Consider the following 52,454-nt stretch of genomic DNA (forward strand, 5'->3'; position numbering starts at 1 on the left):
TTTTAGATAAATTACATATAACTTTGGATGAATTTATTATTCTTCATGACAATAATTCTACTAAAACTGGATCATTCGCTAACTTGGTGCAATATATTCGAAAACACTATTCCACAAAAAATTTTGATAGTATTATTGAATTACTATCAAACTCTTCAAGTTATAACTTGGGTCCTTATGAAAAGACAATGGTAAAATCGATTCTCTATACAACAAATAAAAATTTTCTCCCCTCGGACGAGGAGTTATTACAGCTAACAGATTATCTTTTTAAAGTTGAAAACTGGGGTTACTATGAAATTATCCTATTAGGTAACTGTGTAAGAACAATTAAATATAACTCCTACTTCCTATTAACTATAGAAATGTTAAAAAATTATATCTATTCAACATTAAATAAGACAAATAAACGGCTTGTTACACAATTGGCAATCAATTGCCTAATTGTTAGTATTGATAAAGAAGAATTTCAAAATTGTAGTTTTCTAATCAAAGAAATAAAAAAATTACTAAATAATGAATTAAACTATTATGAACAAACCGTCTTCTTATATACATGTGGATACTTTGAATTTAAGTGCAATCCTGCGAACGGAATCGAAAAGATGAAACAAGCACTTCAGGTATTTGAAATTCTAGGAGAACATAATATAAAAGCACAGTACCAAGAGCACTATGACAAATATATTAATCAATAACATAAAGATAGTTAATCTTTAACCACCATAGGATTAGTTCTTGTTATTCCAATAGTATTTCTATACTAAATTTTTTATCAAAATCCTTATCATTCAGTACTTTTACAAACATTTCTAGCTTTTTTACCAATCCCCTCATACTCATAAAGATAATGACCTAGCTCCTCTTGAAACACTCTTATTTCTTCGGTTACTTGTTCGACTGTAATTGATTCTGGCAAATTTAATTTTAAAAAGTCATATCTTGCAAGCTTTCGACTGCTCACATCTTCACTCTTCAAATTAATAAGCACTTCCGCCATCTTATTTAAGTTGGCGATTTTTTCATTAATTTGATTTAGTTTTATATCTATCTCTGCTATTTCTTTTACTAACTCATCTTTAATGTCTTGGTATTTCTTATCTGCTTCAGTTAATTCAATGAAGAGGTTAATCTCAGTAATCTTTTCCTGTAGACTCTTAACTGTAGGTCTTCTGTATGGTATTACTCGACTATCATTGGTTAGCTGTCTTATCAATGTTCGTCCTTTGACATACTGATTCTTATCCGAATGTTCTTTGTTATAGACAAAGTATGAGGTTGTCTCACGTATAAAGATTTTATATTTTGTTTGATTCTCTTCTTCCAGAATATCTAATTGATAATTGGGAATGAAAATGAGACCACTCTGCTTAATACCAAAAGACACTTTGATATAAATGCCCTCATCAACTAGCTTCGCTATTTGGTTCTCTGCAAGTTCCACTTCAAATTCACGAACGGTATCTCGTTTTTCTTTAAATGTCTCAAAGGCTTCCTCAATCTCTTCAGTGGATACTTTATCCTTATCTCGTTCTTCTTGGAAAGCATGGTACTGTGCCTGTAAATTCTCTAATCCTTCTGAAGCACCGACTTCCTTATTTTTAAAATAATCTTGAAAAAATTTGACATCATATAATTTCTTATCACTTATTTTTTGATGACCTAAACTTATCTTTTGATTATCTTCTTCCAGGATAAAAGTTACATTTTTTTGTTTTAAGTCAATGGTTAGATTCAATTCTTTTGCTTTTGTTATTAAATCTTCTAAAAAATTGACACGGTTCAACAAAAATTCTAAACGACTTTCAATCTCTTGCTTAGCAAAATGCATTCTAAAAAATTCTTCATCATATAGATCTCGTTTGCTGAGTTGGCGTCCTCGAATTGGTTTTATCATCGTTCTATCTGTCATCAAAAAACGGCTATGCTTTTGACTAAAATCAATCTGAACATGCAACTGCTTTGCTTTCTCTAAAAAATCATCAAACGATTTAGATTGCTGCATCAAAAAATAAAGACGTTGCTTTAATTCAAATTTATGACTAGACTGTCTATATTTTTGATAGTCACGGTAAGAAAAACTCTTCTCAATAATTTTCGCCCCAGCCACTTTAGAAATACGGTCTGAAATCATACGGAGATTTCGTTCTAAGGCATAGTTCCATATCAATTTTTTATCTGAATTGCGGTCAATAGCGTTGATTATGATGTGATTATGAACATGATCTTTGTCTGTATGAGTTGCTACGATAAACTTAAAACGACCTCCTGTCAATTCCATCATGGTCTCATAACCAATGCGGTTAATTTCTTCAGGTGTCAGATTATCTTCAGGAGAAAATGATTGAATGAGGTGATGAGCATGAATAGTTTGTTGGTGTTTTTCTTGTCGGTCGTTTCTAGATTCGTACAACTTGTCATTATTGGTGAAGTTGACATTGTACATCTCTACCATTTCTTCATAGCTAGGAAAGTCTAAGTAATTACTCATGCAAAAATCAGATACTAATTTTAGATTATCCGTTTTTTCTGGATTGAGGATATATTTAATCAAACGTCTACGGTATTTTTTACCATGTGTCGCAAAGTGTTTAGTGACTACCATAAAATTCCCTCAGTCTATTAACTTCAACTTGAAAATCTTTCTCTACTCCAGTAATTAACTCACTAATTCCCTTACTCAATTCTTGTAATTGTTCCTGAGAAATCAGATGGCTCTGATTGATAGCGCGCGCAATTTGATTAATATTATTTCCAATCCGTCTCAATTCAAAAACTAACTGGTCATAGGTATCCGTGTTAATTGTGACAAAAGCCATATTGGGATTAAGCAAAACTTTTCTGGCATAGACTGAGAAATTTTGACAATTGCTCTTAGCAATCCGTTCATTCAATTGGTGTAATTCTGGATCAGTTAGAAATACTTTTTTGAGATTGGTACGATAGCGATAAACCATTACATCCTCCTAACCAATATATTTTTCACGGAACTCACGACTGAGAGGCTGCACTTGATTCACTTCTGCAATCAATTCTTGAACGCAAGTCAATAAGATTGAGACGTGCTCTTGAGTCACTTGATGATTTTCTCTTGCGACAACCAGAACTTCATACACATCTCGACTAATCTGTTCAAACTTTTGAGACTGCCAAAGGGAGAACCAACTTTCAAAAATTCTATCGTGATAATTCTTTTTCAATAAATTTTGACGAAGAAATTCTGAGAAACTATCCACTTTTTGTTCCCTCATCATTTCTTTTATCTGTTTTTCTTCTTGTCTCGTGATTCTAAATTGCTTACGGATTAACTTAATTTCTTGTCCCATCTTACCATCCTTTCAACATTATACTTGTCTGACAATGTAAGGCTGCCTCACATTGTCAGTACGATTCCTAAAGACCTCAGTCTCTCCTTGTTCGGTCTTTGCGAGCTCAGATATTGTGTCCACAATATCCCAAAAATCATATCGCCAACCAACCAAAACCTTCCAGTTTTGAAAGCCAACGATAAGATAACTTGGTGGCTTCGCCCCCAAACCCCCATAGAAAATCAAAAATTGATTTTCTATGAATGATATTAGGATAACAGGGAAGATTTGGAAAAGGTATCACAACATGAAAAATGAGGGGGAAAAAAAAGAGAGCCTGAGCTCTCAGAAATAAAGATGTAACAAAATCAAAAAATATAACTCTCCAACTAGATTTTCAATCTTGCCATAGACTTGGAGTATCATTCATATGTACTCTATCACATTTTTCAATCTCAAGATATAAATCTTTGAGTAAATTTATACTAGTTAATACTGCTTCACCAGTATTCAATTTCCTGACTTGTGCAATCTGCTGCTCAGATAAATGATTACTAATTGCTCTAATCTCATCAATAGCTGTTAAACGGTGAATAAGTAACGTACCAATTTGACCTAATAGAATTTTATCAACATCATTAGGATTCTGTGTCGTTAAAAAAAGAAATATACCTTTTTTACGACCTTCTCTTGCAATTCCTGTTAACCCCGTATAAAATGATGTCTCTCCTATGTTATTAGATTTTGTATATCGGTGTACCTCATCAATAAAAATTACGAATGAATTGATCTCATTTTTGGGGATGTTTAATAAAAAATTTGTTACCAAATCAATTATCATTCCACCAATACCATCTGTAGTACCAATCCTTGATGCATCTATATAAAGAGATTTTTTTGATATGGTTGCAAAATTTTTAATAATATCTAATAAGTTCTCTTTTTGAGAACTAAAGAATGTTTTAAAATTTGTATTAGCTAATTTATAATTTACCTTTTGTATCAGATATTGATTTATACCAAAATTAAATGCATCTGCCTTATACACACCAGAATTTGTTTGTTGAGTTGTTTCATTAGCTATCTGCTCACTTAAAAGTGATAAATCGAAATCTTTATCATTAGATGTTAGCTGATTTAATTCTCTTTCTACAACGTTTACTGACTTACCAATTTTTACATATGGTCCTGTTAATCCCTGCTTCAATTGATATCTTAAACCTCTAATTGCTTCTGCTAAAACAGCAGGTTGAGTACCATCATTGGTTTCAAATAATATTGACCATTGCTGCATTGACAATTCGGATACAGGAACAAACGCTTTTTCTCCTAAAACGTATTTATCAACTTCATCTTCTGAAAAAGATAAGCTATATTCACCGGTAGGATCAATAATCAAAGTACGTATATTATTACTTATTAATTTATCTAATATCGACAATGCAGATGTTGATTTTCCACTATTAGTTGTGCCAATGGTTAATAAATGTCTGTCAAATAAAGTTCTAGGCTGAAAAGAAATAGGGTAATTTTGAGAATTTAACGATAGATTTGAAAAGGATGATAATTTTTTCTCCGAGTTTGGTTTAACTTCTATCGAGGATACGAAATGTTCAATTATATTTCTATCTGCTATGTAGACTTTATCAGTTAATCCTACAGTATGAGTCCCAGGTAACTTGAAAAATTTATCACCGATTGGTATAAAACCTAAAATATCAATATTTAATTCTGGATAAACATTTTCTTGAAATCCCTTTGCTACCATTTCATGAGAATTCACTCCATTTTGTATCTTTGACTGAAATAATTCTCCAAAGTAAATTCCATCATTTGAATCTATAGCTACAAAATAATTTATTGTATTAGGAATTATAGCTATATTTTTTAGCTTTTTAAAAGCTAATAATGTAAGATTTTCAACTTGAATAACTATATTACTACGGTATACTTGCGACACCATGCCTAAATAAAAATTACTCTTATCTAACTCATCATAAAAATCTTCAATCCGCATATTTATCACCTAAATAATCTGTTAATCCATCATTTAATGTAGCCTTTAAAAAGACAATTGGATTATGTACTTCCATTAGATGCGTTATTTCTTTCCAATTATCGTTTTGTTGATCGATATTAAAGTCAGAAACTACTACCGTTAAACCAGAGTTATTTTTGATCGCTTGTGTAATCATTTTAGAAATATGATTGTCCGAAAAGCTAAATCCCGTCGTAATCAGTAGTGTATTTTGCTTTTTTAATAATTCCTGGAATTTAGTAAACAGTTCAAAATATGGTTCCTGATAGCTCTGAGCATATTTATCAGAACTTGGAAAAATCATCACCGTATTATTGATATTATTAATTGCATTTTTCTTTTTCCTATAAATATTTCCATCTTCACCTCTTTCCCAAGTCAGAGAACCGTGAATCTTAATTAGATTAAACACTTTGTCCCTGTACTCTAACTCGCTCGTTTTCATTATTGGCACTTCTCTAATAAGATTCCAATCAAAAATGTCACTCTCAAATTTTGGATCTTCAACAAAATTAAAACCATCAAATATTATATAATTCAATTTTGCCCCTGCCTCCTCAAATAAAGTATCATAATTTGTTGTAACTACTGAAAGCTTATTGGGAGACTTAATTTTTTTAATCAATATGTTTAAAATAGCACCATGTTTTAACTTATTCCTATCATAGCTATAGTCAGTATTTTTCTTTATAATTTTAAGAATAGTATTGAGCGACTTTTCATATTTTACCTTTCCTCTTTTTACATATGGAGCATAGTGTTGTAAGCTGGATAAAAAGTCCTCTAAATTAAAATCTTCACTTAAAATCTCTATTTCAACATCATTATCATCAGTAATTTTTTTAGTGATATTACCAAAATCAATAATTTTTGATAATTGGACCAGCGAATATATGTCACTCCGTTTATTCAGTTGTTCAAAAACATCTTGAGCAATCATTGCTACAGTCTTTCCAAATGCGTTATTTATTACATCGTTTTCAACTACAACTGAAGCTCCAGCACCAGCTAACAGTACTATATTGTCAAACTTTGTATGAAGAATAGTATTCAAATCTTGTTGAATTAACTTTTTAAAATCAGTTATATCAAAAGTTTTATCCTCTTCAATCAAAGTCAGCTGTTCACTGTTTTTAAAGAACTCATTACTTTCCATATAGTAGGTAACATTTGCAGACTTATAAAAATATTCTTTCATAAACTATTTCCATTCTCCTTAACTTTATATAGCCTTTTTAATCTATCTTTCTCTATTTGCATCATCTCTTCCTCTACATTACTCCATTTTCCGAAGAGACATTCTTGAAGAACTGTTGCTGCGGAAATCTCATCCGTTTCAGAATCGTAAATACAATTCCTATCTCTTTGGTAAATTTGAATGCGGTCAAAGAGTTTATCGTTTTCTAACTCTCTTAGGTTATCAACCAAATGCTCTACAATACCATCATGATGTTCTTTAGGGGTTGCTCTGGCCTGATTAGGATTTATTGTGTAAAGTTCCTCATAACGAATCAAGGTACTGAGATAGGAAAGTTCTGGTTTGGTGCCAATCACAGCCAAAGAAATATGGTAGCCTTTTTTTCGTAGTAATTGAGCAGTCTGCCGTGGGACTTGAGTGGTTCGCAAAGTCCCTTCAATCAACAAATGATAGCCTTGTGTGCTGAGTTCATCAACTATATGCTCTACCATTTTCCCTGCAAAATCTTTGGTGTATTCTACACTATCTTTGCCATATTCTTGCTGCAGTCCTAAATAGTGTGGATGCTGGGAACGAAAACTATCGCCATCTATGATAACAATATTTCCTTGAAATTCTTTCTGTTTAATACGATGAATTGTAGTCTTACCAGCACCACTTTGCCCTCCAAGCAAAATCGCTATAGGTTGTTTACTGGACTTTTTTCCTCTTGTAAGTGAGCGAAGGTTTCGCTCTAATGCATGTTTAAATGCACTATCAGTATAATCTTGGATATCCATTAGGCTACCATCCGTTTTTCAGATATCTCTAACATGCGCTCAATTCCATCCAAATAGCCGCTATATCTCTCTATTTCATCAAAAGTTTCAACTAAATAGATATTCGTATGAATCAAGTCAGATAGATCATCACTCATTAAAATCCAAGGATTAGATTCATCATCAATGCTAATTCCCTGACTATCTTGATAACGATAAAGTCGAGATAATAGATTAGCACCTCTTTCTTTCACTATTTCAATTTTTAAAGTCAGTTCATAATCTTCAACAGGATTAAGCATTTTGTCTTCTCCTACAATATCGACATAAGATACATTAAACTTTTGACAAATGATGTCTATTAGCTCCGTAGAGACTGAACTAGTTCCATTTTCATAACGACTCAAGCTATTTCGAGAAATTCCTATAATTTGGGCAAATTCGGGTTGTGTTAAGTCGTGTGTTTTACGTAAGGATTTTATGTTCTTTCCAATCATGGCAAACTCCTTTATTTTTATAATTCAATTATAGCATAAAAAAGTATAACGCACCAATTTTGGTGCGTTATTGACTATTTTTCTTAAATCTCTCTAAATTCTTCTCCAATTGTTCCTTATGAAGTTGATTCTTAGCTTCCTTTAATGTGTCGTCCAAAGTTTCTTCTCTGTAAGTTGCTTCTGTTTTTAGTTGTTCTGATCCTTGATCTGGAGTGAAAATGATATCTAACAGTCGGTCTATTTTTTCAAGATCTTGGACAGACATATCAGATAGTCTATGAATTAGCTTCTTAAATACATCACTATTGTCTTGGTTTTTCTTAAAAAGTTTTGTAAACATCTATAACCTCTCAAAAAAAGCAGCCTATCAGGACTGCTTAGTGTAATTCGGAAATCGCATCATAAATTGACTGCAATTTCTTATTGTCTTTATTCTTTGTGTCGATCAACGTATGTAGCTCTTCAATTTTCTTTTGACTACTTTGAATATCGCTATTGTTATCTGCAATAAGTCTTTTAAGATGTTGCTGATAACTTGTAGTGATATCTGTCTCTTTTCCTGTTCTAACCTCTGTAACTTTGGGTTTAGAACTAGAATTTGATTCCGTCACAGGTGCTTGTTTACGCTTTTGAAAAGCTGCTTCATAATTTACATCATTACCTCCTTGATGATTTCCAAATAAGGCCGCAATTTTATCTGGATCTTCTTGATTTTCTGATTTACTCTCTAATGGTTGATTAAAATTCCAATCTTTTGTCATTCACTCATTTCATCCTTTCTAAATTCAGAATCATCGAATTGTCTTTCTCTACCGAAGGCATGGTCAAGAGCTTCTTCAAAACTCATGTGACTAATGCTTTGACGCCTTTTGAACGTCGCAAACATCGCTGTCTCCAGTTGCTCTTTGTAAGAAGCGAGCTTTTCTGTCTCTCTTGCTACCTTGCTTTCTTGCCTAGTGACCTTTTCTTCTAAGCGTTCGATTATGGTCATATACGATCCTCCTTCATTCTAATATTAGCTAAAACATCTTGATTTTGTTATCACAATTCTAAACATTGAGAGGTTTGTCTTACTGGTTGATTCCTCAATGTCTCTTTTACATTCTCGATCATCAATTGTAAATCTGATTTCTTTTCTCTAAGAATATCGTTCCAGTCTATTTTTTCTTTCCCAGATTCATTATTAGGTAAATCCAGTAAAACAGGAAATCCTGATTGAGATAACTTATCAGAAAAATCTTTTCCTGCATCATCACAATCTACCGCAAGTGTCAATAAATCAGGATGATTATCGAAATAGGTGGTGGTATCACGAATTGTATTGATCAAATGCAATAACTTTGAAGGTGTTACTGTATCTAAAAATTCCAACTTCTGATTTTCTTCAGCTATTAGTCGTAAAGTTTGATAAGCAACAACAGACCTTTTTAATCCTTCCATAGATACCAAACGAACATCAGTTAGACTTTGTTGATGAAGTTCGTAATAGCTTATCAAGTCGACGAACGATTCACAAAAAACCAGTCTATTTGGTTTACCAATATCAAAAGATATTCCAATATGTCCATGGCTTCCTTTTAGAATCGTTTTCAGCCTCTCTCTAGGAAGAGAGTGATTCTTATAAATCCCTTGTAAGCTTGCTGCCTGCAGCTTGTGACGATGATCATAGCTTTTAAAAACGATAACAGGTTCAACTGTTTCATTTGTTTTCCAACTAGCTTGGGCTATCAAACCTTGTTGAATCATCTTTTGTATGATTTCTTCTGAGATTCCTCTACATTCTGTTAAATAATATCTAGCCAGACTGCAGTTAGAATCTTCTACTCTCTTTAAAGGATAATAAAATGGTCTCTCTCTTTTTTCTTGAACAGCTTCTTTTTGAAAAGGTTCTTCAGAAAGAAAGGCTAGAGCTTCTTTAAAGGAAATTCCCTTAACAAGTCGAACAAAATCAATGACATCACCTTGAATATCTCTTGAAAACCATTTAAAAGTATTGGTAGTTGAAAAAATCCGAAATGAATCGTGTTCAGAATGCTCATAGACACTGGTCGAAACTTGTTTAAAGGAGATACCTAAACGACTTGCTACATCAAGAATTGAAATTTGCTTACATTCTTCTATTTCCATGCAATATCATCATTTTGTCGTAGTATTTGGCAGTGATGGTATTGATGATGATTCTTCTAAAGTTTTAGGAGTTTCCTTATCTAAATCATCCAACCCAGATTTCCAAACCTGTACTTGGTTGACCAATAACTTACCAGGTAGTTTAGAATAGGATAACTTAACTGTTCTTGTTTCTGTCTGATTAGTCTTTGATTGGTTGGCATTCTTTAAATCAGATACATAGGTTACATTATAAGAGACCATGGCAATGGCTTGATTCGTAGTCTGATTGACAAAGATATCAGCTTTTTCAAAATGATAATCCAAAATATAGTCCTTATACACTTGGTTCATGGCATCGTTTTGACTTGTCAATTCTTGAGAATAAGCTGATTCAGTCATATAAGGTTGAATGCGTGTATTATTTTCTCCGAGCTTTTCTTTCGTATAGTACTGTGTCAAAAATTCTTTTACAGTATCCGATGACAAAATACTGGCTTTATCTTCTGCTTGTTTATCTTCCACAAGTTTAGCTGCAGCCAATTCAATCTCTTTGCGACTTTGTTTAGCAGTAGAATGTTGACCAGCAGTATATCCCATCATGAGAATAAAGCTAGTTGCGGCTACTGCTCCAACACTAATTAAGGCTTTAGTTTTGACTTTATTTAACATCTTAGACCTTCTTTCTATAAAAACTAGGTCAAGAATAACAAAAAAGATTTGTAAGTTTTATCACATCACAACGAAAGGTAATTCCTACATTTCTGGCGCAAAATCGTACAGTACAGAGAAAAAATTAAAACCAGCTGTCCTTGGGGTATAATAGACTTATTGGAAAAAATAAAGTGCCATACTGTACTATGCTATACTATAGTTAAGAAAACTATTTACGAAAAACCATGCAACTAACTCCTGAGAACTTTAATTTATTTATTAGTGTCAAAAAGGATACCTTCCCAACAAAGATATCCTGTCTAGATACAACTTATAAATCCAAACACTGTAAAGGAGGAGGCACAAAAACTTTAAGTCTAGAAAAACAGTTAATTCTGAACTTGCATTATTTATGCTATTAATCAACTCAACATCTTCTAGTTTTTTGATTTTGGTCTTGGACTAGTGATAGTCACTGAACATTAACATTCGTAGAATATACTCTTCATTCCTCAAGTCTATTTGACTTAGAAAACTTAAAATCAACAAGTGTCACTATAGCTATTGATGTCACAGAAAGTCCTATTTCAATGTCCTAAAAGAAACCAAAGTAAGAATTATCCTGGAAAAAGATATACACCATAAAGACACAATCATAATCTATTTAACGACACTTCGTGCCTGTCAATTAGTTTTTTGAGATGGTCATACACATTATTTTACTCTTTTTAAAGAAAGTATAGGTCAAGTTTGTCAGAGCAATTACTTGTTTTTGTTATTTAGATACTATGAATATTCATGAGATATCTTTTTTCCTTTAAAAAGTTCTAAAAAGCATGTATCGACTGTAGAGGATAAGAAGTTTAATAGAGATAGTTGTAATACGTATTAAAATTGAGCGTTTAAATGCTAAGTTTAAAACTTTTCAATTTGTGGAATCATCAACTATGAGTTAAAATAATTTACGAACAGAGGCTTTCCAAAAAACTTGATATCATACGTTTTATTGTGGAAATATTTATTTCATTTTCTCCTAGTATTGAATTTTCACACACTCATTAATTTTATTGATATAATCCAATAATAATGATAATATCAAATAATAATAAAAAGATTTGATAGTATTTTTTCATAATCTGTCACGCTTTCTAATGATTTTTTATGGTAAATGGAGATAAATATGATTATAGGTGAAACTTATAGAAAAATACGAGAAGGAAAAGGTATTTCTATTTCTTCATTAGCAGGTGCAGAAATTTCAAAGTCTCAAATATCTAGATTTGAATTAGGAGAGACAGAAATCTCATTTTTTAAATTATTATATCTACTTGAAAAAATAGGTGTAACACTAGAAGAGTTTTTGCTTTCATGTAATAATTATCAGCCTTCAGACTTCAATACCTTGATACGCTTAGTTCAACAGGCTGCATACAATCAAGAAATCAAATCATTACTTAATATGGTAAGCAAAGAGATGGAACTGTTTAGAGAAACCAAATCTCATTATCATAAGTTAAACGCTATTTTCATTGAAAGTATTATCTATGGAATTGATAATACTCATCAATTGAGTAATCAAGACACCTCTTATCTTACTAATTATTTATTTTCTGTTGAAAACTGGGGATATTACGAAATTCTTATTCTTGGAAATTGTTGTCGAGCAATATTACCAAATTTATTATTTAGATATGCCAAAGAGGCGCTTAAAAAAGGAAAGTTGTATAGTTCTATACCTAGAAATAAACAAGCTCTCGTTCAATTACTTCTTAATTCACTTCTTATTATGATTGAAAACAGCTTATATGAGGAAGCTTTATTTTTAAAACAAGCTACTAAGAATATATTATCTAATTCCACAGATTTTTTTGAACAAACTATTCTTTTGTATTTAGAAGGATTTTTTGAACTTAAATTTCATCGTAATCAAAAATCAATTTTAAAAATAGAAGATGCTTTAAAAATTTTTGAATTATTCAATAAAACAATCTACAAAAATTACAAACAATACTTTGAGAAACACATCATTCATTTAGTAGACTAGGCCATTTATCTATAAGGTAATAACGTGATCAAACTCTTCCAATATTTCTGGATTTTGATCATGAGTAATGACAATAACAATTGCATCTTTAATGGATAGAATGTAGTCCATTATTTCTTTTGCTTTTATTGGATCAAGGTTACTTGTAGGTTCGTCAAATATATAAACTGAATATGTTTTGACTAAAAACCTAGCTAAATCAATTCGTTGCTTTTCTCCTTCTGAAATGATTTTGTTTGATTGAGCTAGGTTTTTACGAAGGAAGTCTTCATTAAAACCTAAGGATTTTCTTAATTTTTCAGTTAAATGAAGGTTTCTAGCCAATTTGATATTCTCTAGAATATTGCCTTCAATTAGAAAGTCATTTTTTTGCACAAACGCAATATCTTTATATAACTCCTCTGAGGGAATATCAATATTCTGTTTTCCGTTGATTTTTATTTCTCCATCATAAAGATTTTTTGGATAATAATTTAGTATTAATTTTACTAAAGTTGTTTTCCCAGTTCCTGAAGCACCGATAATCGCATAGCGCTTGCCTTTTTTAAATTCATAGGAAAAATGATCAAATAATATTCTATTTTCAATTTCATAATATAATTGGCTAATAGAAATAGTCGAAATGTTATCACAATCAATTGTACTTGTTTTATGGAAAGTTCCATGATTTGTCTCATATAGATTTTCTTGGATATTATCAATAATGGACTTGCTACTGCTGATTAAATTTTTATTGTAAAGAATAGATTGTAGTGGAGCAAAAACACCGTTTAATAATTGAATACTTGCTACTAGTAGTCCAATAGTCAGTAAGTTATTTCTTACAAAAAAGATACCAGCGACCATACAGGATAGTTGAGAGCCAAAACTTAGTAAAATTCCAGTAGTTGAAGCTAAGTCTTTTAAGAATTGATATGTCTTTCTGGACTCTTCAAATTCTAAACTGATTCCCTGAATTTTTTCTTGGGTCCAGCTTTGAATATTTAATAACTTAATTTGTTCAAAACCATTAATAAAGTTTGTCATTTTTGACAAATAGTGACTATTTTGTAGGGAATAATTATTAGTTGCTTTAGTCATTAACTTTCCAGGAATTTGAGATAGAAAAATCGTTATACTCGACAATAAAAGAAAGACTAATGCTAATCGCCATTCTATATAGATAATGGCAACCACACTCATGATAAGGGTCCCTAAATTTGCAATTAGAGAGATTCTAGGAATCAATAAATTTTCTTGAATAAGGTCACTATTTTTGGTGATATTATTTAAGAAATCTGAATGGTTACGGTTGTCAATTTGGTTAAATTCACGCGATAAATAATGTAATAAGAGACCCTTTTTTAGATCTATAATAACTTTTTTTACATATTGATTTTTAAGATAGGAATAAGAACAAGAGATAAAGAACCACAGTAAAATTAAACTTACACAAATAGTGATATGAAAGAGTAATCCACTATTTGAATTAGATATACTATCAAGTATTCTTCCTAATTGGAGAGAGAAGAATGTCATTAAAAGAGCACTTGTCAGACTTAATAAAATAATCAAGAAATATAGTAATTTATATTGTTTCATAATCTGGTTCATATCTTACTCCTTAAGTAACTCTGATGAGAATATTATAATCCAAATATGAAAATCAGAAACAAACCTCCCGTATTTGGGACGCACTGAATAGTTTACACTAAATATAAAAAAATTATAAAATAATTATTTTTTAAAATAAATGGAGTTAATGAAGCGCCAACTAAATCCTAGAACCAACATCAGATTGATGAAAAGGTACACAGCCGTAAAACTAGTTAAACCATGTTGTCTGATATCATCAAAATATAAAGTAGGTTCAGTAAAGAACAAATAAATTCCATAAACCTCCACGAAAATAAGAAAACTGACAAAACCAATCAGGAAAAGTCCACTGGCAATAAGAAAGAGTCTCCATAAAAGAATAAGAATTCCTCCAACTGCTAAAAAAATTACTGGGATAAGGAGTAAATCATTCATAACTTTCTCCTTTCTAGTCAATCAATTGACGATAATGGGTGGCAAGAGAGGAATCAAACTCTTCTAATTTTTGAACTAAGTCCAAATACTCCTCTTTTTCATGTTCTTCAAAGTCCACACCTCGATGATTCTGAAGAGCGATTTCCAATTGACTAGTAAGTTCTCGTATAGAAAAGCTGTAATCGCCTGTCACTTCCTCATAATGTTCCTTTAACTCCTTGTAGGATTGGTATTCTTCAGGTGTTTGAAATCCCTGTACCAAAGCCTCTTCTAATTGATAATAGGTATCTTCCATCATAATCGTTACCTCGTTTCTTTCTATCTTTATTCTACCGCGCTTTTCTTTTCTTGTCCGCTATTTATATATATTTTTTAATCTAATTCAAAAGAAAGTTGTTCTTGCTTTTCTTTTCCTTTTTCGTGGAATTGTCGTAAGGCCTGATCAATAATATCTAAATCCGTTTCTGTTTCAATCAATGGCGCGAGTACATCGTATTCGCCCTTTTTAGTTTGATAATCCTCTTCCTTTGGAAAATTTTTCTCAATTTCTACCTTAGCAGTAGTCCATTTATCCTTTAATTCATCCAATAAGTTCTGAGTTTTCACTTGGTCATCTTTAATGTGGTCTATCGTATGTTGGAGTCTTTGAATTGTCCCCAAAGGAGAATACAAGTCTAAACTGACAGAATACTGATTTTCTCCTACAATCTTAACAGAGAAAGTTTCAGGAAGAGGTTGATTTGTTGGAAGACTAAGCATTTTAATGTCAAATCCTCGATAACTAGCTAGGGTACGGAATTCTTTGCTGTCAGCTTGATTATGACGGATAAGACGGTGTAGAGATTCCCCCGCTTCAGCTCGTTGATCAAAAGCTTGCTTACCTATCATCATAGAAAATGCCTGGTCTTTCGACATTTCAGACTGTTGAATATCTCCATCATACTTGATTAATCGTTTCTCAAGAATGGGCATATTTTCTTCACAGTAGGAGATTGTGTGACGATAGTGATCCTTGCTGCGTTGAAAGGCGCGTCTTTGATTTTCTAATAGAGTTAGATCATTCTCTAGTTCCATCTTATATTTGAGATAAGGATTACCTGTTGCTAGTGCCTTAAAATCAGAAGCTGTCATGGTCTGCTCATCAATGTCTTCTGCAGCACGAATCGGCTCCTTAGAAGTCATAATCTGCTTAATATAACGGAGTTTGTTCTCCTGAGTTGCCCATAGATAATTATCAAACGAACCTTTGGTAATGTAGTGGTAAATATCCACTTCCTTGTTTTCATCTCCCTGTCGGATAATCCGTCCATTGCGTTGCTGAATGTCAGTCGGTCATTTTTTGCGGACAGTTCATACATGCTATCCTTTTCTGTTCTCTGCTCCTGCGTTTGCTCTCGTTTGATTTCTCCCTCCGTATCTTCTTGGCACAAGCAGGACAATACCTTGATGCACCAGAGCCCGGGACATATTCAACGCCGCACACCGTACAATTTTTAGCGGGCATTGCTGCCCACCGTTTTGTAGGTATGATATGTAATTCATCGACAAAGCCGATGAATTTATAGTAAATCTTGATTTCCTGCTTCACTGTTCCGTCTGCCATCTTCTCACGCTCCGAAACAAGTATCTTGTCTATGAGTGCGTTTATAACTGTTGCATCCAGTTCTTTTAAGCCTTGATAATTTCGGATAAGGGCGAGGAAGTCACGGATTCCCCGTGATTTCTCGTAGCTTTCATTAAGAGTTTCCGTCACCTCTTTCAGCCTTGCTTCAATTTCAAGCTGCTCTTTCTGGTATTTCCCCGACATCATCTCAAAATTCCGCTCGGTAATACGCTCCATGACCTTATCCTCGTAGAGAGAGGAAAACAGCCTGTCCAGTTCCGCAAGGCGTTTGTTCAGCTTCTTACGTTCTTTCTCTAATGCTTTCGCCCTGCTCTGGTCTGTTTCCGTGAGCCGCTTTTCTATGGCCCTGACCGCCTTTTCATCATTCACTGCCATATCCGCAAAACAGTTGATGTCGGCAAGAACGGCATTGAATAAATCCCTTGCTTCTATATTGTGGGCACTACACTCGCTTCTTCCGTTTCTTGCATAATTATTACATGAATACTGTACACAGTCGATAATCTCTGGGCGTTTCCTCCTGTGTACGTTCATTGCCCGCAGAGCACATCCGCAGTCCACACACTTGATAACGCCTGCAAAAATATTTACAAATCCTCCCTTGTTCTGTGGAAGCCTACGACTTGTAATAAGCTGTTGGACAATATCAAATTCCTCCTGCGTGACTATTCCCTCATGGGTATTGGGTATCACTTCCCATTCTTCGGGCAGCTTAGAGGGGCGTTTCTTGCTTTTCATATTGGCGGCAATCCGTTTGTAGCCTACAAGATTTCCCGCATATATCGGGCTTCTTAAAATGCTCCTCACGCTGTTCCCACTCCAAATATAGCGTTTGTCCTCGTTCCCCTCAAAATGACGTTCAAAGCCTGTTTCGCCACGCTCCGCCGCATAAGCGGCAGGGCGTAGGATATGCTGTTTATTAAGATGTCTGCAAATTTTGGCAACTCCATTCCCTTTTAATGCAAGGTCGAATATCTCTTTTACAACATGTGCCACTTTATCATCTATCAGCAGATGGTTGTGGTCGGCAGGGTCTTTGATATAGCCATAAGGGGCGGTAGTTCCCATGAATTTCCCCTGTTGAAACCTCGCCCGATATGCCGATTTTATCTTAACAGATATGTCAGCGGCATACATTTCGTTTAAAATGTTGCGGAAAGGCGTGATGTCCATAGCAGATTTATTCAAGGTATCTACGCCGTCATTGACCGCTATATACCTCACGTTATGCTCTGGGAAGAAAACTTCCAGATATAACCCACAATCAAGATAGTTTCTCCCCAGACGGGATAAATCTTTCGTAATCACGCAGTTTATCAGACCGCTTTCAATGTCTTTTATCATATTCTGGAAACTTGGTCTTTGGAAATTTGTACCAGAATAACCATCGTCCACATACGTTTTTGCTATGTGCCATCCCTGCTTTTTCACATAATCCGTGAGGATGGATTTCTGTGTCGCAATGCTCGCACTCTCGTTATCCGTACCATCGTCTTTAGATAAGCGGCAATAAATGCCGACTAAATAGATTTTCTTTTCTTCTTTGATTCCTGCCATACTGTAAAACCTCCGTATCTGTCCTATCTGTTTTCATGTCCCATTGCGTACATTCTAAGCGGACAGCCCCTCATTGTCGAAGGTGTCGCCCTCGGCAATCTTCTTCCGAATATCCTCGGAGATAATCGGGACAAACGCTTCTGTAACGGTCTGTGTGCCGACATATTCACGGCTGATTATCATCTGCACTGGTGCTTTTGGCACGATACGCTTTCTCTTTTTATCTGCTTTCTTATCCTCGCCCATACTTAAATCTTCCTTTCCAGACAGGGCAGGGAAGAGTTTGGAAATGTCCCCGCCCTGCCAATCAGATACCATTAATCCTCGCTGTTTAATTCTTTCTGTAATGCTTTAAGGAGTGCCGCCGCTTCATCAGCGTTCAGCGTGATTCCCTTGCCGCACTTTTCACGGTTCGGGGAAAAGCTGCGGATGTCATACTTCGGCTCTTTCCCATTCCATGAAATGAGATTGATTTCCTTTGTGTAGCCACTGTCGCCCGTAGACAATACTGCGATTTCCTTTACGATTTCATACTGGATTTCTCTCATTCTCCATACCTCAACTCTCTGTATTTACTTCCCGAAAAAAGAAGATTAGCGGCTGTCACGGTTGCGTTTCCTCTGCAACTCACGCTCCAAAAGTTTGATGATGGTTTCCTCCATCTGCTTCGGCGTTGTGTTCTTCGGAAAGTATTTTTTCAGCTTGCTTGTGTTGATTTTCAAGGTTTCTTTCTGGTTGCCCTTTTCCTCCGTCATAATCGCAAATATCGTATCCATGTCAAGCCGCCCGCTCTGGCTTAACTGTTTCATCCGCTGTGCCTGTGAGAGTGAGGGCGTTGCTTCTTCGCTCTCCATCGTGGCAAAGAGGTTTTCCTGCTCGTCTTTCTTCAAGAAGGACAGTTCCACCGCAGGCGTGAGGGCGATTTTCCCCTCGTCCACCATCTGCAAAATCGGCGGTATCAGTTCCGTCAGGCGGATAAAACGCTGCACGGTCATCCTGCCCACGCCGAAGCCCTGTGCCACCTTGTCGTCCGTCCGCAACTTCGTCACAACTTGTGACGAGGTTAAGTCTGTGCGGAAACCCTGCCGCTTCATGGCTTCGGATTTCATCTTGTAAGCAAACGCCCGCTCCGATGGCAGGATATTCTCACGCTGCAAATTGCTGTCTACAAGGGTGATGATGGCTCGGTCACGGTCTAAGGGCAGGACAAACGCAGGCACGGTATTTATCCCTGCAAGTTCAGAAGCACGGACACGCCGCTGTCCTGCAATCACTTCATAACCGTCCCCGTCCTCTTTCGGGCGTGTGATTATCGGCGTGACAATGCCAAATTCCTTGATGCTTTCCGCTAACTCTGACAGTGTTTCATCTTCTGCCACATGAAACGGATTGTCGGGGAACGGGTACAAGTCTTTGGTCTTTAACACCTTAAAATCCTGTTTCTTCATTCACATATCTACCTTTCTTTCGCTCTGCTTCTATGATTTTTCTGCAATTCTTCCAACACTTCGGGCGGTATTTTTGACAGCAGCCGCCCCATCTGCTCGTTGGTTCTCTGCAATTCAAATATCTTCTGATTCGCTTTCTGCACCTTTAGTTCCTGCTCGTACTTTTCATCACGCATACGCCCCGCATAGTCTGATTCCTGCCCAATTCTCTCTTTCAAACTGTCGATATACGCCTGCTGTTTCCCGATTTCCTTAGAGAATTTCTCCACGTCTGGCAGCCATGCAGAGAGTAAATCTAACGCTTTATCCCTTTTCTTCCCTGCGTTAAAGGCGTTGATGTCGGATAGGGCAGACACGATTTCTTCATACTGTTTATCAAGCCTGCCGCCTAATTTATAGAGCCATGTGGGGACGTGTTTCCGCTTGGTTTCCATTGAGGACTGCCCCCGTTCAAGCTGATTCCACCGTGAGGACATCCGCTCATGGTAGGCGGTCTGCCACTCGGATAATGATTTCTGGTTGCCTAAGATAGCTTTCGCTGACAGCTTATTGTCTGGCGTAATCGGCACAAAGCAGAGGTGCATATGGGGCGTTCTCTCGTCCATATGGACGACAGCGGAGAGGATATTCTGCTTTCCAACACGCTCCGAAATGAAGTCAAGAGCCGTCTGGAAATACGCTTTTTGTTCTTCGGGCGGTAACTGGTTCATAAATTCTGGTGAAGCTGTGATGAGCGTTTCCACCATCATCACGCTGTCTTTCCTTGTCCTGCACCCCGCTTCGGCTACCATGCGGTTAATCTCTTTCTTGTAGGTGTACTTTGGTGGTGCTATGAGATGGTAATTGTTTTTAGAGCGTTCCATATCTATATCTGGGTTGCTTTTGTAGGCTTCTTTCTTCCGCTCGTTGTGGCGTTCACAAGCCGCAACGCCGCCCGCTTTTCGTTTCTGGAAACGCAGGATTGCATAAGGCATAGGCGGATTCCTCCTTTCTTTCGGCGGGTGACCGTCCTTTGGGGTGACAGCGGTGACGGTGGTGACAGCAGTTTTGGGATACCCCCTGCCGACTGCCGCAACTGTCACCCTCACCCCCTGCATGACGGTCATGTCGATGATGACGGTGTTTTTGGGATACCCCCCTCGCAAGAGCCGTCACCGTCATGCCGCCATTCTTTTATCCGAAGCCGTAAGGCGTAGGATAGCAGGGCACAGCCCTGCCTTAAGGGAGTCCAGAGGGAACGTCTGGCACACGACTTTGCAGGGCAAAGTGTAGTGTGTTACACCCTGTAAACGCAGTCGGAAAAATCGGAATGATTTTTCTGACCGCAGGGGTGGTTTTACACGACCGAAAAGGGCGAGTAAATCTCACGCCTGCATTTTGCGTTTACGGGGTGTTCTCCCGTAGGGATGACAGCGGCAGGGTATCCTAAAATCACTGTCACCACCGTCACTGCTGTCACCCGCAGGGCAGAGCCGCCAGCTTTACATGGCTTTAAGCGTCAATGACAGTAACAGGGGGGTATCCTAATATCGCTGTCACCACCATCACCGCTGTCACCCGCCCTCCTTGCAAGGGCAATCCGCCTGCCGTCTTTCCTGCGGCTGTACTGGTAGCAGATACGGTTCTCGCTTAAAAATGTGGTGCGTTATTCATTCAGCCATTTCGTAATCACCGTGGGTATGGTTTCCGTTTCCCCCATAGCGGCTAACAGTTCCGTTGCCGTGCCTATCCATTCTTCCTTATCCCTCATAAAATCCACCAACCGAAAAAGGACATCTGGTATCGTTTCTTTCGCAAGCTGCTCCTGCGTTTTCCGCTCCACAAGCTCCCAACGGCAATCACGGAAACGCAGCGTGTATTCCTGATAAGGCGTGTCCCTGCCCGTCACATACAGCTTGGCGGTGTCAGACGCACGTTTCTCCTTTTCCAGAACAAAGGTAGCGTCCGCACTCCCCGTTAATCCTGTCGTCCCAGACACCTTGTTGAACACGTCGCTGTCATTCTGCTTTCGGATGTGGTGTACGACAATGACCGCCAGAGAGTGCCTGTCGGCAAAGTCTTTGATGAGGGAGATGTCCCCATAGTCGCTTGCATAGGCATTGTCTTTTGAAGCTGTACGGACTTTCTGCAAGGTATCAATGACAATGAGCCTGCTGTCTGGGTAATCTTTCAGATAATCTTCAAGCTGCACGATAAGACCGTCTGACAGCTTGCAGCTTGCCACGGCAAAGTGGAGCCGCCCGCTTGCTTCGTCCGTCAAACGAAATAACCTGTCCTGTATGCGGCAGAACGTGTCCTCAAGGCAGAGGTAAAGCACATCGCCCTCCATTGTCGGCATATCCCATAAAGGGATTCCCTGCGACACGCATAAGCATAGCTTCAGCATGAGCCAGCTTTTGCCTATCTTCTGTGAGCCGCAGAACAGCGATAAGCCTGTCGGGATAAGGCTGTCCACCACAAAGGATGGTTTCTCAAGCGGTTCATAAAGGAGCGTTTCGGCGTTGACTGTCTGTAACTTCTGCATGGCTTTCCTCCTTTCGGGCGGTGTCTTTGTTTTCGTTGCACATAGGCGTTGACCTCCTTAAAAATAGATTTACTCCCACGGAAAAAAGTGAGAGTATGTAATGCCGCCAATCCCACACAAATAAAAAACAGATTTCTTTTTCGGGCGGTGTCGGTCACGGTTGGAGATATTTCTTCAATTTCCGCCTTTACTTTCTCCTTTGCAATCGCAACAGATTTCTGTATTGCCGAAGCGGTGCAATGCTCCATAGCGGCGATTTGGTAAAAATTGAACTCATACTCGTAGTAGAGCAGGAAACGCCGCCTTTGTATCTCTGGAAGGCTCCCAACCGCCTTATAGAGCGTTTCATTCCGTTCTTCCTCAACCATGCGTTCATCAAGGCTCTTAGGCACACGCAACGCCCGTCTGTAAAGGGTTTCGTCCCATACCTCGTTAAACTCCCTGTGCCGCTCGTCCCATTAGAAAAGATTCCTGTTCCTGCGCTCCATCTGCCGAAACTCCATAAAGAACTGTTCCGACACTTCCAACTCGTGGGATTTGCCCTGCCCGTCCTTAAAGCTGATAAAATACCTTGTGCCGCTTTCCGTGGATTCCTCCCGAAGCGTGTATGCCTTAACCCTGTATGCCATCCTGTTGTCCTCCTGCAAAAAATGAGTGAGGGGATTTCCATCCCTCACCCAGTAGCCCGCAGGATGGCAGGCTGTTTTAGAAGCTATAAAATTTTCCGCAGCTTCTTCCGCAGATGGTCTAACCTCGCATAGATGGCACCAGTCGTCAAATGCACAAGCGGGGCAATCTCCTTTGTGGAATACCCCTGCATTTTCAGCAGGACGATTTTCAAGGTACGCCCGTCCACCGTGACTAATACTTGATAGAGATTTTCGCTCTCAATCTCTTCCAGTAACTCCGCAACCGTACCCACTTCCGCCTGCCGCTCCCTGCCTGCCATGTCCTCAAGATATTCCGCAACGTCATTCGTCCATCGGTAAAACCGCCTGTTGGAATTGAAGTCTGCCCTGTCCGCCATGCGTATCTGCTCAATGGTCGCTTCATCAACGCCGCACTCACGCAGCAGCTTTTCCTCCGCTTCTTTCCAGATACGCCATTTCCTGTCCTCCCGTCCGTGGTTGTATGCCATTCTTACTTCCTCCAATCAGAATTGATTGAGAGGGTAGAGAAAAGCCCCCTCATCTTCCCAAAGGAAAAAACAAGGGGGCTGAACGCCTTAAATTTTAATTTTCTATTATCTTTCTTAGTTTTATTAGGATTCTGGCTTTGCGTTTGTTTACAACGCTCTGGGTTATGCCCAACCTCGCCCCGACTTCACGCTCGGAAAGTCCGTCAAAAAAGATTGCCTGTATCAGCTCCTGTTCACTATCCGACAGCAAAGGCAGGGCGGCTTTCAGCCTGTCCACCATGACCGCATTGACAACGGTTTCTGCAATGTCCACCGCTTCATCAGTGATAAAGTCCAGAGGATTCCCCTCGCTGTCCGTAAATCCGTCGAGAGATAGCAGTCTATTCTTTGTATCTAATTTTTGCAGATAACGCCACCGTTCCTTGTCACGGTAGAAGTCTGTGTATTGCTCCCTCACGACTTCAAGCAGACAGCCTTGAATGGGGATAAACAGCTTGTCCATATAGGTCTGGTCGGATTCCCTGCAACGGCAGAACTCCGTGTAGGATAATTCCACATAGCCGCCACTTTCTCTGATATATACCTTTCTTGGTGCATATTTCACCATAAATACCTCCCATCTGAATTTTTGAAATGTAAAAAATCCAGATGGAGAGGCGGAGAACGACACCGCATATCAGAAACAGCCCTACGGCACTTTCCAACAAAAATCGACAAAAGAAAAACCGCAAAGGCTCTGTGACCTTTACGGTTATAGGAAATAGTAATTCTATTGTATGGAGATTGTACTTCTACTTTCAAGGTGAGAAGTACCGTTGCACTGGCAGAAATTTTTTTAACTGGTTTCCTGCCGTTCTCTGATATGCTATGTATTGATAAATTTTGCTTCGTATGAGCAGATAGATAACTGCCCGAAAAAAGGACATAAAAAAATCCCTCCAAATTTAAAAACAAATTCAGAGGGTAATTTAGGGTATAACAAAATAACCCACCCGAATATCGTTTTTTTTATTTGGTGAGTTTGTTCTTTCAAATACGAAACAAAAAGAGCCGATGATTCGTGAATTGTTCCACAATTTCATCGGCTCTGCGTCTTAAGCGTCTGGCTCTTTGATGACAGTTATCTTCAAGTTGTCAACTTTAATCAATCTTTCTTGTCTGCATTTTGGACAATAAAGGGGATAATTCTCCAAAACAGTGTCCTTCCTAATTTTATTACGGGTTTTGCTCCCACAAACAGGACACAATATCCATTCGCATTTCATCATAATTAGTCTCTAATCCTTTCAAATCTCATTTTATATGACTTTTGCAAGCTGTTAAGCTAACTTGTGGAACATATGCCGAACCTTATCTATACGGCTATTCGGGCGGCGGGGTTGGCAAATAAATTTACCAATAGCTGGCTGGTATCCTTTTAACTCTGTCAAGCAGACTCCCTGCCCATTTGTGAAATAAGTTAAATCGTTCCTGTATTCTTGAATACATCTAGCAGGGATTTCTCCTTTCAGAATGACCTCGTCATTCTTTATCTGAGTACTTACAATATCTGCACAATACCTTGGAGCATCATGATACGCCCGTGAGAGATATTCCTGCGGTGCATAAATTTCAAAGTGGAGATATGGCTCTAATAGTTCTGTCCCTGCTTTTTTTAAAGCCTGCTCCAATACGATAGGGGAAAGCAGCCGAAAGTCTGCGGGGGTACTTACAGGACTATAATACAATCCATATTCAAAACAGATTTTACAGTCTGTCACTTTCCATCCATACAGCCCCTGCTCGCAGCCATAAAGAACCCCCTCCATAACCGCATTTTGGAACGATTGATTTAAATATCCAAGTGAAACTCTGCTTTCATACTGCACTCCGCTTCCAATAGGGAGCGGCTCTATGGACAACCCGACAGAAGCCCAGAAAGGATTTGGCGGGACTTCTATGTGGATGGTATATTCTGCTTTTCTAAGCGGTCTTTCCATATATATAACAGTAGGCTCTTTTATTTCTGCCTCCACATGATATTTTTCCTCAAGGATGGCACAAATGACTTCCATCTGCACATTCCCCAAAAAAGAAAGTATAATCTCATGCGTTGTAGTATCCACATAATATTTTAAAAGAGGGTCGCCATCTGAAATTTCTGTAAGTGCCCCAAGCAATATTTCCCGCTGTTCAGATTTCTTTACTGCAATCGTTGTTTGGAGCATAGGGAGAGGATTTTCAATAAATTTTCTCTGCGGCAACAGTATTTCGTTCCCCAAAATACTGTTTAGCTGCAAAACATCATTTGGTAAAATTACAATATCACCAGAGCAGGCTGTATCGGATGAATATAATTCACCGTTTGTCGGAACACACATCTCTGTGATTTTTATTTTCTCTTTTTCAGATATTCTAATAACATCCCTCAAATGCAATGTTCCGCTATATATACGCACATAAACAAAACGCCGCCTTTTCTCTGAATATTCAATCTTAAAAACCTGCCCGCATAGTTCAGATTGACCTTCAGGCGTTGATGAATAAAATTTACTGGCAATTACTTCTATAAGCTGCCGAATCCCCAGATTGTTTTTAGCGCTTCCGTGATAAACGGGAAATAACGTTCCGTTTTGGAATCTCCTGTTTTCTTCCTGTTCCAGTTCTGACATTTTAAACGGTTTCCCTGACATATATTTCTCTAATAGTTCATCGTTTCCCATAATTACCGCATCCCACTGTTCCATATCGTCATTGTCCGTTACATTTATATGGGGATGCTGCCCAACCTTTTGCTTCACTATAATTTCCGAAGAAAGCTTTGCTTTCATTTCCCGATATACCATTGGCAAATCAATCCCCTCTTGGTCAATTTTATTGATGAAAAAAATTGTCGGAATCTTCATTATCTGTAGTGCATGAAACAGTATACGGGTCTGTGCCTGTATGCCATCCTTTGCAGAAACTAATAATACTGCTCCGTCTAATACGGATAAAGAACGGTATACTTCCGCCAAAAAATCCATATGGCCTGGCGTATCTATAATGTTGACTTTTACATCCTCCCACTGAAAAGATGTCACTGCTGTCTGGATAGTGATTCCCCTTTGACGCTCCAAATTCATTGTATCTGTCCTTGTTGTGCCTTCATCTACGCTCCCTAGTTCTGCAATTGCACCACTGGTATACAATAAACTTTCCGTTAATGTTGTCTTTCCTGCGTCAACGTGAGCCAGAATGCCTAAGTTAATTATTTTCATGTGATTTTCCTCCTATCAACACCCAAAAAAGGGCATAAAAATACCCAGTGATAAATACTCCTATCACTGGGTAAATAACTCCAATAGCCCCAAAACACTTATATGTTTTCGGGCATATAAAATTACATGATAAAAGTATTCTTAAACTGGGTACAAAAAACTAAGCCCCATATTAAAAGTGAAACGGGACTGCTACTTTTTGTTCCCACTATCAAATTGACAGTTTATTTAAGAATACCTTGCCGCATATTTATTAACTCCTTGTATAATACTGAATCTAATTATATTCCTTAACCCTTTATTTGTCAAGCTGACAAACTAAAGCAGAAAAAGCGGCAGGATTTCCCCCTGCCACTAATCATCTGTTTATGCAAAAATAATTTCCTTTTCCACAATCTCCCTCGCACAAGCCCTTATGTTATTGAGGCATCCTGTCCATTCTAAGGCGTTTTCTGCCTTTAGCTGTTCCGTTATGCCCTGTGCCTGTTTCATACCCTCTATGAGCCTTTCAAAGCGTTCCTGTGCCTGTCTGTTGATGTCGGCAAGGTAGGCGTTTAGCCTGCCGCTTGTAAGAAGATTGGTGTATGTAACTTTACGGTACTGTTTTAGATAATCTAAATGCCGTTGCCCCCAGATGCCTATTGCCTGTTCTTCTTCGGCAGGTACAGTTAAGCACGGTATCAAATAATCCCCTTGCCTTTCGTATTTGCCGCCCAGTTCCTCAAATAATGATTTTGCCATTGTCTGTTACCTCCACATTCTTTTTTATTTTGAATGTCCGCAAAATCCGTCCTACATCACTTGGTCTCCACGGTACATCCAGATGATGAACTGCTTTCATCTTGCTCTGAACATTTAAACCTGTTCCTCCTTTTTCAGTTGAGGCAAGAAGAATCCGCACCTCTCCTGCATTGACCTTTCGAGACAAGCTATTCTTCTTTTCATCACTATTGGCATCATGTACAAAGGCAATTTCCTTACTAGGGACTCCTCTATCAACTAATAAAGCCTTAATCTCAGAATAAACATCAAAGCCATTGTCCTTTTTCTTAGGTGTTCCAATATCTGAAAAAATCATCTGAGTAGCCTTATTTTCCATTCCTTCTCGATAAATTCTCTCAACATTATCTACTACCTGAAGCAGTTTATGATTGTCTGCTAGACTATAACTAGAGTCCAATAAACGCATATCAATAGCTAATTTTCGTGCCTCACCCGTAATTTTTAACATGTTATCCTGGCTTGGATCAACTGTTCCACATTTAACCGCATCTGATCTCATAACTAATTCTTCTAAATAGAGTTTCTGGTTTTTAGTTAACTCACTCTCAATAGGGATAATACGAGCTTCTGGAACAGGTAAATCTAACATATCTTGTGTTTGAATGTCGGCTGTTTCTTTATAGATTTTCATCAACTCAGGTAGATTGACAAATTTTTTAAATCGTTTCTTAGGTTGGTACTTATCCCCTGTAGGAGCTAATTCCATAGAGTTTTGAATTTCTCCAAAAGCACCTACCCAAGAGTCAAAATAATCAACTTGATAGCGTTTTAAGATATCTGGTTGAATATAGTTCATCATAGTATACAACTCACTAATAGAATTGGAAACAGGTGTTCCTGTCGCAAAGACAATATTTTTAAAATCATGTTCTTCCTGAATCTGTCGAACCTTCATTTCCATATCCACGTTCTTCTTAGAGGTTGTATTGGTAATCCCTGCTACATTTCCAAGTCCAGTAATTGGACGAATATTTTTAAAGTGATGTGCTTCATCCACAAAGAGAAAATCAATTCCTAAGTTCTCAAAATCAATAAAACTATCACGATTAAAGCGTTGGAGTTCTTCCAATTGTTTCTCTAGACCACTTATTGATTGCTCTGCTTCTTTAACGGTATACTTATTTTCAGAATGTGTTTTAATCTCTCGTAGTTCATTGAGTTTATCCTCTATATAGTTCATCTGTCTTTCCTTACTGACAGGGATTTTTTCAAATTGAGAATCCCCAATGACAATGGCATCGTAATCTCCTGTAATAATACGAGAAACAAATTGTTTTCTTCTCGCCTTCACAAAATCTTTCTTAGTGGTCACAAAGACTTTTTTAGTAGGGAAAAATTTCATGATTTCTTGGCCAAACTGAGCAGACAAACTAGAGGGCACCACATACAAGGGCTTATGAACCATCCCCAACTCCTTTAATTTAAACCCAGCACCAAGCATGGTCAAGGTCTTTCCTGAACCTACCTCATGAGCTAATAAGGCTCTTTTTTCTTCTATAATTCTTTGAATGGCATTCTCTTGGTGAGGACGAAGACTGATGTTTTGTGCCAAGCCATCAATGACTAGATGGCTACCATCATACTCTCGACTAACCGTCCGATTATAAAGACGATTGTAACTTTCTTCAATGACTTGTTGGACTTCTGGATACTGTGAGACAAATTCTTGAAAGAGCTCTTGTAAATGCTGCTCTTTTGCTCTTAGAACAGAGGTTTTTTCCAAATCTGTGATGGTCTTTTTCTTTTCTCCTTCCGTAACAGTCATGGTAATCGTCGGTTGGTTCGAATTAAGTAAATTCTCAAAAATCTTTCTTCCTGTATCATAACGTGACCCACTAACTCCAAGACTACTATCTTTGGCACTTGGATAGCGATAAGCAAATGATGTCCTTAAATGAACCTGGCCATCGACAGGATTCACTTCAATGACTTGTTCAACATCTGGCGAAGACAATTCAAATTCACGATTGGTAAAACATTCAAAGGCAAATTTACCATAAACGGATTGAGGAATCCAACGTGACCCTATTTTAAACTCAATATCTGCCAGATGAATCCTTGGAGGGCGAACAGATTCTAACAAATCTAAAGCATGGTTCCAATCATATTCTTGGTTGTTTTCCTCCACTAATAGTTGAACTACTTCTATCTTGTTGAGAATATCTCCTGATAAAAACTGGTTCTTAGAAAGGTATTTTCTTTCCCCTCTTAAATAGCTTTCTGGATCCATTAAAATCTGGTCACCTAACTCATCTAAAATAGCAGCTTGGCTATGTTCGGGATAAATTGATACCATATAGTCTAAATCAACCCCTCTACCATCCGATAAACTAGAGTTTAAGGCATCTAAAGCCGTTGATACTCTTGTAATCACTCTCTCCGGCCTAACCAATGCTTTCTCAAAGGCTAAAGATTTTTTATATTTTACTTTCTGATCTTTAGAATCAATGTATTCATCTTCTAAACTTGCTAATAAAGAATACTTATCGTCACTATCAAATAAGTTCCGATTGACTGAGGCATTCAAGTATCCAAATTGACTTACAAAGCGGTCATAGTTATGATTGAGTTTACTAAGTAACACCTGAAATTCTGTCCGACTATAATCTTGATGACGTTGAATTTCAATTAAGGATTGATAGGTCTCTCTCAAATCAACCATGCCCTTAATACGACTAATGTCCTTATCCGATAAGGGACTTTCATAAAAGACAGTTTTTTTGAACAGTCCCTTATATTTCCCTCTTTTACTCGCTTCTTCTGACTTGTAAACATCTAGTGCTTCCTCATCTGTCAAATGAAGTTGCACAAATCGGTCTATTTTATGTTCAGATAAAGAACTATCCCAAGCTTTAAAATCTCCCTTCTCATCTATATAATAACTAATTTCGTCTACTTTTGAATTTCTCCGAATGCCATGCGTATCTCGGTAATAAATTTGATTTCCCTCATATCCAAAAGAATAGAGCGCTAAGTTCTCACGTATACGACTAGGAATAGAATCATCCACTTCTTCTTGGATAAAAACAGGTGCTTTCAAAGAATTGTCAATTGGTTTAGGTGCTTCCACATTCTCGAATGCTTCCATTATGTCAGTAGCTAATGTTTCTGATACCCCCTTAACATTGAGGGTTCCTCCATTAAAATTACGTACCTCATATTCACCCAAAACTTGTGTGTTGTATTTCCCATCAAAATAAGGATTAATCCAGACACGCTTATCCTCCTCAAAGAGAATAGAACCACTAAAAACAAGTTCCTCCTCATTAAGATTCTTTGCTTGATCCTTTTGAAAGAAGAGGAGGTCTGTGGTTACACGAGTACCTGCAATCTTTTTAAAAGCCGTATCCGGCAAACGAACTCCCCCTAAAAAATGAGTGTTGGTTTTAATCTCTTGTAAGACATTATCTGTCCGCTTATCCATTGTCCCGATAGATGAGATAATCGACACTTGTCCTCCGTCTCTTACTAAATCAAGTGAGTGTTTGACAAAGTAGTCGTGAATCATGTAAGGTTTATCATAGTTTTTATCGGCAATGCGAAAATTTCCAAAAGGAACATTCGTTAAGATTAAATCAAAACTATTATTTTGATAGGGCACTTCTTCAAATCCTCGCACTTCAATATGGGTATTGGGGTGGAGTTGTTTTGCGATTGCGCCTGTCACACTGTCTAATTCAACCCCATAGAGTTCTGATTTATCTCGTATACTTCTAGGCATAGCCGCAAAGAAGTTCCCAGTTCCCATAGAAGGATCTAATATCCTCCCTCCCTCAAAACCATCATCCAGTAATTTTTGCCAAATCTGGCGAATAATCATTGGGTCTGTATAATAGGCTGTGAGAGAACTTTGTTTCATAGTTGAGTATTCTGATTTACTTACTAAGCTCTTAAGAGTTAAACGTTCTGTTTCATACTTTGGATTGAGTTCATCGAAAAATTCATTGGCAAGACCACCCCAGCCGACATACTTGGCTAGTAGCTCTTGTTCTTCTGGATTCGCTTGTCGTCCCTCTTTTTCTAATCTTTTAACAAGTTCAATTGCGGCGATATTCGTTTCAATCTTTTCTCGATTTGTCTTAGGATAAAAGTCCTCTAAATCATCTGGAAAAACAAAATCTTGAACGGGGACATCCATCTCTTCTATACCTGAAATTAAAGGTTTTGTTTCCTTTTCCTTTTCATTATCCTCTTCCATATAGGAAAACAAATCTATTTCCTGATTTTCACTTGATGAATCAATCTCAATCTCTGAATCTTCTTTTTCAAGTTCTACATGAGACAATACTTGTTCAATCTCTTCTAAACTGTTCAAGTATAAGATAGGATTTTCTTCAAATAACTGGTTGGAATCATTGAATAGCTCTAGGCGAACTAAGTCATTTAACTGTGCATTTTCAATCGAAACCAACTGAAAGGCTTGTCCTTTATAACTTACTTGTGAACCGATTGGATATTCCCTCAAAGCTTCTTCTACAATTTTATCTACTTTAGATAGGGAATGAACTTCCACATTTTCTTCTACCTGGTCAATATTATCTAAAGGTAAGACCGCTTCCGCTACTTGCTTAGACTTTTCGCTTCTAGCCTTTACATCATCAAAATGAGTAATAATCTTCAGTTTTTGTGTCAGTGGAAGTTGTTGGTAGTTTTCTTCATGATGGACAAGATCCGTAACAGTATCTAAAGTAGCCATCAATTCTGAACCCAAATAGGCTAGAACATCTCCTTCTTTTTCTTCAAAATGAATCTCAAGAACCTCTTTTTTTAGTTCTTTGGAATCAACCATTAGAAGAACCTCTTTTTTTAGTTCTTTGGAATCAACCATTAGAAGAAACTCCTCTATATCTCTACTAATGCGGTCAGATAGATTATTCGCAACCCGATAGACATTGACTAAATTGACATCCTGATTCTGATGAAATACAAGCTCACTTAATGGTGTTAGCTTCTCTTTTTCAGATTGAATGTGAAATCGAGTGGAAAGGTTATAGGTTGCGACTTCTAGAACCAAGTTTTTCTCCCAATTGCTTAATTGAGATAATTTACTTAGACCTGCTTGTCCAAAATTTCTTGTGTAACTTTCTAAATCTTGGTCATTATTTTCAGAACTAGCCTCTAGGAAAGAAATAATATCTTGATGAAACGAATACACATGAGGTATCTCTTCTATCTTGCCCTCTTCAGCCAAAAAACTCTCTACCAAGTCTTGCCATTTCTCATCAAAATGTTGCGCTTGATAACGAAGAAATAGGTCCATTTTCTCCCTATCTTTTGGAATTGTTCCACGAAACATAGCCAATAATTTCATTACTTCCATACTCGCTCCTTTCATCTATACGAAAATAGGAGAATCACATGATTCCCCTACAACTCTATCTCCATTTCAACCTTTTGAGGACTGGTTTCTAAATCACTAGACAAAAGAGAAATAGAATCTGTTCTCATGTAGTAAGTATATAAGTCTTCTAGGTCTTGTTCGTTTTCAATCCCTGTTTCAATACTAATAAGAGCCTGTATAAATTCCTTGTAGTGACTCTCCATCATATCTGAAATCTTTTGTTTCATTTCCATAAATACTGAAGACGGTTCAGTTATACTTGTTTGGTCTATGTCTTGTAAATCCTTTTCTAAGGGATTGGTTCCTTCTTCTACTTCCACTAAATCTGAACGTCCATCACCATCAGAATCTGCGCTAAGAGGATTGGTTCCTAGCGCCAATTCTTGAGCATCAGTTAGTCCATCTTGATCCGAATCACGTTGATAAATGCCTTCCATATACTTCCTTCTTTCCTAGTTAATCTTTTTTCACTCCAATCCTACCAAATATTCCTTGAAAGAAGTATCACAACAAAAAAAGAGAACGAGCCAAAACTGCGTTCTCAAATAATATTGTGATTATAAACAAGTACTTCAGATATTCGGAATTTATGCTGTATATAATCAAAAACTATCTTCTAACTGAATCTCGCCATATCATCTATGTGATAAATCGGTAACTCGAATAACTTGGTCCACTTGCTCCCAAATAAGAGGATTGTGGGTCGCAATAATAATAGTTCGATTCGGATTTTTCAAAGATTCTAGGATAGAAAGTAATTCCTCAGAGTTTTTGGGGTCTAAGGAAGCGGTTGGTTCATCTGCGAGAATCAAAGGCGGATCCTTTAAAATTATCTTCGCTAATGCAACACGTTGTGCTTCTCCTCCTGATAACTCAAATATAGGTTGCTTTAAATCTAAATAAGATAGGTTTACACGATTTAGAGCTTGTTTCATCAAAGAGATTTTCTCTTTTTCTTTCAACTTTTTACCAACTAAACCCAGATTGAGATTCTCTTTGACGGTTTGGCTTTCAATTAAGCCAAAATCTTGAAATAGGTATCCTAAGTAATCTCTAAAGAAAACAGAAGTCTTGATGTCCTTAAGAGAAGTGCCATCATAGATGATTTGTCCTTTGTCATATGGCTCTAATCGTCCAATCATATTCAAGAGTGTTGTCTTACCACAGCCACTTGTACCGATTAAGGCATAAATTTTCCCACCTTCAAAATGAAGATTCGTATCTGAAAATAGCTGACGGCTTCCAAATTTTTTAGATATATTCTTTAGTTCAATCATCCTATTTTCCTTTCATAATTGTCATAGAAACACGAGATTCTTTATGAGCTTGACGGTAAAGCGTCAAAACTGCACTAGCTAGAAAGACTAATAAAGTGAGCAAGCCAATCACCAAGTCTCGACTGCTTAAAATAAAGAAACTAGCACCAAATACAAAACTGGCAAATTGACTAACCATATACTGAGCATGTGTTTCAAAAAATCGTAAACCTGAAATTCGTTTAATCAAGATATCTCGGCGGAATTGCTCGAAATATAGAAGATTGACAGAATAAAAGAGTAACAAGGAACTAGCTATTCCAACAATAGCTCCTAGGATTAAAGTTGCTGTTTCAGTTTGAACTTCATTATAACGAGTTAGATAAACACTTCTTCCTTCTTTAAGATAAGATACTTGCTCATAAATTCCAGCTTTCTTCAAGAGTTCTAGCCCACTCTCATATCCTTTGATAAAAAGTTGTTTTCCAGCATTGATAGACCAAATAGATTTGGAAATGATACTATCACCTGTAGATGTTGGAGTAAATACAACTAAAATCGGATCAGTTAAGTACTGGATGGTTACTGGGCTTTCACCGTTATTATAAATAAATCGCTTTTCTCCAGTTGGAAGATAGCTAACAATCGCTCTCATTTCATACTCTAAAGGAGCACTTGCCTCCTCACCAGATTTTCCATAATAACTCAATCTTTCTTCAAAAGCTTTCTTAAGTTCTGCTTCCTGTGAACGAAGAGATTCTGGTAATAAGAGTCCAAACTCTCCTTTTTGAAGATGAGCTAGTTTCTGTCTAGTATCATCATTTACAGTAACATTTTCCTTGTCCAAATAACTTGGGCTGACATAAAGAACATTAGCATCTGGACTATAGGTATCCAATGTCTCTCCGTTTTTATTTTTTCCTTGAGGATTTGCAAAATGAATGAGATTATCTTTTACAAATAGAGCCTGTTCTTTTTCAACTGCTTCTTTGGAAAATTCATACCACTTATTCTGATTTTCTGTATCTTTTCCTCTATCACCTAAGCCAAAAGAAATTTGATAATAGTCTGCTCTGTCCTTCCACGCTTGTTTTGAGATTTCAAGTTCTTTCAATCGTTGGTAAGACGTCAAGCCTGTCTTAACAGCGTATCCCACTGTAAAAACAGCTACTAACTGACACAATAAGGTTAAAATCATCAAGCGTTTAAGGGGTAATCTCCCTTTAATAACAGGAACTAATGCTTTGTAACTCAAACTCATTAGATAAAGGAGCATTAGTAAAATTGAAATACCCAATAAAAACAAAAGATAGAAACTAATCCCAAAACCATAGGTGGCTAACAAGATAGGATAAAACAAACCTTGACTAAAAAGAACGACTCCTCCACCTAGGAAGGAAAGGAGGGCTGATAGAAGGATCCACTTGATATCAGTCGATAAAGAATGCCCCATTATGGATAAGAGAGTCTGACCAGAAAAGAGTTTTATACCTGCTGCTCTCATTTCCTTAATCCGAGTAATAATCACCAGAGCAAAGAAAGATAAGCCAAATATTGCTAAACTAATTAAGATAAGGGGATTTAGTAACATTCTAAAAGCAAGAGAATAGGACGGCGTCTTTCGGTCAGCAATTGCTTTATAACCCAAATCTCCTAACTTATCGGCTAGCTTTTCTTTCGTCAAGGAGCCTGATAAAAGGAGATAACTATTTAGCGGATCACTACGTTCACGACTTTCTTGACTAGCTTCTTGGAATTCTTTTGGTAAAGTTCCCTGACCATAAGTTGCATAAGCAAAGTGAGTCGTTCCATCCTTACTCGGCTCTACGATTCTTCTAGCTATTAAACTCTGTTCTGAGTTTGCAAACTTCTCCAATTCCTGTTCAAATACCTCACGCGTTGGTTCCTGAGTATCTTTTTTGACACGAAGTAAAGAGACGGAATCATAGCTTGCATATAAATATTGTGGAGCACGTAAGACAATAATCCAAGCAAGGAAGAAGCTGAGAAAAAAAGTTGATAATAATATGAATAGTTTCTTCATAGTAGACTCCTTGTAAACAAAATTCCCCTTGTAATTTCTTACAAAGGGAATTATCTAAGAAAACTAAATATTAGTCATAGTCATAGTAAAATGATACTTGTTCCCCAAATTTAGTCCAAATCCAAGCCTCTGAAGTTTTCCCTGCAGGTGCTTCTCCTTTATCTGAATGGCTATCCCATTTACTTACAAGAGAAGAATAATGATATTTTTGACCATGATAGTAATTTGAAAAAGCCCAACCGCCTCCTGAACCTTCTCCATATGTCCATACTCCTCCATCTGGATATTGTACAGCGGCTGAGGCAGCTCCCAATAATGTAAAGCTTGAAATAAGAGCTAGAGCAAGTAATCTATGTTTTTTCGTTTTCATTTTATTTTTCCTTTCAAAAAAAGCACACCCTGAGCAACAATGCAACAAAATAATTCCTCCTCTCTCTTTTTTTGAAACCGATTTCTCTATATAAAAATAATAACACTTTAATTATTATATGTCAATTAATTTTAAGTAAATCAGAAAATTTTTTTCAAATAAACTATTGTAACAATAAAAAAATAGATGACTTACTGAACCTGTAAGCCACCTAATCAGTCGGTTTATTCTAGTGTCTGCCACCGCTTGGCCCTTACGTCCAAGATTGCTATCGGATTTCGTTCTGGTGTCCGCCACCGCTTGGCCCTTATGTCCAAGATTACTATCAGATTGACCATGAGCCGACCACTCATCTACACCATTATTCTAACGAATATGAGCTACAAACGCAAGAAAAAACTTATTTTGGATTTATACACTATAAAAAACATACACTATCTTCAGATTGAACTTTTGTTCAAAATAAGCTATAATGAATTTAAGTAGAAACAGGAGGTAGAACAAATGGCTACAATCAGTTTAACACGTGATATAAAACTAACAAACGAAGATGCTCTAAAAATTCTTAATCATAAACCATCTAAAAAGCTACAAGCAGTCTTGAAATCTATTGAATCACAGGACGCTACCGCTCCAACGAAAAATAAACTCATTTCAAAGTATCTGTAAGATGACAATTCAAGTAACACCACTTAAGCAATATCTTGAAAATATTCAAGTGCTAGCTCCTGATAAAACTGAGAAACAAGTTCAGGAGCTATTTAAAACTATCATTTTAGAAAATGTTGATTTCAACGGTAATGAAGAGATGTTGACTTATCTATCTGATAAAGCCCCCAATTTTGAAAAACAACATCGTTCTCGTAATTTTATCGTTGAAGAAACTGAAACAAATAACATCATAGGATTCTTTAGTTTATCTCTCAAAGTTGTTGATATTTCTGATTTAGAGAAATCCTTAAAAAAGAAACTCGTCCTAAAAGGGAAAAGTCCCAAAAATATTGATTATCTCCCTGTGTTACTTATCGGTCAATTCGGCAAAAACACAAAGCTAAATAAACTATCAGGACAAGAGTTATTTGAAATTGTAATTCAAAAAATTGAAGAATTTCGAGCAATTGTAGGAACTCAGATGGTATTTTTAGATAGTATCAATCATCCTAAAGTCATTCAATTTTATGAACAGTTCGGATTTGTTGCTTACAGTCAATTGATTAAAGACGATCATCAAGTAAGTTATCAGCCTATGGCATTAAATATGTCACTCTATAAAAAATAAGAATCATGTCACCTAAACTGATGACATGATTTTTTTATTTCGTTGTATAGGCAAAACTAATGGCACTATCTGCTTGAGAGATTTTTCTAAAGGTGTAGTTAGGGTTGCCACCATAGTTGGTTTCAGACACAAGGAAAGAACCGTCATCATATACTTTCTCGACAAAAGCCACATGACCGTAGATGGCTGGTGTGCCATGTGTACCTCCCACAAAAGAAACAATGGCACCTGCTCTTGGTGTAGAGCCAGTTTCCCCACCAAGACTTGAAGCTGTCGCAACCCAGTCCTGACCATTTCCCATGGTATTAATGATTGAAATCTTCTCTCCGTTTCTACCTTTTAGCTTTAATCCTAACTGGTTCATACGAGCCTCAACACCCCATGTACATTGTCCATAGGCATAGGCCATACCATCTCCACCACCAGGAACAGAATGATCATACAAGTCCCCACGAACCCCTTCAAGGGATTGTGGGTCACTTTTTGCCTGTCCTCCATTTGTTTGACTAAAGCCTTTTTCAATTTGATAATACCATTCCGTTGCTCTAGTTTGTCTTTCCAGTAGTTTGTCACCAGAATTTCCCTCCCAATAGGTGAGGAAGAGTTGGGCGAGATTGGCTGCACTACCCGTATTTTTAAAGAAATCCTTTAACCAACTTTGATAGTAAGGACTATCCCCATGAAGCATAAAATCAAGTTGGAGGTCTAAATCATACCATTTCTTATTTTGGGTGCGTGCATAATTTAACAAAGCTGTATGACGTGTTGACCCATCTGCGGTATCCGTCCATTGACCTAACCCCAAACCTCTATGAAGGATATTAGGATAAGCACCACTATAAATGGCTGGTCCTCCTATCGCTAACCAGCTTTCATCATCCCATGAGGAATCGGTAGCGCCAACTGGAGGAGATAAATAATCCCCTTCAGCTCGTTTAGGATTGATAGAAGATTCTACCGACCAATTTCCTAAAATAGCCGCAATGGCTTGGGGACTTGCCCCTTGAGATTTCAAAAACTCATAAATATGTTTTGCTCGTTCAAACTCATCCCCACCAAACTGACCAATGGCAGGTAAGATAGTTGTCTGAAGTTGAATGACTTTTGGAAAATAAAATTGCGGATTGACATACACCAATTTTTCTTTCTTGTTCTTATACTTTTGATAGGAAACTTTCAAACCTGTATCGTCTGGTGTCTCACCAATAACATCACCAGTTAAGACCCTTGTTCCCTCAATCGCACGGCCATTATGAATAGAATACAAGGTCAATCGACTCTCATTCTCTCCTTTTCCGTTAGTAAGGATAACATCATCTCCGTCAAGAGATACAACTCCATCCATTGGTGCGACAATTGTTTGGTGAGCCTTCGCTTCTAGTAGAATGTACTCCTGAAGGGTAGGTTTTCCATCTAAATCATAGTATCCATAACGATAAGTCATGGTTAGACTATCTTCGTTGCTTTTCCCCTCAAATGGATTGTCCAATTCCTGCATGGAAGCATACACACCCTCTTCTTTTAGTTCCTTTATTTCCTCTTGATCGTCTTTCGATAGTTTATACTTAGGAGTTTCATAGAGGTCTTGCATGGATTTCAAATCTTCCCCATCGTTTAAATCATGCCACAAAGTAGACAGATAATCCTTGTAAGTTTCTGAACTAAATAAGTGAACTGGTTTGTGTAACTCATAGTCATGGAATTTAAAATTCATATACCCCATCACATCATCAACTTTTGTGTAATAAGTAATTCCTTTGTCATTTGTTCGAGTATGTTCTGCATCTTCCCAAGTTAGGTGGGTATAAGCTTTTGTTAATTCAAATTCATCTTGTTGAATCAAACTAGCAGATGAAAATCCTAAAAAGAAGCTCATCATAAGTAAGAGAAGAAAGACTAATCCTCCAACTATCCAGGTTGCAGGATTTCCAGCCGCAAATGTAAAGAAGGAAAAGGCTGCTTTTAGTTTTTGATAGATATTTCGGACACTTGTAAGACCTTGTTTCTTTAATTTTCGAAACCGATTTTTAAAGGAACTTGGATTATCTGTCGCTAGTTTCCATCCTTTTCCATCCTTAAAATGATGGTATCGCTCTTTTGTGTTGGTCAGTCTTTTCTTGGTAAAACGACCTGTTGCTTGTCCTGTTTTGACACTAGCTTTTCCAAGATTATAAGAAAGCCGACTGTAGCGTTTCCCTTTTCTAATGGTCTCTTGAAGTGTGCGATAGCCTTCTAAATCTTCATTTTCTGAAGCTAACTCTCCACCTTCACGTCCAAGGACATAAAGAAAAGTTTTGGCTTTCCTACTGACTTTTTTGGACTTATAGGCTTGTTTAGTAGATTTTAAATTTTCTTTAGCAGCCTTGACTTCTTTCTTAGCTTTTAATTCTTCTAAACTCTTCCCTTGAAAGAAAAAATTAGATTTTGCTTTCGATTCCTGACCGTAGAGAAATTTTTGATTGGTTTTTCTTTCTTTCCGACTCTCTTTTCTTTCTTCTTTTGCTTCTACCTTGGCTTCTCTAAATTGCTTCTTGGCTATTTTCAATCGTTTCCTAGCATGTGGTAATCGTCTGTCTCTTAATTCTTTACGTTTCAAAAGAGATGGAGGACTATTTTGAAGAATATGATTGTAGTCTTCATTTGCTTGTTTTACTCTAGCATTTGAAGTTTCTCTCATCTCCTCTAGATTTTCTTTTATCTCTTTTTTCCATGCTTTTTCATCCAGTACAGCGGAATCTTTTTTCTGTTTCCTCACCTCCTTCTTTTCTTTTTTCAAGAATTTTTTCTCATCTTTTAGGCTTCTTCTAAATGCTTTTCGGGCACGTATGATTTCTCTTTTATCCTTCATTTACCTTCCCCTTAATTAGAAGCCATTTTATCAGGATCCGTACTCATGATATCAAACAATTGTGTACCTTGAGGAATCTTATTTTTGAAGGGAACAACAACTGAACCAGCTTTTATCAGTCCTGCCCCTTTTTCTGGATTGACAAGGTATTTTTCGAGTTCTTTTGACAAGCCTAAGAGTTGAACCAATTCTTCTCGGTCATTTTTTGCTTGCTTGAGGAGAATCATAAATTCACTATTTGCAATAATTCGTCTACCATTTGGATCTAACAATAAGGTTTCGACGTTTTGAGTTATTCCAGTCGGACTGGCTCCATATTTTCTGACACGACTCCACAATTTAAAGAAGAAATCACTGGCATATTTATCTAGTAAGAGAAGCTGCATTTCATCAAAATAAATCCAGGTCTTCTTCCCTAATTTTTGATTCCGAACGACACGATTCCATATCTGATCAAAAACAACCATAAGAGCGATTTGTTTCAGCTCATCTCCTAACTTCTTAACGTTATAAATCAAGAAATTAGATCCTGTCTGAATATTGGTCTTATGAGAAAAAATATCAAGAGAACCTTCGACATACAGTTCCATATCAAGTGCCAAATTCTGCGCTTCTTCTTCTGGTTGTTGACTCAAGACAAAGACCCATTCTTCCAAAGAAGGCTCTTTAAATGACTGATAGGTGAGTCTGGTGACTCGGTCGATAATCGATTTTTCTCTTCCATCCATTTTTCTATCCAATAACTTGCCGATAAAGGATAAAAGAAATTCTGATTTTACCTTTACAGGATCTTCATCCATATTTTCCTCAGACAAGTCAAGGACATTGAGATAAGTTTGGGAGTCGGGCGCAATATCAATCATTTCTCCACCAAAAGCTCGTCCAATGACACTGTATTCTGCTTCTGGATCCACGATAATAATTTCAGTATTTTCACCAGATTCCTTGATTTTGGTCGTGATAATTTCATGCTTGGTTGCCATCCCTTTCCCAGCTCCAGATGTTCCTAAAATCAGACCAGACGGTGTATTTAATAGGCTACGATCAATGGTAATAATATTACTTGATATTTGATTGATACCGTAATATTTCCCACTACGGTCTTGTAAATCTACTGAAGTCCAAGGTGAGTTCACTGCTACATTGGACGTTAATAAACTCCGTGATACTCCCTCTAAAAAATCACAACCAAATGGCAGCAAACTATTAAAGGCTGCTTCTTGCATATATGGAAGTTTATCAATCATTAGGTCATTTGAGCCGGCCACTTGTTGAATAGTGTCTAGGGCTTGTTTGAGTTCTTCTTCATCCTGACCAAAGACACCAATCAAGAAGACTGTTTGAAATAGTTTATCTCCTGTCTCGGTCATGGTTTTTAAGAGTTCCTCAGCTTCATCGATATTGCTTTCTAAAACATGGCCTACTTTTTCTAAATAGATACCTGTACGGGCAAGTTTTTGTTGTTCCCCAATCTTTTGGGATTCCATTAAGGTCTTCTTTGTTCGTAGTTTCTTCATGGCATCTGCCTTGGTCGAACTTTGAGCATGAAGGCTAACTATCAATTCCAAATCTCCTTGCATGAGGTCTCGGATAAACTGATCACCTAATTCCATGCCGTAGTCTCTCACATAGACAATCTGCAATAAGCGGTCATTGATTTGTAGGTAATTCTTGTTTTTGAAATCTAAGAGATTAGGCGCTATGAAGTGACGAGTTGTCTGACCAGATCTCGTTAAATCACGGTAAGAAAAAGGAAGATGGTGTTCTCCTCTAAGCATATCGGCCAACAAGTTGACACGCTCTTCTCCAGCCAAGGATTCAAATCGTGCATCAATTTCTGAGAAACCACTCTTGAAATATTCTCCTATTTGGGACAAGGAACGATAGGCTTGTTTGGGATTAGAATCCTTTCTACCAAAGCTAATCAGTTTCACAGCTGAAAAATTATTTTCACCACTGTCTAAATTCTGATTCATCATCCGATTCAATTCTTTACGATAGGTATCATATCCATCTTCTTTTTCCTCATACAAAACACTTTGTCTAAACTTTTCTAAATTCAATCTTTTATTAAAGATGGTCAATTGGAAGTTTGTTTGGTCATCTAGGGAGTTAATCAAATCAGAATACTTCTCAATGATTGCCCCCTTGTCTTCTAAACCAACGGTCTGGTAATTGACATCACCAAGTAAATAGCTTTGTGAGAAATAATCTTCTTTCACCTGCATCAGACCATTTTGATACAGGGCTTGATAAGAAAGAGTATTAGCCGTTGATGGTAACACTTCCTCTTTTTTCCCTTTAACTTCTTCCTTTTTATTAATCATTGAAGTTTTTTGTTTCTTTAATGTATTTGATTTTCTTTTCATGTTCAGGTCCTTTCTTTCCTGTAATTGTGCGTAGGGGAACCGTTAGTTCAAAATGAAGACGGTATTTCAAGTAATGTCCAAAATATAAATCATTGGGTTTATAGACTCCAAATAGCATGAGGGGGATGGTAAAAGCAAACACAAAACCGTAAACAAACCAATCTCCAAATTGCCAGAAAAAGAGATTCAAGCCCAAAACAATAATTGTGACAATAAAGGCTGGTAAAACAAAGACGATTTGTCTTGTGGTGAAACCTAACCAAGCCCTGTGTTGGTATTTTGAGATGTCTTTAAAGACACGTGTATTCATGACTTTCCTTTCTAAAAAGGCTAAGAAGCAATCACTTCCTAGCCTTTATCTAATTACATACCTAAGATTGAGCGAGCCGTACGTTGAGAACCAACGAGGGCAATAATCAGTAAGATAGCTTGTATTAAACTACCAAACATAATCGCAAGAGATTGCAGGACTCCTGCACCATTTGAAACAGCTATTTTCCCAGCAGATTCAAACAAAGGAACAAGAGAAACAATCAGAAAAATAAGAACCCCTTGTACCGCATAGACCATAATATTTTTTAAATAGCCAATACCAATAGACTTCCACTCATCACTTAAAAATGTTGGAATCGTAAGAGGGGCAAATGGAATCATAAGGTAAAGTTGAATAAATCGAATGGATACCAAAAGATTGACCATGGCTGCACTTACTATCCGAACAAGCCAAATGAGGAGGGCGAAAAAGCCTACAATCATCCGGCCAATAAAGCCTGAACCTTTTAATCCAGAGATGGTATCATACTTTGCCCCACCGTGAGCCACAATCGAAGCCACTTGTTCAATGGCATGACTCGCAATCCCGATGATGGCTTCTACAATGACGGTAGTGTTGGTAATTACAACTGCGACCATAATATAACTAATCAACATCGGCGCTAATGCTTCAAAGGTCATCGCTCCACCTGAGTTAGCAATTTTCTTTGCCATCTTTGAAAATTCTAAGATGAGAACAACTGATAAAATCGCCACTCCAAGAGGCTGCATGACACTTTTAGTAATACTAGACATATAAGTCCAAACGGTTGGATTGTAGCTAGATAGAGATTTAATCAGATCTACCGTAGATTGTAAATCCACATTAAATCCTTCAAATAAATTTTCAGCTGATATTTTTTCAGATGCAAGGTAAACAAAGGGTGAGACTAAACTAAGATTCATGTCATTGTTTATCCTCCTAAATTGAAATCTGGGTTACAAAGGCTCCAGCAGCCCCGACCATAACTCCACCGACAATTTCAAGAATGGCATTCCGAACACCTGGTCCACCATCTTTAATGTTGGTTGCAAGGTTGACAATCCCCACAACAACGAGAAAGGCACCAACCGCAATCAATCCCTTCTGTAACAAAGACATAGCTTGTGCAAACATGGCACTTGCGTCTACTCCATAAACAAAACCTTTAAAATGCGTAATCATCTATTTCCTCTTTTCTATTTTTATTTTAAACTAGATTCAAAAGTTAAATCACGAATTCTAAGGCCTTCAAGATGATTTTCTTGTCTTTGATTCAAAGGATTGATTTGATAGTTCCACCACCGTTCATCGGTTTCTTGATTGGCTAGGTACTTCCAGTTTGGATGCTTGGTTGAATTGTATTTTTTGCTTTTAAAGACAGGCATATTAGCAATTCGAACCAAGCATTCATGCCGTTTCATATTTCCGACTTCATCAGGTGTCATTAAATCACGAGCAATATTTTGATGAGAAAGGGATCCTGAACCTGTCTGGCCAAAGGAACGACTAGTATTTCGAACATCAATGGTTTGTTTACCGAGTAATCCACTCATAAATTTAAAGGTGTCTTCATCATTCCCACCTAAGTAGACTAAGCTATCACAGTTCCCAAGAATGGTTTTCCAAGCTTCTTTTTCTTTATAGAGCCCTTGAAGTTGGGCAATATTTTGAAGAATGGGAACGAGACTCATATTTCGAGAACGGACTGTTGAGGTTTGTTCAGCAAAATCTGGGATTTCTCCGATATTTGCGAACTCATCTAAGTAAACTCTCACATGAAGAGGCAATTGACCCTTAAAATCAATATCTGCTTGTCTTGTTAGGGTTTGAAATACGGTTGAAAAAAAGAGGGCTGAAAGAAAGCGAAAGGTACTATCGTTATCTGGGATAACTAAGTAAACCATTGATTTTTCCTTGCCCCATGTCTTCATATCAAGGGTATCTCTTTTGGTCAAATCCATGACACTTTGAATATTGAAGAGGGCAAATTTAGCAGTGGTTACAGCTATAACAGAATCCAGAGTCTTATCCTTATAATTTTGGAAATCTGCCCAATTTCGCATGGTAAAATTTTCAGTTCCATACTTTTTAGCATAATTTTCAAATAGAATTTCTAAGACACTTTTTTCTTGGTTTTCACCCTTAGATAAGTGTTTAATGAGTTTTGAGATTTCAGCAAAACTTGGATAACGCCCTCGTTTTTTTCGCTCTTCCACTTCTTTTTTTTGACGTTTCAACAAGTTTTGATATTCCTTTTGACTTAAACGACTTTCTTCTATGAGCTGTTCTCTTGTTTTAGGTGGGTTATAGAAATCGACCAAGTAGGAGGCTAAAGCTCGTACCAAAGTCATAGAAGCTTCATCCCAAAATGGGTCACTTCGGGAGCCAGAGCCTTTGGTGTTATTGAAATAAACCGTCAGCATGCGATTCAAATCATTTTCTGTCTCTATATAGCGAAAAGGATTGAAGCCATCTGAGTTCTTCATATTGACTAAATCTAGCACCTTTACTTGGTAGCCATGTTCCAAAAAGAGTCTTCCTGTTTTCTCAGCTAAGTGATCTTTAGGATCCACGACAATATTGGAACTATTCATCTGAATCAGATTGGGTTTTACAAAGCGAAATGTCTTCCCACTTCCTGAACCTCCGATCACCGCAATATTCTTATTTCTATCATATTGGGGTATTTTTTTATCTAATAATGTCAAACGAACATCTTGTGCTAAGATCGTATCATGAGAAAATTCTTTACCGTAAAAGAGCTTCTTTTCTTTTAGAGTTCCAAAACGTGCGCTCCCGTATTCTACTCCTTCTCGGTATTGTTTTTTACCAGTCTCTAGATAGAGATAAACTAGTAACATCATCACAAAACCTAGTAGAAAAAAAGCACTTGATTTTCCAGTAAAAGAAACATTCCATGGCGACTGAAGAACTTCATCTTGACCTTCCATCAGGAGATGAGTCCATTTATCTAAGCTATTGCCAGTATAGGAATCATACAAAAGCGTCAAACGATGAAAAAGATAGCCTAGTAAGATACCTAACAGTGAGAATAGTAGGAATTTCTTTCCACTGTACATCATCTCACCATCTCTTTCTGTTTTACGGCTCCTTCTTGTCTAAAGGTAATTTGGGATTTAGCCTCATCAATTGCATCGTCTAATGACTTATCCATGGTAAAATCAGCTAATTTCTCCGGATCATTAACCATTTTTTCTAACAGATGGTCTAAATGATTGTCTAGAATCGAACGGTCTTTCGTGTAGAAATGTAGAGAATCCCCTTGCCAAGCGATGGCTAAAGGAATCTCTTCTTTCTCTAAAAAAGCTTTAAATTTCTCTATATCAATTGGTTTGTCTAAAAAATCTTTTTTCAGATTAATCGTATCAATCGAATAAGGAGATTGTAGCAATTCTTCTAATTTCTGCACCCCTATCTTATAGGCGGAATCCTGTGCTAAAGCCTGACGTCTAGACCATTCTAGAATCTTTAAGAGACTTCTTACAGTAAATAAAAGACTACGCTCTGCATATTGAACTGCCATTCGTTCCTGTTGTTCAGAGGACATCTGATGCCTCCTTCTTCACAAATAGCAGCTTTCCTTCTTTATAACGATAAGCTATCAATTTCTGACGTTGCTTAATCGACTTAACAACCTGCAGTAGATCTCTCGAATAAGGTTCTCGAAGAGTAACTTCTACTGCTTTCCCATCAACGATACCAACACGTTTAAATTCAATGTAGTCTTTTTTGAGATGTCCTAAGCCCATACCAAAAGGAAAGTGATGAATCAATTGGATGGTACAACCACCTTTATTTCCCATTTGTTTCAAATCATACAAGTTTACTACCTTCATGATTAACTCCTTTATCTAGTTTGTCGCATCGTTTAAGTCTGGTAACGATAAACTCCGTGTCTGTTAGAAAATTCTCACACACGTCTTGTGCCAGTTGCCCTTCACAGGGGAATACTCTCAGTCCCTACTTACACAGGCACGCTAATCAAGACGGAGTGGATTCAATTTTCAAAGAACAGGTAGCTTTATTATAGATAAGAGTAGTTGAAATTTTTATCACATTTCTTATTTTTCTGTAGAACTAAATTCATACTAAACAAAGATTTTGAAATAAAAGACTAACATTGTTACATAACGTTAGCATTTCATTGCCCTAAAACAAGCTAATTTGGTCTAAAAAAGCAGCAAACTATAAACTAGTAGGTTCCACACCAAATGTAGCCCCATACTGCCCCATAAGTCCGATTTATAGCGTACCATCCCTAAAAACATTCCCAAGGAAACATACAAACACCAAGCTAGAATGGTTCCTGGATGATGAGCTAAAGCGAACAAAACGCTTGTCAAAGCAACTCGAATATCTAATTTTCTGACCAAGTTCCATAAAATTTCTCGATACAAAAATTCTTCAACCATACTCGCATTGATTAAGAACAATAAAAATGAAAACCAAGGAACTTGATGTTGAAGTCCAATTAAGTTTGCTTGATTCGTGGTTCCTTGAGCATGAATCAGACTAAAACATAGACTTATAATCAGTAGACTAACGAATCCAATACCAAGCCACTTTATCCTAATTTTCATATTGACCTTAGCCACTTGTTTACGTTGATCATACATCCATAAAAAAGAAATGAGTGACGAACCATAGAGAATCTGTAGTATAGTTAACTCACCGATACAAAAAAATTTCAGTAAGTATAGGGATACCAATAGGACATTTACTTGTTGGAATATATATACTGGAATTATTCTTTTCATAGTTACCTCCGAAATAAATCTTCATAATCTAAATCTAATACCTGCACAATCCTTTCTACCCATGGACTTTGAGGCATTCGTTGTTCCATCTTGTAGTGACGAATCTTTTGATACAAGCGATTCAATTCACTTGGATAGTGAAACTCTCCCGCAAACATTTTTCTGGTTAACTCAATCCAGCTGATATTTCTTTCAGCCAAAATAATGGACAAGTTCTCCCAAAATCGTTCAGCCATATTGCTTCTCCTTTAGTTAGATAAATAATGTGTTTGTGCCATGTAAATCAATTGTTTCGTATCTCTTGGCAATAGAGCTCTAGCCTCTTCCAAATTCAGATTTGGATAAACTCGCTTATTTGAAACCGCAAGAGGAAGTCTGATGGTTAGTTCAGGATTTTTTAAAATCATCTCAACGAAATCCGTTAATCTTAGATTGTCACGGTTCTTAAATCGTAATAAATTGGGAGATAAAAATTCAAAACAATCTGAAGAATAGCTCATCAACTCAATTAATTTATCCTTTGTCATTTCAGAAATAGAATGAGGAGTGACCTCTATGCCATACTTTTGAAAGAAATCCAAAAGAAGTTGATTTCTTTGGCTATTTTTACTTAGATAGAGATCAATCATGAGAGACCTCCCAAAGATTCGGTTCCATTTGATATTCTGAGACGATTAAGGAATCTAATAAATTTGCGAAGTTAATCGGTTTCTTGTCTTCATCATAAGCTTTTACAGTTACTTGGGTTGTAAATATTCCCTCTTTTCCCTCGGCTCGATAGCCTTGTCCATATAAAACAAAAACAAGATTCTGATGATCATCTACAAAGGCATCAGCTCCGTTCTTTATATCCTGACTTTCCAGGAATTCCATAATGTTTTGAAGATAGGATTCGTAAAATAGGGGGTAGTTGCGTTTTTTATGGTAATCATCTAAAAATGTCACCTCAAACTCACATGGATAATTGGGCATCAAAAATATTTGTTCATCCAGCTGTCTGATTTCTGCATCATGTAATTCTGTTTCTAATTCGTCACAATCTAGTATTGACTCTTTATTTAAAGCTTTCATCTTTTTCCTCTATTTCTTTTAATTTCATTGCGATTGCGGCAATCACAGGAACTGTTACGCTATTACCAGCTTGTTTATAGAGCTGACTATTACTAGAGACTTTTCTAGCAGCTTCAAAAGCCCAATCAGGAAATCCCTGCAGTCGAAAACACTCTTTAGGAGTGATTCGTCGTATCCTCAGACGGTAAAATTGTCCATCTATTAAGACACCGGCTACATGATAAACTTGTTTATCTTCTCCTTCATAGCTAGCCACTACTACTCCCATTTGCCCACTGGTTGTTAACGTATTCGCTATACCTTTTCCAACTCTACCACGACGATACTGAGAACTTGGTCTCTCCAAATTGATTGAATCTCCTATTTCTGCTTGAGCATATCCTTTTTTCGTTGCCTCTCGGACTTTTAGAAATTGGATTGGTTCTGGAATCAGTATTTTGGGGATTTTATCTCCACCTTGCATCGTAGTCAGTGTTGGAGATAAGCCCTCACTTCCATAGACGCGACCAGTTTCCTTAAAGCTAGTTGGTAAATCTCCAACAACGACAATACCATGGCGATCCTGAGTATTTAAAGTAAACATTGGCTCTTGATTATCCTTGAAACGTCTACCATTTTGTCTTTTTTCTAATCTGTCTGGTGTCATACAAGGAATCGCAACTTTAAATCCTTCTCCTTTTCCACGAACTAAGGTTGGTGCAAGACCTTCTGAATAATAGACTTTACCACTCATTCCACTTTTTGATGGATTCAAATTCCCTAATATTTTTAAAGTCTCAGAGTTAGTTGCTTGACCTTCTCGTCTGAAAGGAAATAAGAGTCTGGTACCTCTCTTTCTAGAATGTCCGATAATAAACACCCTCTCTCTGTTTTGGGGAACGCCAAAATCCTTACTGTTAAGCACCTGCCACTCAACATCAAACCCCAATTCATCAAGCGTGGTAAGGATTGTGGTGAACGTCCGTCCCTTATCGTGATTGAGTAGGCCTTTAACATTTTCAAGAAAAAGAAAACGTGGTTGGATTTGTTTGGCCGCCCTAGCAATTTCAAAGAATAAAGTGCCTCTAGTATCTTCAAATCCCAATCGTCTTCCTGCGATTGAAAATGCTTGACAAGGGAATCCCCCACAGATGACATCGACTTTCCCTCTAAGTTTTTTAAATTCGTCATCTGAAACATCTCGTATGTCATGAAATTCTATTTCTCCTTTCGTTTGAAAAATGGACTTATAAGATTTCCTAGCAAATTTATCAATCTCACAAAATCCAATACACTCGTGTCCGACACTTTCCATTCCAAGACGAAAGCCACCGATACCTGAAAATAAATCAATAAATCTCATTTCTTTATCACCCCTTTCTTATCGACTATCATTGTCAGAACTGTCACTCCACTTGAAATGACAATAAGCATAACTAATATCCACTCGATTGGCGACATTTAACCACCTCCTTTTCTAACACGGTTATTCCAAACGGAATACAAGCCGTTAAACACAAATTCAGCAAGTACTTCCGCTCGTCTAACAAAGCGAACATTGTCAAGAGCATATTGATAGATTCTCTCAAAATCAGTCATAGCTATATCACTGGCTGTTTCAGAAAAACCCTCTCGTCTAAATTGATCTTGTACTAATCCCCAAATATAATCTCGATCATATTTTGTGACCTTTTCTACTTTTCTTCTCAAAATAGGTTGAGAATTCCTTTCTTCCTCATCCTCAATAAATAAAGAATCAGTCTCACTATATTTAGTCTCACTAACTTCAGTCTCACTAGGGGCTGAATAAGAGACGGGGGCCGTTTCATTTTCATCCTGCCCTAGTCTTTTTTTAACACTAGGCCTGTTCGAACTAGCTACTGGGGTAGAAGACAACTCCCCTAAATAAATCTTATTAGCTAGTCTCCCTTTCTCACTTGAAGACTGTTGGACTTCATCAATTAAGTCATATTCTTTAAGAGTTTTTTTGATGGACAGTAATTTTGACTTCGAACAACCTAATAGCCTCATCAGTTTAGAATTAGAAAATACTAAATAAACCGCTCCTTCTTCATCTATCCAACCACGACTGAGAGATAATTCTAAACGATCCTTTAAAATAGAATAAGCTACCTTTACTTCTAGTTTCATATCCATATATTTCTCATCCTCAAAAAGAATTTTAGGTAATTTGTAATACCGTTCTGAAGTTTGGTATTGATTTGCGGTTATTCGTTTCATAGCGCTCCTCCAAGTTCTTTGAGTATTAAATCTCCACTTGATTCCAATCGAACCAATCCACTTTTTTCTAATTCAGCCATAAGAGAGATGGCTTCAACAATGTCAATTCCCATTTCACGTACTAAAAATGAAATGACAATATAGCGTGATGATTGTAATTCTTTTGTCATTTTCCCTCCTGAAAATAAAAAAAGGAGAACAATATTCAACTGTTCTCCAAAATAATTTTATTAAAAAGAAAAACCCTGCCAAATTAATTTTTGGTAGGGTTTTTGGTAGGAAACTAAATTAATTTATCAGTTTCTAAAATGTGTTCACGATTCTAAAAGGCTGATACTATAGTATTCCGAATTCTAATTGGTATATGCCTCTTATTTAAGAGTAACTGAAGCTCCAGCTTCTTCCAATTTAGCTTTGATTTCTTCAGCTTCTGCAGCTGCAACGCCTTCTTTGATGACACCTGGTGCACCATCAACAAGTTCTTTAGCTTCTTTAAGACCAAGACCTGTGATTTCACGTACAACTTTGATAACGCCGACTTTCTTGTCGCCAGCAGCTGTCAATTCAACGTCAAATGAATCTTTAGCAGCCTCTTCAGCACCACCAGCAGCAGCTACAGCTACAGGAGCAGCTGCAGTTACACCAAATTCTTCTTCGATAGCTTTTACAAGGTCGTTCAATTCAAGGATTGAAGCTTCTTTAATTTCAGCAATAATGTTTTCAATGTTCAATGCCATTGTTATTTCCTCCAAATAAGTTTTAAAATTAGTTTTTTTATTTTTTTCGTAGCTAAGCTACGCTGCGTAGCTTAAGATTAAGCTGCGTCTTCTTTGCTTTCTGCAACCGCTTTGACTGCAAGAGCAACGTTGCGCACTGGCGCTTGAAGTACAGAAAGGAGCATAGAAAGAAGTCCTTCGCGGTTTGGAAGAGTTGCAAGAGCAACGATTTCTTCTTTTGATGCGACAGCGCCTTCGATTGCACCACCCTTGATTTCAAGTGCGTCAGCAGTTTTAGCAAAGTCGTTCAAGATTTTCGCTGGTGCGATAACATCTTCGTTAGAAAATGCTACAGCAGATGGTCCAACAAAAACAGATGCCAATTCTCCAAGTCCAGCTTGTTCAGCTGCACGACGTAAGATTGAGTTTTTGATAACTTTGTACTCAACTTCGCTTCCACGAAGCTCACGACGAAGAACTGTATCTTGTTCAACTGTCAAACCACGAGCGTCTACAACGACGATTGATGCAGCAGCTTTCATTTTCTCAACTACTACGTCAACTAGTTCCGCTTTTTTAGCAATAATTGCTTCACTCATTAGTGTGTTCACCTCCGTAATTATTTTGCTTGGGGAATTTTTCCAAAAGAAAAACGCGCCCAAACCTAGACACGAAAGTACAATACGCTTCTTTTTAAATGATACGTTTTGTCCTCGGTAGGATATTTATGAGTCGAGCTCCCCTACTGTCTTAGGCAGTTTTTTCAAACCATTTATAAGTATACCACACTACTTTGATTAGTGCAAGAGTTTTTGCTTATTTTTTTAAATTTTATTGATTCTTTTTAGCTTTGAAAGTTCTATAATGAAGTTAGCCATCCAGCCCTCCTAAAAATTAGATGTTTCAACTAGCTTATAGCTAGTACTCGATTTCATTTGATA

At 37.1% G+C, this 52,454-nt stretch carries 49 protein-coding genes, 5 pseudogenes and 1 other annotated feature; of the genes and pseudogenes, 4 read left to right on the plus strand and 50 right to left on the minus strand.

Translation table 11 applies throughout. The annotated features are described in order from the left end of the window. Positions 1 to 698, plus strand: a 698-nt coding sequence (locus ADF68_RS04190) for a MutR family transcriptional regulator (RefSeq protein ID WP_049548766.1), incomplete at its 5' end; no start/stop codon positions are given. A 43-nt stretch (positions 699 to 741) separates the two neighbouring features. Here the strand turns inward: ADF68_RS04190 and ADF68_RS04195 are convergent. From ADF68_RS04195 to ADF68_RS04255, 12 genes and pseudogenes are all read right to left on the minus strand, one after another. Further along, a pseudogene (locus ADF68_RS04195) lies at positions 742 to 2,605 on the minus strand (SAG1250 family conjugative relaxase). Beyond that, a complete protein-coding gene (mobC, locus tag ADF68_RS04200; protein ID WP_049548767.1) occupies positions 2,592 to 2,957 on the minus strand; it encodes a plasmid mobilization relaxosome protein MobC in 366 nt (121 codons plus the stop codon). Before mobC ends, ADF68_RS04195 begins: the two are co-directional and overlap by 14 nt. A 9-nt stretch (positions 2,958 to 2,966) precedes the next feature. After that, positions 2,967 to 3,326: an SAG1252 family conjugative relaxosome accessory protein gene (locus tag ADF68_RS04205; RefSeq protein ID WP_049548768.1), complete on the minus strand. Its 360-nt coding sequence runs from the start codon at positions 3,324 to 3,326 to the stop codon at positions 2,967 to 2,969. A 379-nt stretch (positions 3,327 to 3,705) separates the two neighbouring features. Continuing rightward, positions 3,706 to 5,325 (minus strand): ATP-binding protein, encoded by a 1,620-nt coding sequence (locus ADF68_RS04215; RefSeq protein ID WP_049548769.1) that lies wholly within the window; start codon positions 5,323 to 5,325, stop codon positions 3,706 to 3,708. Next, on the minus strand, positions 5,315 to 6,544 hold the full coding sequence (locus ADF68_RS04220) for an SIR2 family protein (protein WP_049548770.1): 1,230 nt from the start codon (positions 6,542 to 6,544) through the stop codon (positions 5,315 to 5,317). The genes ADF68_RS04215 and ADF68_RS04220 overlap by 11 nt, the downstream gene beginning before the upstream one ends. Beyond that, positions 6,541 to 7,323 (minus strand): type II toxin-antitoxin system toxin PezT, encoded by a 783-nt coding sequence (gene pezT / locus ADF68_RS04225; protein ID WP_049548771.1) that lies wholly within the window; start codon positions 7,321 to 7,323, stop codon positions 6,541 to 6,543. The genes ADF68_RS04220 and pezT overlap by 4 nt, the downstream gene beginning before the upstream one ends. Continuing rightward, positions 7,323 to 7,799, minus strand: coding sequence for a type II toxin-antitoxin system antitoxin PezA (gene pezA / locus ADF68_RS04230; RefSeq protein WP_000579610.1), 477 nt, complete (start codon positions 7,797 to 7,799; stop codon positions 7,323 to 7,325). The genes pezT and pezA overlap by 1 nt, the downstream gene beginning before the upstream one ends. 67 nt (positions 7,800 to 7,866) lie before the next feature. Then, positions 7,867 to 8,139 (minus strand): hypothetical protein, encoded by a 273-nt coding sequence (locus ADF68_RS04235; RefSeq protein ID WP_049548772.1) that lies wholly within the window; start codon positions 8,137 to 8,139, stop codon positions 7,867 to 7,869. Between the two features lie 37 nt (positions 8,140 to 8,176). Continuing rightward, positions 8,177 to 8,560 (minus strand): DUF5945 family protein, encoded by a 384-nt coding sequence (locus ADF68_RS04240; protein WP_002933294.1) that lies wholly within the window; start codon positions 8,558 to 8,560, stop codon positions 8,177 to 8,179. Continuing rightward, positions 8,557 to 8,790: a DUF5965 family protein gene (locus tag ADF68_RS04245; protein ID WP_049548773.1), complete on the minus strand. Its 234-nt coding sequence runs from the start codon at positions 8,788 to 8,790 to the stop codon at positions 8,557 to 8,559. Before ADF68_RS04245 ends, ADF68_RS04240 begins: the two co-directional genes overlap by 4 nt. Positions 8,791 to 8,840: 50 nt before the next feature. After that, a complete protein-coding gene (locus ADF68_RS04250) occupies positions 8,841 to 9,926 on the minus strand; it encodes a DUF3991 domain-containing protein (RefSeq protein WP_049548774.1) in 1,086 nt (361 codons plus the stop codon). A gap of 9 nt (positions 9,927 to 9,935) precedes the next feature. After that, a complete protein-coding gene (locus ADF68_RS04255) occupies positions 9,936 to 10,577 on the minus strand; it encodes a hypothetical protein (protein ID WP_049525930.1) in 642 nt (213 codons plus the stop codon). Positions 10,578 to 11,739: 1,162 nt separating this feature from the next. Between ADF68_RS04255 and ADF68_RS04260 the strand changes: the two genes are divergently transcribed. Next, on the plus strand, positions 11,740 to 12,603 hold the full coding sequence (locus ADF68_RS04260; RefSeq protein WP_049548775.1) for a helix-turn-helix domain-containing protein: 864 nt from the start codon (positions 11,740 to 11,742) through the stop codon (positions 12,601 to 12,603). Between the two features lie 9 nt (positions 12,604 to 12,612). On the opposite strand, the gene ADF68_RS04265 is transcribed toward ADF68_RS04260, so the two are convergent. The 21 genes and pseudogenes from ADF68_RS04265 to ADF68_RS04360 all read right to left on the minus strand — a co-directional run bounded on the left by ADF68_RS04265 (position 12,613) and on the right by ADF68_RS04360 (position 35,937). Further along, complete coding sequence (locus ADF68_RS04265) at positions 12,613 to 14,196, minus strand: ATP-binding cassette domain-containing protein (RefSeq protein ID WP_049548776.1); 1,584 nt, start codon at positions 14,194 to 14,196, stop codon at positions 12,613 to 12,615. A gap of 123 nt (positions 14,197 to 14,319) precedes the next feature. Then, positions 14,320 to 14,613 (minus strand): DUF5966 family protein, encoded by a 294-nt coding sequence (locus ADF68_RS04270; protein ID WP_049548777.1) that lies wholly within the window; start codon positions 14,611 to 14,613, stop codon positions 14,320 to 14,322. Between the two features lie 13 nt (positions 14,614 to 14,626). Beyond that, positions 14,627 to 14,911 carry a DUF5962 family protein gene (locus tag ADF68_RS04275; protein WP_049548778.1) on the minus strand — a complete coding sequence of 95 codons (285 nt, stop codon included), beginning with the start codon at positions 14,909 to 14,911 and terminating at the stop codon, positions 14,627 to 14,629. A 74-nt stretch (positions 14,912 to 14,985) separates the two neighbouring features. Beyond that, positions 14,986 to 15,945 (minus strand): annotated as a pseudogene (locus ADF68_RS04280) (helicase SNF2); the annotation flags it as partial. Beyond that, a complete protein-coding gene (locus ADF68_RS04285) occupies positions 15,938 to 17,794 on the minus strand; it encodes a recombinase family protein (RefSeq protein WP_001820670.1) in 1,857 nt (618 codons plus the stop codon). The gene ADF68_RS04285 and the pseudogene ADF68_RS04280, both read right to left, overlap by 8 nt. A 54-nt stretch (positions 17,795 to 17,848) precedes the next feature. After that, positions 17,849 to 18,040 (minus strand): hypothetical protein, encoded by a 192-nt coding sequence (locus ADF68_RS04290; protein ID WP_001820669.1) that lies wholly within the window; start codon positions 18,038 to 18,040, stop codon positions 17,849 to 17,851. Between the two features lie 71 nt (positions 18,041 to 18,111). Beyond that, complete coding sequence (locus tag ADF68_RS04295; protein ID WP_001206986.1) at positions 18,112 to 18,342, minus strand: YdbC family protein; 231 nt, start codon at positions 18,340 to 18,342, stop codon at positions 18,112 to 18,114. Positions 18,343 to 18,387: 45 nt separating this feature from the next. Then, positions 18,388 to 19,242 carry a ParB/RepB/Spo0J family partition protein gene (locus ADF68_RS04300; RefSeq protein WP_000743700.1) on the minus strand — a complete coding sequence of 285 codons (855 nt, stop codon included), beginning with the start codon at positions 19,240 to 19,242 and terminating at the stop codon, positions 18,388 to 18,390. An 8-nt stretch (positions 19,243 to 19,250) separates the two neighbouring features. Further along, positions 19,251 to 20,216 carry a MobV family relaxase gene (gene mobV, locus ADF68_RS04305; RefSeq protein ID WP_001820668.1) on the minus strand — a complete coding sequence of 322 codons (966 nt, stop codon included), beginning with the start codon at positions 20,214 to 20,216 and terminating at the stop codon, positions 19,251 to 19,253. Positions 20,217 to 20,740: 524 nt separating this feature from the next. Beyond that, positions 20,741 to 21,766 (minus strand): annotated as a pseudogene (locus tag ADF68_RS04310) (AAA family ATPase). Between the two features lie 154 nt (positions 21,767 to 21,920). Next, positions 21,921 to 22,395 (minus strand): annotated as a pseudogene (locus ADF68_RS11630) (RNA polymerase sigma factor). A gap of 83 nt (positions 22,396 to 22,478) precedes the next feature. Next, the gene (locus ADF68_RS04320) at positions 22,479 to 22,904 is read right to left on the minus strand and encodes a sigma-70 family RNA polymerase sigma factor (protein WP_000323895.1); all 426 of its coding nucleotides are present in this window, start codon (positions 22,902 to 22,904) and stop codon (positions 22,479 to 22,481) included. A gap of 94 nt (positions 22,905 to 22,998) precedes the next feature. Beyond that, positions 22,999 to 23,511 (minus strand): sigma-70 family RNA polymerase sigma factor, encoded by a 513-nt coding sequence (locus ADF68_RS04325; protein WP_000241709.1) that lies wholly within the window; start codon positions 23,509 to 23,511, stop codon positions 22,999 to 23,001. Positions 23,512 to 23,998: 487 nt separating this feature from the next. Then, entirely contained in the window at positions 23,999 to 24,172 is a 174-nt protein-coding gene (locus tag ADF68_RS10470) for a cysteine-rich KTR domain-containing protein (RefSeq protein ID WP_002779755.1), read from the minus strand. 51 nt (positions 24,173 to 24,223) lie between these two features. Then, positions 24,224 to 26,143, minus strand: a complete 1,920-nt coding sequence (tet(O), locus tag ADF68_RS04330; RefSeq protein ID WP_000691758.1) for a tetracycline resistance ribosomal protection protein Tet(O) — start codon at positions 26,141 to 26,143, stop codon at positions 24,224 to 24,226. Between the two features lie 366 nt (positions 26,144 to 26,509). Then, the gene (locus tag ADF68_RS04335; protein WP_001129922.1) at positions 26,510 to 26,884 is read right to left on the minus strand and encodes a TnpV protein; all 375 of its coding nucleotides are present in this window, start codon (positions 26,882 to 26,884) and stop codon (positions 26,510 to 26,512) included. A 7-nt stretch (positions 26,885 to 26,891) separates the two neighbouring features. Beyond that, positions 26,892 to 32,246 (minus strand): annotated as a pseudogene (locus ADF68_RS04340) (DEAD/DEAH box helicase family protein); the annotation flags it as partial. 47 nt (positions 32,247 to 32,293) lie between these two features. Then, a complete protein-coding gene (locus ADF68_RS04345; protein ID WP_000398567.1) occupies positions 32,294 to 32,704 on the minus strand; it encodes a thrombospondin type 3 repeat-containing protein in 411 nt (136 codons plus the stop codon). 198 nt (positions 32,705 to 32,902) lie between these two features. Continuing rightward, entirely contained in the window at positions 32,903 to 33,544 is a 642-nt protein-coding gene (locus ADF68_RS04350; RefSeq protein WP_049548781.1) for an ABC transporter ATP-binding protein, read from the minus strand. Between the two features lies 1 nt (position 33,545). Next, on the minus strand, positions 33,546 to 35,567 hold the full coding sequence (locus ADF68_RS04355; RefSeq protein ID WP_049548782.1) for a bacteriocin-associated integral membrane family protein: 2,022 nt from the start codon (positions 35,565 to 35,567) through the stop codon (positions 33,546 to 33,548). A gap of 70 nt (positions 35,568 to 35,637) precedes the next feature. Next, a complete protein-coding gene (locus ADF68_RS04360; protein WP_049548783.1) occupies positions 35,638 to 35,937 on the minus strand; it encodes a lactococcin 972 family bacteriocin in 300 nt (99 codons plus the stop codon). Positions 35,938 to 36,441: 504 nt separating this feature from the next. On the opposite strand from ADF68_RS04360, the gene ADF68_RS11195 reads away from it, so the two are divergent. Continuing rightward, the gene (locus tag ADF68_RS11195; RefSeq protein WP_000201399.1) at positions 36,442 to 36,606 is read left to right on the plus strand and encodes a hypothetical protein; all 165 of its coding nucleotides are present in this window, start codon (positions 36,442 to 36,444) and stop codon (positions 36,604 to 36,606) included. A gap of 1 nt (position 36,607) precedes the next feature. Further along, complete coding sequence (locus tag ADF68_RS04365; RefSeq protein ID WP_033680332.1) at positions 36,608 to 37,216, plus strand: hypothetical protein; 609 nt, start codon at positions 36,608 to 36,610, stop codon at positions 37,214 to 37,216. Between the two features lie 34 nt (positions 37,217 to 37,250). On the opposite strand, the gene ADF68_RS04370 is transcribed toward ADF68_RS04365, so the two are convergent. The 17 genes from ADF68_RS04370 to rplJ all read right to left on the minus strand — a co-directional run bounded on the left by ADF68_RS04370 (position 37,251) and on the right by rplJ (position 52,112). Continuing rightward, complete coding sequence (locus ADF68_RS04370; RefSeq protein ID WP_049548784.1) at positions 37,251 to 40,064, minus strand: phage tail tip lysozyme; 2,814 nt, start codon at positions 40,062 to 40,064, stop codon at positions 37,251 to 37,253. A gap of 11 nt (positions 40,065 to 40,075) precedes the next feature. Further along, positions 40,076 to 42,433, minus strand: a complete 2,358-nt coding sequence (locus ADF68_RS04375; RefSeq protein ID WP_186823226.1) for a VirB4-like conjugal transfer ATPase, CD1110 family — start codon at positions 42,431 to 42,433, stop codon at positions 40,076 to 40,078. Continuing rightward, complete coding sequence (locus ADF68_RS04380; protein ID WP_049548785.1) at positions 42,384 to 42,743, minus strand: PrgI family protein; 360 nt, start codon at positions 42,741 to 42,743, stop codon at positions 42,384 to 42,386. Before ADF68_RS04380 ends, ADF68_RS04375 begins: the two co-directional genes overlap by 50 nt. Positions 42,744 to 42,796: 53 nt before the next feature. Further along, the gene (locus ADF68_RS04385; protein ID WP_001054256.1) at positions 42,797 to 43,651 is read right to left on the minus strand and encodes a conjugal transfer protein TrbL; all 855 of its coding nucleotides are present in this window, start codon (positions 43,649 to 43,651) and stop codon (positions 42,797 to 42,799) included. A gap of 16 nt (positions 43,652 to 43,667) precedes the next feature. Beyond that, positions 43,668 to 43,910: a hypothetical protein gene (locus ADF68_RS04390; protein ID WP_000627865.1), complete on the minus strand. Its 243-nt coding sequence runs from the start codon at positions 43,908 to 43,910 to the stop codon at positions 43,668 to 43,670. 20 nt (positions 43,911 to 43,930) lie between these two features. After that, the gene (locus ADF68_RS04395) at positions 43,931 to 45,808 is read right to left on the minus strand and encodes a VirD4-like conjugal transfer protein, CD1115 family (protein ID WP_049548786.1); all 1,878 of its coding nucleotides are present in this window, start codon (positions 45,806 to 45,808) and stop codon (positions 43,931 to 43,933) included. Further along, a complete protein-coding gene (locus tag ADF68_RS04400) occupies positions 45,808 to 46,296 on the minus strand; it encodes a hypothetical protein (RefSeq protein WP_000093687.1) in 489 nt (162 codons plus the stop codon). The genes ADF68_RS04395 and ADF68_RS04400 overlap by 1 nt, the downstream gene beginning before the upstream one ends. Then, positions 46,286 to 46,585, minus strand: coding sequence for a hypothetical protein (locus ADF68_RS04405; RefSeq protein WP_000869763.1), 300 nt, complete (start codon positions 46,583 to 46,585; stop codon positions 46,286 to 46,288). Before ADF68_RS04405 ends, ADF68_RS04400 begins: the two co-directional genes overlap by 11 nt. 333 nt (positions 46,586 to 46,918) lie before the next feature. Then, positions 46,919 to 47,506 carry a CPBP family intramembrane glutamic endopeptidase gene (locus tag ADF68_RS04410; RefSeq protein ID WP_049548787.1) on the minus strand — a complete coding sequence of 196 codons (588 nt, stop codon included), beginning with the start codon at positions 47,504 to 47,506 and terminating at the stop codon, positions 46,919 to 46,921. A gap of 2 nt (positions 47,507 to 47,508) precedes the next feature. Beyond that, positions 47,509 to 47,742, minus strand: a complete 234-nt coding sequence (locus tag ADF68_RS04415; RefSeq protein WP_000840776.1) for a hypothetical protein — start codon at positions 47,740 to 47,742, stop codon at positions 47,509 to 47,511. 12 nt (positions 47,743 to 47,754) lie between these two features. Further along, entirely contained in the window at positions 47,755 to 48,135 is a 381-nt protein-coding gene (locus ADF68_RS04420; RefSeq protein WP_049548788.1) for an arsenate reductase, read from the minus strand. After that, the gene (locus ADF68_RS04425; RefSeq protein WP_049548789.1) at positions 48,128 to 48,577 is read right to left on the minus strand and encodes a hypothetical protein; all 450 of its coding nucleotides are present in this window, start codon (positions 48,575 to 48,577) and stop codon (positions 48,128 to 48,130) included. Before ADF68_RS04425 ends, ADF68_RS04420 begins: the two co-directional genes overlap by 8 nt. Continuing rightward, a complete protein-coding gene (gene dcm / locus ADF68_RS04430; RefSeq protein ID WP_049548790.1) occupies positions 48,561 to 49,919 on the minus strand; it encodes a DNA (cytosine-5-)-methyltransferase in 1,359 nt (452 codons plus the stop codon). The genes ADF68_RS04425 and dcm overlap by 17 nt, the downstream gene beginning before the upstream one ends. A gap of 98 nt (positions 49,920 to 50,017) precedes the next feature. Next, positions 50,018 to 50,797, minus strand: coding sequence for a replication initiator protein A (locus ADF68_RS04435; RefSeq protein ID WP_049548791.1), 780 nt, complete (start codon positions 50,795 to 50,797; stop codon positions 50,018 to 50,020). Continuing rightward, positions 50,794 to 50,967, minus strand: coding sequence for a hypothetical protein (locus ADF68_RS11200; protein ID WP_000159607.1), 174 nt, complete (start codon positions 50,965 to 50,967; stop codon positions 50,794 to 50,796). Before ADF68_RS11200 ends, ADF68_RS04435 begins: the two co-directional genes overlap by 4 nt. Positions 50,968 to 51,168: 201 nt before the next feature. Then, positions 51,169 to 51,534, minus strand: a complete 366-nt coding sequence (gene rplL / locus ADF68_RS04440) for a 50S ribosomal protein L7/L12 (protein WP_001196968.1) — start codon at positions 51,532 to 51,534, stop codon at positions 51,169 to 51,171. 77 nt (positions 51,535 to 51,611) lie between these two features. Further along, positions 51,612 to 52,112, minus strand: a complete 501-nt coding sequence (rplJ, locus tag ADF68_RS04445) for a 50S ribosomal protein L10 (RefSeq protein WP_049548792.1) — start codon at positions 52,110 to 52,112, stop codon at positions 51,612 to 51,614. A 38-nt stretch (positions 52,113 to 52,150) separates the two neighbouring features. After that, positions 52,151 to 52,286 (minus strand) — a sequence feature (ribosomal protein L10 leader region). Positions 52,287 to 52,454 lie beyond the last annotated feature (168 nt).

This window comes from Streptococcus pseudopneumoniae (assembly GCF_001068775.1).
Classification (GTDB): domain Bacteria; phylum Bacillota; class Bacilli; order Lactobacillales; family Streptococcaceae; genus Streptococcus; species Streptococcus pseudopneumoniae_N.

Excerpts from the sequence above, each read along its gene's own strand:
- ADF68_RS04295 (WP_001206986.1), bottom strand. The coding sequence starts at position 18,342 with ATGAGAGAAATCCAGTATGAAATCGTAAAGGAAATCGCAGTATTGTCT.
- mobC (WP_049548767.1), bottom strand. The coding sequence starts at position 2,957 with ATGGTTTATCGCTATCGTACCAATCTCAAAAAAGTATTTCTAACTGAT.
- ADF68_RS04370 (WP_049548784.1), bottom strand. The coding sequence starts at position 40,064 with ATGAAGGATAAAAGAGAAATCATACGTGCCCGAAAAGCATTTAGAAGA.
- ADF68_RS04350 (WP_049548781.1), bottom strand. The coding sequence starts at position 33,544 with ATGATTGAACTAAAGAATATATCTAAAAAATTTGGAAGCCGTCAGCTA.
- ADF68_RS04265 (WP_049548776.1), bottom strand. The coding sequence starts at position 14,196 with ATGAACCAGATTATGAAACAATATAAATTACTATATTTCTTGATTATT.
- ADF68_RS04395 (WP_049548786.1), bottom strand. The coding sequence starts at position 45,808 with ATGTACAGTGGAAAGAAATTCCTACTATTCTCACTGTTAGGTATCTTA.
- ADF68_RS04235 (WP_049548772.1), bottom strand. The coding sequence starts at position 8,139 with ATGTTTACAAAACTTTTTAAGAAAAACCAAGACAATAGTGATGTATTT.
- ADF68_RS04400 (WP_000093687.1), bottom strand. The coding sequence starts at position 46,296 with ATGTCCTCTGAACAACAGGAACGAATGGCAGTTCAATATGCAGAGCGT.
- ADF68_RS04410 (WP_049548787.1), bottom strand. The coding sequence starts at position 47,506 with ATGAAAAGAATAATTCCAGTATATATATTCCAACAAGTAAATGTCCTA.
- ADF68_RS04215 (WP_049548769.1), bottom strand. The coding sequence starts at position 5,325 with ATGCGGATTGAAGATTTTTATGATGAGTTAGATAAGAGTAATTTTTAT.
- ADF68_RS04375 (WP_186823226.1), bottom strand. The coding sequence starts at position 42,433 with ATGAAAAGAAAATCAAATACATTAAAGAAACAAAAAACTTCAATGATT.
- rplL (WP_001196968.1), bottom strand. The coding sequence starts at position 51,534 with ATGGCATTGAACATTGAAAACATTATTGCTGAAATTAAAGAAGCTTCA.
- ADF68_RS04365 (WP_033680332.1), top strand. The coding sequence starts at position 36,608 with ATGACAATTCAAGTAACACCACTTAAGCAATATCTTGAAAATATTCAA.
- ADF68_RS04290 (WP_001820669.1), bottom strand. The coding sequence starts at position 18,040 with ATGGGCGAGGATAAGAAAGCAGATAAAAAGAGAAAGCGTATCGTGCCA.
- ADF68_RS04270 (WP_049548777.1), bottom strand. The coding sequence starts at position 14,613 with ATGAATGATTTACTCCTTATCCCAGTAATTTTTTTAGCAGTTGGAGGA.
- ADF68_RS04245 (WP_049548773.1), bottom strand. The coding sequence starts at position 8,790 with ATGACCATAATCGAACGCTTAGAAGAAAAGGTCACTAGGCAAGAAAGC.
- ADF68_RS04380 (WP_049548785.1), bottom strand. The coding sequence starts at position 42,743 with ATGAATACACGTGTCTTTAAAGACATCTCAAAATACCAACACAGGGCT.
- ADF68_RS04420 (WP_049548788.1), bottom strand. The coding sequence starts at position 48,135 with ATGATTGATCTCTATCTAAGTAAAAATAGCCAAAGAAATCAACTTCTT.
- ADF68_RS04425 (WP_049548789.1), bottom strand. The coding sequence starts at position 48,577 with ATGAAAGCTTTAAATAAAGAGTCAATACTAGATTGTGACGAATTAGAA.
- ADF68_RS10470 (WP_002779755.1), bottom strand. The coding sequence starts at position 24,172 with ATGATGAAATGCGAATGGATATTGTGTCCTGTTTGTGGGAGCAAAACC.
- ADF68_RS04275 (WP_049548778.1), bottom strand. The coding sequence starts at position 14,911 with ATGATGGAAGATACCTATTATCAATTAGAAGAGGCTTTGGTACAGGGA.
- ADF68_RS04345 (WP_000398567.1), bottom strand. The coding sequence starts at position 32,704 with ATGGAAGGCATTTATCAACGTGATTCGGATCAAGATGGACTAACTGAT.
- pezA (WP_000579610.1), bottom strand. The coding sequence starts at position 7,799 with ATGATTGGAAAGAACATAAAATCCTTACGTAAAACACACGACTTAACA.
- ADF68_RS04205 (WP_049548768.1), bottom strand. The coding sequence starts at position 3,326 with ATGGGACAAGAAATTAAGTTAATCCGTAAGCAATTTAGAATCACGAGA.
- dcm (WP_049548790.1), bottom strand. The coding sequence starts at position 49,919 with ATGAGATTTATTGATTTATTTTCAGGTATCGGTGGCTTTCGTCTTGGA.
- ADF68_RS04255 (WP_049525930.1), bottom strand. The coding sequence starts at position 10,577 with ATGTTAAATAAAGTCAAAACTAAAGCCTTAATTAGTGTTGGAGCAGTA.
- ADF68_RS04320 (WP_000323895.1), bottom strand. The coding sequence starts at position 22,904 with ATGGCATACAACCACGGACGGGAGGACAGGAAATGGCGTATCTGGAAA.
- ADF68_RS04240 (WP_002933294.1), bottom strand. The coding sequence starts at position 8,560 with ATGACAAAAGATTGGAATTTTAATCAACCATTAGAGAGTAAATCAGAA.
- ADF68_RS04335 (WP_001129922.1), bottom strand. The coding sequence starts at position 26,884 with ATGGCAAAATCATTATTTGAGGAACTGGGCGGCAAATACGAAAGGCAA.
- ADF68_RS04435 (WP_049548791.1), bottom strand. The coding sequence starts at position 50,797 with ATGAAACGAATAACCGCAAATCAATACCAAACTTCAGAACGGTATTAC.
- ADF68_RS11200 (WP_000159607.1), bottom strand. The coding sequence starts at position 50,967 with ATGACAAAAGAATTACAATCATCACGCTATATTGTCATTTCATTTTTA.
- ADF68_RS04260 (WP_049548775.1), top strand. The coding sequence starts at position 11,740 with ATGATTATAGGTGAAACTTATAGAAAAATACGAGAAGGAAAAGGTATT.
- ADF68_RS04355 (WP_049548782.1), bottom strand. The coding sequence starts at position 35,567 with ATGAAGAAACTATTCATATTATTATCAACTTTTTTTCTCAGCTTCTTC.
- ADF68_RS11195 (WP_000201399.1), top strand. The coding sequence starts at position 36,442 with ATGGCTACAATCAGTTTAACACGTGATATAAAACTAACAAACGAAGAT.
- ADF68_RS04385 (WP_001054256.1), bottom strand. The coding sequence starts at position 43,651 with ATGAATCTTAGTTTAGTCTCACCCTTTGTTTACCTTGCATCTGAAAAA.
- mobV (WP_001820668.1), bottom strand. The coding sequence starts at position 20,216 with ATGCCTTATGCAATCCTGCGTTTCCAGAAACGAAAAGCGGGCGGCGTT.
- ADF68_RS04300 (WP_000743700.1), bottom strand. The coding sequence starts at position 19,242 with ATGAAGAAACAGGATTTTAAGGTGTTAAAGACCAAAGACTTGTACCCG.
- rplJ (WP_049548792.1), bottom strand. The coding sequence starts at position 52,112 with ATGAGTGAAGCAATTATTGCTAAAAAAGCGGAACTAGTTGACGTAGTA.
- pezT (WP_049548771.1), bottom strand. The coding sequence starts at position 7,323 with ATGGATATCCAAGATTATACTGATAGTGCATTTAAACATGCATTAGAG.
- ADF68_RS04220 (WP_049548770.1), bottom strand. The coding sequence starts at position 6,544 with ATGAAAGAATATTTTTATAAGTCTGCAAATGTTACCTACTATATGGAA.
- ADF68_RS04360 (WP_049548783.1), bottom strand. The coding sequence starts at position 35,937 with ATGAAAACGAAAAAACATAGATTACTTGCTCTAGCTCTTATTTCAAGC.
- ADF68_RS04390 (WP_000627865.1), bottom strand. The coding sequence starts at position 43,910 with ATGATTACGCATTTTAAAGGTTTTGTTTATGGAGTAGACGCAAGTGCC.
- ADF68_RS04415 (WP_000840776.1), bottom strand. The coding sequence starts at position 47,742 with ATGGCTGAACGATTTTGGGAGAACTTGTCCATTATTTTGGCTGAAAGA.
- ADF68_RS04250 (WP_049548774.1), bottom strand. The coding sequence starts at position 9,926 with ATGGAAATAGAAGAATGTAAGCAAATTTCAATTCTTGATGTAGCAAGT.
- ADF68_RS04405 (WP_000869763.1), bottom strand. The coding sequence starts at position 46,585 with ATGAAGGTAGTAAACTTGTATGATTTGAAACAAATGGGAAATAAAGGT.
- ADF68_RS04325 (WP_000241709.1), bottom strand. The coding sequence starts at position 23,511 with ATGGTGAAATATGCACCAAGAAAGGTATATATCAGAGAAAGTGGCGGC.
- ADF68_RS04285 (WP_001820670.1), bottom strand. The coding sequence starts at position 17,794 with ATGGCAGGAATCAAAGAAGAAAAGAAAATCTATTTAGTCGGCATTTAT.